Source organism: Candidatus Njordibacter sp. Uisw_002, assembly GCF_047730155.1.
Taxonomy (GTDB): Bacteria; Pseudomonadota; Gammaproteobacteria; order Pseudomonadales; family Balneatricaceae; genus Njordibacter.
The window spans coordinates 2329460-2387130 of sequence record NZ_CP159832.1; the positions used below are offsets into that span (position 1 = coordinate 2329460).

Consider the following 57671-nt stretch of genomic DNA (forward strand, 5'->3'; position numbering starts at 1 on the left):
CAACATGACGGTATATTTTATTGGCGCAGGCCCAGGTGACCCAGACTTAATGACGATTAAGGGGCAGCGCTTATTAGACGCTGCAGCCTTAGTGCTTTTTGCTGGATCATTAGTGCCCACTGAAAACATGGAAACCGCAAGAGCACGCGGTGCAGTAGTGATAGACTCTGCCGCCCTAGCCTTAGATGATCAAGTAGAGCTTATGGCGCAAACTCATGCCAAAGGCGAAGACGTGGCACGTGTGCACTCAGGCGACCCGTCATTATATGGCGCCATTGGCGAGCAGATTAGGCGTTTAGAAGCGCTGGGCATTGATTACGAAATCATCCCAGGTGTTACCGCCTACGCTGCCTCTGCCGCATGGCTAGGTAAAGAGCTAACCTTGTCTGGCATCTCACAAACGCTAATCCTTACTCGCTACGAAGGCAAAACTCCCTTCCCAGAGCGTGAACGCTTGCCCGCTTTAGCCGCTACAGGTGCTACCTTGGCTATTCACTTGGGTATTACACGTATTCACAAAATTGTGGAAGACTTATTGCCACACTATGGCGAAGACTGCCCAGTAGCAGTGTGTTATCGCACCAGCTGGCCAGACCAAGACAAGGTGACAGGCACCTTGGGTGATATAGTGGCCAAAGTGCGTGCCAAGAAATTCACCCGCACCGCACTCATACTAGTAGGCCATGTGTTAGATGCAGAAAACTTTGACGACTCATACCTTTATGATGAAAACAAAGCACACATCTATCGCAAGAAAGATCATAATAAAAAGGTGGGGTAGGTAGTATCACACTGCTACTAGAGTGATGTTTACTCTAAGAGAAAGGCCTGCACATTTAACAATGTGTGGGCTTTTTTTGGAAAATCAGTCTTGTTTATCTTCAATAAACTCTTCAAAGCCCAAATCAACATTATTACTGTAGTCTTGCTCAATAATCGCCTTGGCTTGTGCTGCATGCTCTATAGGCACAAACAATCTCACACCTCCCAATGCGTTTGAATAGAACCAATCCATATTAATGGTGTATTCATCCGCTATTAAAGCCGGAATGTTAGCTGCTTCTAAGCTTGCTTTGGCAATATGCGCCTCATGGGGAAATGAAAAAGCGGCGATTTGTATTTGATTATTCATCATCGTCTTTGCCTCCTAGTTCATAAGTTTTAGGGCTATGTAAGGCACTAAGTTAAAAATGAGAATGCCTATTTTGTAATTGCCCATGTATGCAAAATATAAACTGGGCAGCTGTGAAGCGCTTACACCTGCAAGCTTAGTGTGGATGTTGATTAAAAAACCTTTAAACAGAAAAAGCACTAGCGCTGAAAAGGTCAAAATGCCGATATTTATAGCCGTGCACCAACCTAAGAACAGGGTGATTTCATTTAGATCCATAACGGGCTCCTCTGCTTACACTTCTTTTATATCATAGTATGGATCAGGGTTTGTGGGCAATCAGTTGGTAATTGCTATGGTTTTTGTAGCATCCGGGGCTGCAATCTAGCCAACGGTTTAAATGATTTGAGCAAAGCGCACGCCAAACCCATCTGGGTCGGCAATAGTGAAGTCGCGCAAGCCGTAGGTTTGGGTGGTTAACATGTCTATCACACGCATGTTAGCTGCCTGTACTTGCTCCCACAGGACATCTATGTGGTTTACAACCACACGCACATTAGCAACGGGCAGGTCTAAAGTAGAGGCAACTTGGTTTCTTTGATCTAGGAATATATAACTACTCTCCCAACGCATCACCGCAAAAGTGTCATCACTACGCTCGATGCTAAAACCAAGGGCTTTATAAAAAGCTAAGGAGCGATTTAAGTGACTGACATGTATTTCAACAGCCAGCTGTGCTGTAAGCTCTTTTGTAGGCCCTACTGTCATTGTGCTTCTCCTTCTGTATCTTTAGAGCCAGCTGCTAATAGCTAACTTCCTTATAAATATTTAAAGCATAGACCCTTTTTTGATAATTACTTGCCCAGCCACAAAAAATACGTTTAAAAAGCGTCGCATGAAAGATAGTTTATGCCTAGAGTAAGCTGATTTTAGTGGCGTTTTGTGCCAAAATAGTGGGCAATTTAATACACTCTTTTAGCATGCCATTTGGCACAAGGTTATCCCATGCAACTGAAAAAAATTCCCGCTACTGTTGTTACAGGTTTTCTGGGCAGTGGTAAAACCACTTTATTGTCTAACGTGTTGCGCCAGATCTCTGGTGGTAAAGACCCTAAGCGTATTGCGGTGATCGTAAACGAGTTTGGCGAGCTAGATATTGATGCGGATTTGTTGCGCAATTGCCCACTAGATTGTGATGACGAAGGCGAAGTGCCCACTAGCTCCTCACAAGGCATTTATGAACTAGCCAACGGCTGCATTTGCTGCACTGTAGAAGAAGAGTTTTTACCAGTAATGCTAGAGCTGGTGAAGCGTCGTGATGACATAGACCATATTCTTATAGAAACCAGTGGTTTGGCTCTGCCAAAACCTTTGGTGCAGGCGTTTAACTGGCCAGAAATTAAGCAACATTTCACGGTAGACGCTGTGATTACCGTGATCGATGGCCCAGCTGTAGCCGCCGGACGCTTTGCCCATGATGCAGATCAAGTGCAAGCCCAGCGTTTGGCTGATGAAAGCCTTAACCATGATCCAGACTTAGCCGAGCTATTGGATGACCAATTAAGTGCAGCAGACCTTGTGATCGTCTCTAAAAGTGACCTTTTGTCAAACGACCAGCGCAGTCGTGTGGCAGAAGTGGTTGCAGCTAAAGTGCCTAGCGCAGTTAAAACTGCTTACATTGGCCAAAAAGAAGATGGCACAAGTGATGCTTCTTTAGAGCTAGTGTTGGGCCTAGAAGCTGCTGCAGAGCAGCGCATTGAAGCGGTACACACGCATCATGATCATCACCATGATCACGGTGATCACCACGAACATGCCCATGACCACTTTGATTCTTGCGTCATTCATTTAGGCGAAGTGGATGCAGATCGTTTACAAAGCGCTTTATCCAAGCTACTTGCTGAACAACAAATATACCGCGCTAAAGGCTTTGCCGCCTTGCCTGGCAAACCTATGCGCCAAGTGATTCAGGCTGTAGGCCAGCGTTTAGAAAGCCACTTTGATCGTTTGTGGGGCGCTGATGAAGCCCGCCGCACCTCCTTAGTGATGATCGGCAAACACTTACATGCAGATGAGCTTACGCTTGCCTTAAAAGTGGCTGAGGTTTAATCACTCACCATGCACTTGCTTGCAGCACAACCTGGCGGCTTCGTTGAAGAAGAAGGCATTGTTGACCTAGGCCAAGACCCAGCAACCATGGTGATCTTGGCTGCCGCTGATACTAGCTTAGCCATGCTAGCCACGGCGGCGCAGCAGCTAGGTAGTGAACTGCCTTCAGTCCGTTTGGCAAACTGGAGCCACCTGCTAAAGCCTGCTGCTTTTGATCTTTATGAGCACAAGGTGCTAGAGCACGCAGACATTGTAATGGTGTCATTGCTAGGTGGCGCAAGCTATTGGGATTATGGCTTTTTACGCTTACAAGCATGGCAAAAAGCTAAACCTTCGCGCACTCTTATATTGGTGCCAGGCGATGATGCACCAGACCCACAGCTTACTCTTGCTAGCTCTTGCACCCCTGAATGTTGTGGGCTCATTTGGCAATATCTACGCCAAGGCGGGGTAAGCAACGGCATTAATTTATTGCGTTATTTGCACCAAGAGTGCCTACCAAGCCCAGCCACGCACGCATCCACTTCCTTCACAAAGACAAGCTGGCAACCACCAACGCAGTTGCCCCAAGCATTAATTTATCAGCCAGGTGTAGCCCAAGCCAGCTTAATGGATTGGCAAAAAGACACCCTTACTAAAGGCCTGCAAAACGCTCCAGTGGTGGCTTTGCTGTTTTATCGTAGCCACTTGCAAAGTGGTAATACACGTATGTTTGATGGCTTAATGGCAAGCTTAATTGAACAGGGTATGAACCCTATCGCACTGGCTGTTACCTCGCTTAAAGATTCACAAGCGTTAGCTTTAGTAAACCACACCATAAAACAATCTAACACTAAGCTGGTATTAAGCAGCTTAGGCTTTGCTAGCAACAAAGTAGATGCCCCAAGCCTTAGCTCTGCGCCCACGCACTTTAAGTTGCCTATTGAAGGTGATATTCCTGTTTTGCAGCTGGTGTTGTCTTCCACCACTTGTGAAGCATGGCGCGAGCATAAACAAGGGTTAAGGTCGCGTGATATTGCTATGCAGGTGGTGTTGCCAGAAATGGATGGCCATTTGCTCACTCGCGCCATTAGCTTTAAGTCTATGGGTTACTATAGCAAGCTATGCCAGATAGACCTTGTAGGCTATGAGCTAGAGCCACAAAGGGCTCAGTTTGTGGCTCGCCTTGCAAAGGGTTATTGCAGCCTAGGCCATAAGGCCAATAGCGACAAACGTATAGCACTAATCCTTGCCAACTACCCCACCAAAGATGGCCGCATTGGCAATGGTGTGGGGCTAGACACGCCACAATCTGCTATTAATGTATTACAAGCCATGCAAGACGCGGGCTATGCCATTGATATGGTGCCAGAAAATGGTAATGCCTTAATTGAGAAGCTATTAGAGTCTGTCACTAATAACCCAAACACATTGCACCATCTTCCATGTTGGCAAAGTATGGATGCCAGCAAATATATGGAGCATTTTGTAAACTTGCCCCAAGCCTGCCAAGACGCAGTGCAAAAGCGCTGGGGCGGCCCTGAAAAAGACCCTAAATATCGTCAAGGGCGCATTATGCTTGCAGGCTTACGCTTGGGTGAAACCTTTGTGGGCATTCAGCCCGCGCGAGGCTACAACCTAGATTTAACAGCCAACTACCACGACCCAGACCTAGTGCCTCCCCATAGTTATTTGGCGTTTTATTTTTGGCTACGGCATATTTATCAAGTAGATGCAGTGGTTCATTTAGGCAAACACGGCAACCTAGAGTGGCTACCGGGCAAAGGCGTGGCATTAAGCGACCAGTGCTGGCCTGAAGTTGCTTTGGGGCCTATGCCTCATTTTTACCCATTTATTGTGAATGACCCAGGTGAAGGTGCTCAAGCCAAGCGTCGTGCCCAAGGGGTGATTATTGATCACTTAATGCCTCCCATGGCGCGCGCCGAAACCTATGGCGAGCTGGCAGATTTAGAAGCTTTGGTCGATGAGTTGTATCAAGCTACAGGTTTAGACACGGGCCGTGAGCTATGGCTAAGAGAACAAATTGTAGCCACCTTGGCTAGCAGCCACCTAAAACAAGAGCTAGGGCTCACTGCCTACACTAGTGAAAGTGAAATGCTCGCCGAGCTTGACACTTATTTATGCGACATTAAAGAAGCTCAAATCCGCAATGGATTACATATTTTAGGGCAATTACCTAAAACGACAGAACTTAGCGAAACCATGGTGGCCCTGCTGCGTTTACCCCGCGGCGAAGCTAATGAAGAACGTGGCATTTTGCATAATTTGGCCTGTGATTTAGGTCTCCACGACTACGACCCTTTGGCCACGCAAGTCATCCCTTGGCTTGGCCCTAAGCCTGCGTTATTAGCCCAACAAGATCTGGGTGTATGGCGCTCTAGCATGGACACCCGCGAGCGCCTCGAATTGTTAGCATTAAGCTTAATCAATGGTTATCTTCTTGCAGAAAAAAATAAAGATATCAACGATTTAAAGGCACAGTTACCTCGCACAAGCCAGCAGCTACACTACGCAAAAACAGTGATTTTAGCGGCCTTAGAAGACAGCGCTGTGCGTGAAACTAAAGCCCTTATTCAAGGTTTAGCAGGCGCATCTGTAGAGCCTGGGCCTAGTGGCGCGCCTACTCGTGGCCGCTTGGATACCTTACCTACAGGGCGCAACTTTTTTTCTTTAGACAACCGCAGTGTGCCCTCTGCTGCTGCTTGGGCATTAGGCCAGCGTTCAGCTCAAGCCCTTATTGAAAGGCATTTACAAGAGCACGGTGACTACCCTACTCAGCTTGGCTTGTCAGTTTGGGGCACAGCCACCATGCGCACTGGCGGTGATGACATTGCCCAAGCCTTTGCATTGATGGGCATCAAACCTATTTGGGCTGTGGGCTCTCAAAGAGTAAGCGATTTTGAAATTATTCCAGCCATGCAGTTAGGCCGTCCACGAGTGGATGTCACCTTGCGTGTGTCTGGGTTTTTCCGTGACGCCTTTCCTAACGTGATGAAACTCTATGATGCGGCTGTACAAGCCTTAGCCGTCTTTGACGAGCCTGGCTCCAGCACAGCCAGTGGCAACAGCAATACTATTCGCAAAAACATAGAGCTACGCCAAGCGCAGCTACAAGCTGATGGCGTAAGTGAAGCACAAGCGCGCCGCCAAGCCAGTTATCGGGTGTATGGCAGCAAACCTGGTGCTTATGGCGCTGGCCTGCAGGGCCTTATTGACGAGAGATGTTGGGAGCAGCGCAGTGATCTTGCAGATGCATACCTAAACTGGGGCGGCTATGCCTACGGTAACCAAACCGGTGATGGCGTGGCAGCACATGAAGGCTTTAAACACCGTTTAAGCCAGCTAGAAGCTGTGGTACAAAACCAAGATAACCGCGAACACGATCTGCTAGATTCTGATGATTACTATCAGTTTCAAGGCGGCATGACTAACGCCGTAACCAGCTTTAGCGGCAAGGCCCCTGCGGTGTATCACAGTGATCATAGCAATCCTAGTGTGCCCAAGATCCGCACCCTAAGCGAAGAGCTCAACAGAGTATTGCGCTCGCGTGTGCTTAATCCTAAATGGATTGGCGCCATGCAGCGCCATGGATACAAAGGCGCCTTTGAAATGGCCGCAAGTGTAGACTACTTATTTGCCTATGATGCCACCACAGATTTAATCGCTGACTACCAATACCAACAAGTTAGTGATGCACTAATTTTTGAAACCCATAACCAGCAATTTATGCGTGACAACAACCCTGCTGCACTAGAAGAAATGGCTGAGCGCATGTTAGAAGCTTGCCAACGTGGCATGTGGCAAGAGCCTGGTGAACACCAACAAGCCTTACAAGATTTGCTGTTAGATTTAGATCAGCAAAAGGAAACAGCGTCATGATTAAATCCACCGTTGCAGATCTCCCTACCCTCATAGCGCAAGGTCATCGCACGCTGATGGTACAAGGCACCACCTCGGATGCTGGCAAGAGTATTTTAGTCACCGCTTTGTGCCGCATATTAGCTCGTAAAGGCGTAAAAGTAGCCCCTTTTAAAAGCCAAAATATGGCACTTAACAGCGCTGTTACACCTGATGGTGGTGAAATTGGCCGCGCTCAAGCAGTGCAGGCAGAAGCCTGCTTTATAGCACCTGATGTGCGCATGAACCCTATTTTACTCAAGCCCAACAGCGACCTTGGCTCACAGGTAATTATCCGTGGCAAAGCCATTGGCAACATGAAGGCTGTGGAATACCATCTGCACAAGCCTAAGCTGCTGCAAGATGTGGTGCTAGCCCATGGTGAGTTATTGGAAGAATTTGACCTAGTGGTAGTGGAAGGTGCTGGCAGCCCTGCCGAGATTAATTTACGAGAGCATGACCTTGCCAATATGGGTTTTGCTGAAGCTGTAGATTGCCCTGTTATCATTGTGGCAGACATTGACCGCGGTGGTGTGTTTGCCCATTTGTATGGCACCTATGAGTTACTTAGCCAAAGTGAACAGAACCGCACACGTGGCTTTATTATTAACCGCTTTAGAGGTGATAAAGCCTTACTGCAAGGTGGCCTGGATTGGCTAGAAGAAAAGACAGGCAAACCTGTATTAGCCGTGTTGCCTTACATTCATAACTTACACATAGAAGCCGAAGACTCTTTGGCAGTGGATCAGTTTGAAAAAAATGACCAAGGCCAACATTTTAAAGTGGTCGTGCCTATTTACCCAAGGGCCAGCAACCACACCGATTTTGATGCCTTAAGAATGCACCCTCAGGTAGATTGTCAGCTGTTAAGAGATGTGCAAACCTTTCAGGGTGCAGACCTTATCATTTTACCTGGCAGCAAAAACACTCGTGGCGACTTGGCCTGGCTTAAAAGCTCTGGTTGGGATGCTGTGATTAAACGTCATTTACGTTTGGGCGGCAAAGTCATTGGCATTTGTGGTGGTTATCAAATGCTCGGCCACGCTGTGCACGACCCTGATGGCACAGAGTCTGCTGCCGGTACAAGCTTAGGCTTGGGACACTTAAATATTGAAACCTTGCTACAAGGTGAAAAACAGTTACGCAATGTAAAAGGGGTTTGGTTATCTCCAGAAGGTGATATTCCAGTGACAGGTTATGAAATCCATGTGGGGCAAACTACCGGCAGTGACCTTGCTCAGCCACTGATGACACTTGATACCGGCATAGATGGTGCAAAAAATAGTGAAGACACCGTAATGGGCAGCTATGTGCATGGGTTATTTGATGAGCCAAAGCTGCTTGCGCTTTTGTTAGATTGGGCCGGTTTGGAAGAGACTATAGCTTTTGATTACCCTGCTTTAAGGGCTAAAGAGATTGAGCGCTTAGCCGATGAAGTAGAAGTGGAGCTGCCCATGGAAAGGATTTTTAACATCATGCGCGGTAGCCTTTAGCATGACTTTACTCATCATTATTACCCTAGCGCTTACTTTAGACTACTTTCTAGGTGAGCCCAAACGGCTGCACCCTTTGGTGGGCTTTGGTGCGCTGGCTGATGGGCTAGAGAAGTGGCTTAATACTAAAAATGGATTATTTTCCGTCGCTAACAAAGACCTTTTGCTAAAAGGCAAAGGTGTTTTAGCCCTTAGCCTTGCTATTGGGCCCATAGGTTTTATGGCCTACTCACTAGAGCAAACACTAGCCCCAAGTGCAGTGTTTTCGATACTGGCAGGTGCTGTGGTACTTTATTTGGCTATTGGCTGGCGCAGTTTGATAGAACACGCTAAAGCCATATCCATACCCCTTATTTTGGGTGATCTTAGCAGTGCTCGTGTTGCAGTCAGCCGCATTGTTAGCCGTGACACTCAAGCATTAAATGAGCAAGAAATCGCCACAGCAGCCACAGAGTCTGTGCTTGAAAATGGCGCCGATGCGCTGTTTGCAGCGCTATTTTGGTTTATTGTGGCAGGCATTCCGGGGGTGGTTATTTATCGTTTAAGTAACACTTTAGATGCTATGTGGGGCTATAAAAATCCTCGTTTCTTGCACTTTGGGTGGGCGGCTGCACGCTTTGATGATGTGCTTAATTTTATTCCTGCCCGCCTCACTGCGTTATCTTACACAATATGCGCTAGCCTTAATGGCCACACTACAAACGCATGGCAAAGCTGGCGCCAGCAAGCTGGCACTTGGAAAAGCCCTAACGCAGGCCCAGTAATGGCAGCAGGTGCTGGAGCTATTGGTGTGATACTAGGCGGCAGTGCACACTATCATGGCCAAGAACAACAGCGCCCAGTGCTTGGCGCCGGCCAGCCTCCCATGGCCAAAAGCATTGATGATGCCTGCACCTTAGTGAATTACAGCTTGGCTTTATGGTTAATTGTGATGGCTGCAATTAGTATTTTGAGCAAAGTGTCATGAGCCTACTTTTTCACGGTGGTGATATACAAAGCGCATCCGCTATCTACGGCCGCGACCCTTGCCAATGGATAGATTTGTCTACCGGCATAAATCAACACAGCTACCCTATACCCAAAATAGAGCAAAGTGCTTGGCACCAGCTGCCTTATTTAAGCCCTAAACTTACCACTGCTGCTGCCAGCTATTATGGTGCTCATGGGTGTTTGGCCAGTAGTGGCAGCCAAGCTATTATTCAATTATTGCCCAGCATATTGCATCACTTGGGCAATGCTAGGGCCGCATGGTTGCCCGATGTAGGTTATCAAGAACATCGTCATGCATGGTCTAAATGTGGTGACATAAACACCTATAGTGGGCTAGATGGCGCTTTAGCTGCAAAACAAATAGACGCCGCTCTAGAAGATAACCTGATAGGGCATCTGCTCATTATTAACCCCAACAACCCGACGGGTGAACGATTTACACCAAAAAAACTGCGTGCTTGGGCACAAAAATTGCATGCTTCAAATGGTTTTTTGGTGGTAGATGAAGCCTTTATTGACAACACGCCAAGCGCTAGCTTACTCACAGAGCCCTTGGCAAAAAACGTGGTGGTTTTGCGTTCTGTAGGCAAATTTTTTGGTTTGGCAGGCATACGATTAGGTTTTACTTTTGCAGATGAAAGCGTATTAGAGCAACTCGCTAAAGAACTTGGCCCTTGGATTGTTAATGGGCCTGCACAAACTGTTGCTATTGCCGCTTTAAGTGATACCCTGTGGCAATCAAACATGCGCACCACTTTAGCCAGCCAAAGCCTACAACAACACAACATTTGGCAACCGGCTATGACCGCCCTTGGGGCTTATCACGCAGGTTCTCATGAACTCTTTCGAAGCTTTATTATGGCTCCTAAATTAGCTAAAAAGCTGCACCAAAGTGCGGCCAAAAATGGTATTTTAATACGCTTAGTAACCATTGACTCAACCACCAGTTTGTTGCGCTTTGGTAATGTAGATTTAAGCCAAAATATACACAACGTTAGCGCACTAGAATATTGCCACACATGGATACAACAGGAATCCTAATGACCTTTTTCCCTCTGTTTCACAACACCAATCATTTAAAAGTACTACTCATTGGTGGTGGAAATGTAGCCAAGCGCCGAGTAAAAACCCTGGTTAAAGCAGGTGTTAGCTTTGATTTAATGTCCATCTGTGTAAATGATGGCATCACCGAATTAGTAGAAAACGCAGGTGGCACAGTCACCCTAGGCGCCTATGACTGCGATGAAGTGATGCGTGGCTATACCTTCATTTGTGCTTTAACTGATAACCGCACTGTAAACCATCAAATTGCTGTTGATGCAGAAGCCATGGGCTTGTTAGTAAATGTGGCAGACGTGCCTGACGATGGCAACATTATCTTTGGCGCTATTATCGACCGCGCCCCACTCACTATTGCCATTAATAACGGCGGCGCTTCGCCTGTTTTATCAAGTATTTTACGCCAGCAACTAGAGCAGCTTGTGCCTAAAGCTTATGGCCAATTGTCTCGTTTAGTAGGCACTTATCGCCCACAAGTAAAGAAGGCTTTACCCGATACCAAGCAGCGCTCCATATTTTGGCATCAGGTGCTGCAAGGCCCTGTGGCCGAGGCCGTATTCTCTGGCAAACATGATGACGCTGAAAGTATGCTCAAAGACCACTTAAAAGAAATAGACAGCGGCGGCAATAAGATAATGAACACGGGCGAAGTGTTCCTTATTGGCGCAGGCCCAGGAGACCCAGACCTACTAACCCTGAGGGCTTTTAGACTATTACAAAAAGCTGATGTGGTGCTTTATGACGCCTTAGTTTCTGATGGCGTGATGGCATTAGTGCCAGAATCTGTAGAGCGGGTATATGTAGGCAAGCGCCGTGCAAATCATAGTGTGCCCCAAACAGGCATCAACCAATTGTTAGTGGATTATGCCAAACAAGGCAAACGTGTGGCTCGGCTTAAAGGTGGAGACCCATTTATTTTTGGTCGCGGCGGTGAAGAAATTGAAACCTTAGCGCAGCAACATGTGCCGTTTCAAGTCGTACCTGGTGTTACTGCGGCTAGCGGCTGCTCGGCTTATTCTGGCATCCCTCTCACCCATAGAGACTATGCCCAGTCGGTGCGTTTTGTTACAGGGCAACTGCAAGATGGCAGTGTAAATTTGCCTTGGCCAGAGTTAATTGTAGAAGGCCAAACCTTAGTATTTTATATGGGCTTAAAAGGCTTGCCATTAATCTGTGAGCAGCTGTTAGCTCATGGTATGGACATCAACATGCCCGTAGCATTGATTGAAAAAGGCACTACTCAAGACCAACGGGTATTAGTGTCCGACCTCACACAACTACCGGCAATGATCGAGGCAGAAAAAGTGATGTCTCCTTCGCTGTTTATTGTGGGGCGCGTAGTGAGCTTGCATGATAAGCTGGCTTGGTTCACCTCATCAAGAGAAAGCTAAGTCAAAATGCCCATCACCCATCAATTATTAGCTGTTTTTGTTGCTCTCATTTGGGGCACTAATTTTGTCTTTATTGAATTAGGCTTAAACGACTTACCGCCATTTTTATTTGCTAGTTTACGCTTTGCCTTTGCAGCTTTGCCTTTGGTGTTTTTTTTACCTCGCCCAAAGGTGCCTTGGCGCTATTTAATCGCCTATGGGGTGTTTATTGGGTTTGGTCAATTTGGGCTATTATTTTGGGTGATGGGTAGCCATATTTCTCCCGGGCTAGCCTCTTTAGTGATTCAAGTGCAGGCTGTGTTTACCATTTTACTGGCGCTCATGTTATTTAAAGAAACCATACGTTGGCCTCAGATTGCAGCCTTGGCGGTGTCTTTTGCAGGTATTTTATTAATCGCAGTGCAAGGCAACACAGATGCCACCCCTATTGGCTTAGCCGTTATTTTAATAGCTGCTTTAAGCTGGGCTGCCGGTAATCTAGTCGTTAAACGCAGTGGCAAAGTGCATATTATTGCCTTTTTGGCATGGTCTTCTCTTTTTGCAGTGCCGCCACTGGCCTTGATGTCTTATTATCTTGAAGGCCCCACACTTATAACCCAAAGCTTAGCGTCTGCCACATGGCACCCATGGGCTATTGTACTGTGGCAAACCATAGGTAATACCCTCATTGGATATGGCCTGTGGAATTTATTATTACAACGCCATGCCGCAGCTCTTGTAGCACCGTGGGCGCTACTGGTGCCCGTATTTGGTATGGCTGCCTCAGGTGTGTTTTTGTATGAGGCCATGCCATGGTGGAAGTGGGTGGCTGCCATTTTAATCATTGCAGGCTTAGTGATAAACTTACGCTCTACAAAAACACCATTACAACCCATTAACGCCAATTAACACCACTGAAGCCTACTATGACCTTGCTCCCTCGTCGTGTGCAGTATCTACTTGTATTAACCCTAGCGTTATGGGCTTTACAAGGTGTGTTTCGAGTGTTGTTTTGGGGCTTACTCTCCGAGCTACCTATAGCTGCAGAAGGCTACTTACTAAAAGCTTTTTGGGTGGGTTTGCGCTTTGATTTAAGGGTAGCTTTATTAGCTGCTTTAGCCACATTACCGTGGCTACTATTGCCCCGCTTTAGTGCTGTTAACTATGCACTATTACGTCGCTTGTTAGGTTATTGGTTCGGCATTATTTTACTAGTCATACTGATGATGTATGTCTTTGATGCCGGGCATTATTTATACCTTAGCAAACGCATTGATGCATCTGTCACCCGTTTTAGTAGTGATATTGGTATTTCTAGCGCCATGGTATGGCAATCTTACCCAGTGATTCAAATTAGCTTAGCGATCGTTGCTACTTGGAGCTTGGGTTACTGGGCGCATAAGCGGTTTGCACTGCCTTTGCTCACCCAAGAAAAGACACGTAGGCGTTGGTATAGCAACTGTGTTCATATCGTTGTGATAGGGGCCTTATTTTTATTAATACTTTTAGGCCGCTGGTCATTGGTGCCTTTGCGATGGAATCATGCGTTTTTTAACGGTGATGCCCAAGTTGCTGCGCTTGGGTTAAATCCATTTGTGTGGGTATATTATACAGCCAGTTTTACCACCGCCACCTCTGCCACTGAACAAGATTTACAACCACACTTGCAAACCCTTTCCCACTTGCTAGGGGCAGAGTTTCCAAGTGATGGTGCGGCTATATTAGATCGCTGGGAGACCCCCAGCGCACCTGTAGTGAGTGCTCAACAAAGCACTCCTAACCTAGTGATTGTGTTTATGGAAAGCTTGGGGGCAAGCCACATAGGTGCTTATGGTAATAAGCTAAACCCCACGCCAAATATAGATGCTCTCATTAGCCAATCACGCTGGTATCCCCACTTTAATGTGCCCGCAAGGTCTACCGCCAAGAGCGTGTTCACCTCTATTACTGGCATTCCCGATGTGTCTGCCATAAAAACGGCCACTCGCAATCCTTTCATTACTCATCAGCGCTCTGTTATTAATTCTTTTGTAGCGCACGAAAAACACTACATGCTTGGAGGCAGTGCGGGGTGGGCCAATATGAGCGCCCTCATTCATAACAGTATTCAGGGTGTCACTTTATATGAAGAAAAATATTGGAGCTCACCCATTATTGACGTGTGGGGCATTTCTGATCATTCATTATTCAGCGAAGCTAGTGATGTTTTAAGCCAAGCTCAAACGCCATTTTTAGGCTATATTCAAACTGCGGCCAATCACAGCCCTCATACTATTGCCGATGATAAAACAGGTTTTGTAGAGCAGCAACAAAGCCCAAAGGACTTAAAAGACAATGGTTTTATCAGTGTAAAACAATACAATGCAGTGCGCTTATTGGATCATAATATTGGTAAAATGTTTGAAAATTTTAAGCGTAAGGGTTTGTACGATAATACTATTTTTGTGCTTTTTTCAGACCACCAAGCAAGCTCTGCAAAGGTAGATTTTTTGCCTGAGTATATCTTTCAGTTTGGTATAGCCGAGCTGCCTGTGCCACTGATCATCCACGCCCCTTCTATGGTGACACCAGAAGTGGACAACACGTTTGGTGGTTTGCCAGACTTATTACCTACCATTGCTGGACTATTTCCAAAGCCTTACCTTAATACCACCTTAGGTAGAGACTTAGCATGGGCCAAAGGCAAAGATCTACCAGGTTATGGGTTTGTGCAAGATAGCAGAACCAGCGTAGCTGTTAACGGCAAAGAGATTGCCAGCGTGAATCACATTACCGGTAAGGTGGTAAGCGCAGACATAGATGAGAAAGGTGTAGCCCACATCAGCCCCACACCCAACGCTATGGTAGACGCAGCCAATGCGTATTATTTGGCTGCACAATATTTACTTAAGGCAAACGCTGTTAAACCTAAATAAAACCCTGCTTATTTATGAGACTGGGTGCTAATAAAAATAATTAAACACCGTAAAACCACCAAGGCCTGAAGTGCCTACACCGATGACTAATTGAAGGTAACCTAAAAAGCGCTCTAAGTGCTTGCCTGGTAGGTTGAAGGGCACGCTAATGGCAACAGATAGCAAGGCCATACCTAGAATAGACCCTATGCCAAACAATACCATATAACCCATACCTGCCAATAAATCTTGCGCAGCGTTTAAGGTTAAAACCACTAACGCAGCAGAGCCTGCCATACCATGCATAATACCCACCATTAACGTGCGTATTGGGAATGGTTTTTTGTGGTTATGTGAATGAGCATTTGCCTCTAGTGTTAGGTCATGCGCATGGTGTTGATGGGCGTGGAGGTGGGTTTTACCATGGTGTTGATGGGCATGAAAATGTATGCCTTTTCGGCTCATACGCCAAAGTACATCTAGACCTAAATACAGCAACATAAACCCAACCGCACACTCCAATAAAGTAGCGATATACTCAGGAATTAACACTCCACTTAATAAGGCAGCTGTGCCTAAAGCAAACAGTGTCAGGGTATGGCCAAGGCCCCAAACAGCACCATGGCGAAGCGCAGCAGATCTACCTTGCTTCTGGGTGACAATGGAAGCCACTGCAGCCACATGATCAGCCTCTAGAGCGTGACGCATACCAATCATGAAGCCTATTAATAGAACACTTATTTCCACTTAGTACCCTTTTTATTTTGCCTTGCCTATTTCTTTTGGTGCAGCTAAATTACGCTGGCTGAGTGTACCATTTAATAGGCTATTTAACCTGTAGGGCCTGCAGTTGATAGAGGCTCTCATTAATATTTTGTTGGTTACAAGCGATGACTACTTCACCTCCTAAGGCGCGCAATTTCACTTGAGTTTGCTGCCCATAAAGGCAGCTCCTAAAGCTTTGGTAAGACTGCTGTTGTGTTTGTTGTGTTTCTAAACATGCAAAAGCGTAAATTTGTGGCAGGCTAAACTGCAACCCTTGGCTAGTGATTACCATGGTAGTTTCTGCCATATCAAGCCTTCGCTTTAGTGTTTTTGGGTTTGATAAATAAACGCTAAACACACACTCCAACACATAATCATAGATAAATTGGGAAGGCAGCAACACCTTACGCCTGCACTAGCCGTTTAGCTGTATATCCTGTTAAGCCACCCAATATGACCCAAAACACAGCATTAGCTATGGCCGTAGCGTACAAAAACTGTGCTTGCAGATCAGTAAGTGTGGCTACAGCTTGTGCATCAGGGTGCAAAAAGCCGTGCACTTGCGGCTGTGGCGCACCCACAAGCCAAGGTGCAGCAATAAATACAATAGCGAAAACTTTAGCGATACCTGGTAAAAAAACCACACTAGCAATAGCTAAGCCGGTGCTCAAAACTGCTAAAACCCACCAAGATTGGCGGCCTTCAAGGGCGGCCGCTTCCATACCGGGTATTTCTGGAGTGAGGCCCAGTGCTGGCACTATAAAAAACATGAGATAACCTGCCAAACCCCACAAAACTCCCCTTTGCCAAGACACATTTAATTGCGCCTTATCTTTAGCCATGAGCATGGCCGATAGTAAAATGATGGCGAAACCAAAAGCTGATAAAACGTTAGAAAGCACGGTAAAGGCAATTCGCTCAAAACCATCGCCTGGAGCCCATGCTTGGGCACTATGTGTGTGGGAGTGGCCATGATCGCTGTGAATGACGGCGGCTATTTCTGGCTGCTCAATTTCAAAGGCTTCAGCAGCATAAATAATAGGGGATACGTGCAAAGTTTGAACTGCACTTAAAACTAAACCTGCGGCCAAGCCAATGCCTAGCGCAGCTAACACCATAGGGCGGAACATAAAATTATCCTAAAAAAAGGTAGTGATTCTTAATGGCAAGGAAATGCAAAAGAATGGCGCGTATCATGAGCAGCGTTATGTGCAACATCCATAGGCGCAAAACCAACACCCATCAATACTACCATGCCTAAAATTGCAGCAGCAGCCATCTGTACACTTGAATTTGCTAAACCGCGGCTAGATACCGCTGTATTGGCCTTTGAAATTACTGAAGATGTAGTCATATATTCCTCCACGTGCTCACCCGCACGATAAAATTAATGTTAGCGGGTTTAACCCCTTAAGTGTAGGCCGGTCTCCGGGCTGACAAGCATGGCTTGTTCACCGTTGCGGGGGCAGCACAGCTCTTTAAAAGGCTGTTTCCCGTGAAAGCTAAATTCGTGTAGCCACCTACGGGGCCTACTTTAAGTTAAAACAGCAGCCAGTTAAAGCTTTAATGCGAGCGTTTTTATTCAACACGCGACTTATCTTGCGTAATGGTGCTTAACACCACACTCAAAAAGGTGTCATAGCGAGTGCATTTTTACGTGATTTTCGTTCTCAACACTCGAAAAAAAACCCATTGCGGTGGTATGATATGAGGCTTAATTGAACATCTTTATAAAGTGAGAACATCATGACTGCGTTTGGCACACAATTTGTTCCGGAAATGGCCTTAGCCACCTTCGATGGCAACCAATGGAGCACGCCAAGTTTGGTGCCAAGCAACAGCATTTCAATACACCCCGGTGCTCATGTATTACATTACTCGAGCACCTGCTTTGAAGGGCTAAAAGCATTTCGTCACCCTGATGGTAGTAGCCATATTTTTCGTATGGATCAAAACATTAAACGGATGGCACAAAGTAGCCGTTTGATCTCTTTGCCTAGCGTAGATGAAGCCATGTTAAAGGCTATGATCTTAGAGCTTGTAGGCCGCTATGCAGATGACATACCAGCAGCTCCAGGCACTTTATACTTACGCCCCACGCATATGGGTACAGAAGCTGCCATTGGCAAGGCTGCAGCACCTTCAAACGAATCTATGCTTTACATTCTTGCATCCCCAGTAGGGGATTATTTTGCAAGTGGCGATACCACCTTACGGGTGCTAATAGATGAAGACGGTATGCGCTGCGCACCCCACATGGGCATGATAAAAGGTGGTAGTAACTATTGCAGCGCAATGCCTGTAGTAAATAAAGCCCGCGCCGAGCACCAAGCTGATCAAGTTTTATTCGCCCCTCAAGGAGATGTGCAAGAAACAGCCGCAGCCAACTTTATTTTAATCGATGGTAATGAAGTGATTACTAAAGCGTTGGATTCTACTTTTTTACACGGCGTCACTAGGGCATCTGTACTAACTTTGGCACAAGAAATGGGCATGAAGATAAGTGAGCGTGATCTTAGTGTAGAGGAGCTACTAGAACGCAGCGCTCACCCGGATGCAGAAGCTGCACTTTCTGGCACAGCGGCGGTGCTAACTCCAGTAGGCACCCTAATACATCACGGTAAAGACCATACTGTGGGTACAGGCAAACCAGGAAAAACTACAGTTAAGCTTCGCAAGGCCTTAAACGACATTCAGTTTGGTTTGGCAAAAGACCGCTTTGGTTGGCTCACTAAAGTTTAAAACTTAAGCTGCCAACATAGCTTGAAACTTTATGAGCTGAGCTTTTTTTCAATACTGGCAGACAAAGCCACCTTGCCTTTGGTGCTGTAATCTTGAATACGGCTTTCTATGTGTGGCAGCTGGTAAAGATAATTGACCATCATGCCTTGGGATTGTTTTAAACCATTGTCAGAGGTGTCCGCTAGCCAATTTAAGCGTTCGATCTGGGCGCCATTGCTTAGATGAAAGTGGGCCACAGGGTCACGGGCATAGCTTGGGTTGCGCTTTTGCTTCTCTTTGCCAAGGTAGTGAATCGCCATTTTTTGCATATGGTCTGGCGATCTCAGGGCGACTCCCTCATCTAACAAAGCTGATTCTTGCTCAACGTCTATGTTGTCTAACCACCGGCAAAACCCTGGAATGGGCGATAGGGTTGCAAACGCAGTCAATTGAGTAAATTCTTGCTGCAACTGCTTAACCACCCGCTTAATAAGAAAGTTGCCAAAACTGATGCCAGAAAGCCCTGCTTGTGCGTTGGAAATTGAATAAAATATAGCTGTGTCTGCTAAACCAATGTCTTCCAAAGGTGCAGTTTCATCTAGTAACTCTTGCACATTGTTGGCCATACCTTTTACTAGAGCCACTTCTACAAAGATCAACGGCTCATCAGGCATATTGGGGTGAAAAAAAGCAAAGCAGCGCCGGTCTGAATCAAGGCGGTTTTTAAGGTCATTCCAGTCTTTAATGGCATGCACCGCTTCATAGGCAATCAGCTTTTCAAGAAGCTCTGCGCTGGAGCGCCAGTTGATCTCTTCCATTTGCAGCAAACCCACATCAAACCATGCACTTAAAAGACGTTTTAAATCAGCTTCTAATGGCGCAAGGTTTGGGTGCTTTTTTGTTAAGCGCAGCAGCTGTGCACGCATATCCACAAGAAACTTAATACCTTGGGGCAGCTCATTAAACTGTGCCAACAGTTTCATTCTTGGAGGCTCTAAAGCAATACGTAGCTGTGCTTCTAAAGCCACCCGTTCACCTGAGTCAGCGGCTAACCAAGATTCTATAACTTGAGTTAGTTGTGCTTCATCTACATTATAATTGTCGGCCATCAAGGACAAAAATCGCACTCTTCCGGCATCATTTAGCCCTAAAAAGTGCCTACCAAGCTCTGCCGCTCGACCCCTTGCAGCCACCTCACCACCATCACTTTTAAGACAGGCATCCATCCACGTTAGCAATACTTTTTCATCAGCAGCATTTAAATGTGGATCAAGGGATAGTTTTTCCAATAAGTGCTGCTGTTTTGGCAGATCCCGCCAAAAAGGCACCCATCTACGTATCGTCTTTTGGAGTAATTGGTGAGCTAGTTGCTGCATATGCATTCCTTTACGTAGCTTTGCCTCAATCCATCTTGTTAGCCTTTGGCTTAGAAGGTGTGGCTGAATTTATGTCGTCACTTTATCACCATCTAGCTTATCAATACTTACTTGACTTGTGGGTCGAGAATCACTTTGACCTTGTTTAGTTTAATGCTTATAAGCACTAAATATGGGTTTAAATAGGCAGGATTTCCAGCGTCCCAAGCACTTGGTGCAAATCATTGAGCATTAAATCAGGAGCCTTAGACAAAGGCTCTGATGGCTGAGAAAAACGGTTAATCCAGGCTACATTAAAGCCAAAATTTACCGCTCCTGCAACGTCCCAAGCATTACTGGAATGAAACAACACTTCATTTTTAGTGACCCCAAAACCATCAAGGGCTAATTGATAAACTCTTGGGTCTGGTTTATATATGCCAAGCTCATCCACAGAAATCACTTGGTCTATTAGGTCGGTTAGCCCTGCATACTCTACCGCTGCATGCAGCATATTAGGTGAGCCGTTAGATAAAATGGCCGTGGCTATGCCCGCCCCACGCAGTTGTTTGAGTGTGTCTTTTACTTCGGTGTAACTTATCAGTTGATTGTAAGCCAGTAATAATTTTTGCTCTAGTGCGGCATCGTTAACTGAATAGGTTTGCAAGGCATAATGCAACGCTTCTTGGGTGACTTGCTCAAAATCAACATAGCGCCCCATCAAACTGCGTAGCCAAGTGTATTCAAGCTGTTTTTGACGCCACAACATAGAAATCGTCTGCGCCTGATCTCCTAACGCATGGGCATGCTGGCCTACGGCTGAATGCACATCAAACAAAGTGCCATAAGCATCGAACACACATAAAGAAACTTCTTTAAACTTAGATTCCATAACACTATGCCTTTATTAACAACCAGATTAATTACACTATTTATAAGCAGATGCGCTCACTAATAGCATACTCTAATTTTTATTTATTGGCTGATACACCGCGCAGCAACTATGGTGAGCCTACTACTAAGCGCATAACGCCACTATGATAACGATTTTTTATATGTAAAAATAATGAGAACGCAAGCCACCTAAACATACAGCCAAATTTTTGGTCGTAAACATATTGATAAAAATAGGCTCTTGAATTGAAAATATTATTAGCAGGCTGCGGCGATATTGCCCAGCGCATACCTCCAAATCTGCCTGAAGAGCACCATTTTTTTGGTTTAAAGCGCAGTCTCACAAAGCTTGCCCATGGGATTACCCCTTTAACGGGTGATATTAGAGATGACGCATATTTAGATACTGTGTTTGAAGAAGGTTTTGATGTGGTGGTTGCCACCCTCACACCAGATAATATGAGTGAAGAAGGCTATCAAAAGGCCTATGTTGATTCTTCTGCGGCGCTAGCTTTGGCTATCTCGCGCGCTGTGTATAAACCTAAGTTGGTTATTTGGGTGTCTAGCACCAGTGTATATGGCCAAAATATGGGGGCATGGGTGGATGAAAACTGTGAAGCCACTTCCACATCGTTTTCTGGCCAAGCACTGCGCAGAGCCGAAGAGACTATATTAGCTGCACCATTAGCTGCATCGTGCACAAGTGTAGTGGTAAGATTTTCAGGGATTTACGGGCCTGGTCGCACCAGAATGTTAGATCAAGTGCTGGCAGGCGTAGGATGCACAAAACAGCCTGAGCAGTGGAGCAACCGAATACATAGTGAAGATTGCGCCGCAGTGATCGCTCACCTCATTCTCTTAAATGAGCAAGACAAAAGCCTATTACCTATCTATGTGGCCACAGATTGCCAGCCAGTCACCCTATATGAAGTGCGCCATTGGTTGGCGGCGCAGCTAAATGTAAGTTTAACAGCGAAACCTACAAGCTCACGCGCTGCCAGGCGCTGCAGCAACCAAAAGCTACTAGACAGTGGGTATAAATTCAAATTTCCCACTTACCGTGAAGGCTATTTGGCGCTAATAGAAGAGCTAAAACCTCCCCAATCTTAAGCCTTTTAGCTTACTCTTTGGCTATATAAGCTTGGGTAAATAGTGCTAAATTTCTCATAAGAGCGCTGATACTGCTCCACCAAGTTTGGCTTGGGGTGTATCACTTTAGACACCTTGGGTTGTAAGCATATGCTGCTAATATGCTCGCCTGTTACGGCACAAATAGCCAACCTTGCAGCGCCCAAAGCTGCGCCATAATCACCCTGCTCAGGCACCAATAAATCTATATTCATTGCCGCAGCGATAATGTCTAACCACTGGGAAGAGCTGCTGCCACCACCCACTACAAAGGCGCTATTAAGTTCAGTGGCAAGCTGCGTGTCCTGTTGCGCATTCACCTTTGTGATCGCACTTAAACAATCTGTTAAGGCAAATGCTACGCCCTCCATGACCGCCTGCACTAAGTCTTCAGAAGAGGTGGCTCGATGCAAACCTACAAAGGCGCCCCGCGCATTAGCGTCATTGTGCGGAGTGCGCTCACCAGATAAATAGGGCAAAAATTGAACATCTGATGCCCGCTCTATTATACTAGGCAGGGTATTAACCATAGTGGTAACGCTAGTATTAGTGACATTAGCCAACCAGCTCAGGCTGTCTGCTGCACAAAGAGTGACCCCCATGGTGTGCCACATATCTGGAAAGGCATGACAAAATGAATGCACTGCACTTTGTGTATTAGGCTGCGCGGTGGTGGTTGGCGCAAACACTACACCTGAGGTGCCCAAGCTAATAAATCCATTACCTGGAGCAATAACGCCCATACCACAAGCCGATGCGGCATTGTCCCCGCCGCCACCTGCCACAATGGCTGATGACATATGCCAACGCTTAGCTAACTCAGGTCTTAATTGCCCAGTGATTGCATTACCTTCAAATAGGGCCGGCATGTGTTGCCTAGATAAATGTGTGGCTGTAAGCAATGTGTCAGACCAATCTCGTTGGGCCACATTTAGCCACAAAGTGCCAGATGCGTCAGATAGGTCGGTGCCATAAGTGCCTGTAAGCCAAAGACGCACATAATCTTTGGGCAAAAGCACTTTATGTATTTTACTAAACACCTCTGGCTCGTTTTGTTCAACCCATCTCAGCTTGGGTGCAGTGAACCCAGGCATCACTAAATTACCTGTGATGCCTTTAAAATCTGCTATTTGAGACAACTGTGTGCACTGCTGTTCGCTGCGGCCATCATTCCAAAGAATACAAGGCCTAAGAGGCTTATCATCTACCCCTATAAGCACTGCGCCATGCATTTGGCCAGAAAGCCCAATGCCACAAACGCTCGCCAGTTGTTTGGGATAGCGCTGATAAAGTTCATCCATGGCTTGGATAATGGCGCTAACCCAATCATCTGGATCTTGCTCACTCCAAGAAATTTCTGGCCTAGTGACCATTAACGGGGCGCTGGCGCTACCTACTAGTTTATGACTTTGATCTAGCAGTAATATTTTTACACCAGATGTGCCAATGTCTATGCCTAAGTACATAGTAGATCCTTTTAAAATAAAGCGTTTTTAAAACGCTTTATTGTATATGAAAGCTAAAAAATCTTGATGGTTAGCAAGGCTTTTACTCCCCAAAATGCTTAGTTTTTGGTACTAAAAATAGACTTTACATGGCATATAAGAGGTTTACAATGTTAAAGAGCCTCGTGAAAGAGCCTATAACCAAACTAATACGGCTAGGCAGTTGCACTGGGCAAAGTGATTTACTCAACCTATGTAAGTAAAGGAATTTTATAATGGCAATTTACGATAAATTAAACCAATCAATGAGTGATAACAACGCAGCGGCTTACATAGCGCTTTTGCATGAAGATTTCGTTGCTGTTTTTCATAAGACAGGTAACCGTTTTTCAAAGACTGAATGGGCCCAAATGGTTACTGGCATGCTTGCCAATGACAAGTTTATTCAGGACTCAAGCCGCTGCGTGTATGAAAATGACGATATTATGGTACAGCACTCGTTTATGTCTTACCCAGACGATACTAAAGAAGCCGTAATGCTTGTTGCCATGCTTAAAGATGGCAAGATAGTCCGTATGGAAACGGGTGCGACCGCTTTAAACTAAGGTCCACTTATGTATAGCTCTAGTGCCTATTTACTCTACTTTTGCACCAGACAGTGACGCTTATTTAAAAGCCACTAGCTAATAGTCACACACACATAATAACCCTATAATGACGCTCTTTTGCATACTGCAGCTGTGAGGCTTATCTAGCTTTAGCCTGGATCACTGCAACAATCAATCTCTGCTCTTCTTTTAGCTAGTCTTAAAATGGCGGGCAGTAGTGGATAAATAGCCGTTATGACTCAAACCTACTACCCTTTATTTTTGTCTTTAATGGCCAACAAGTTTGTCATTACTGTGTGCTTTTTTGTGGGTGTGCTGTTTATTAAATTTTTGGTCATCAGCCTGATCAAACATAAATATGCAGACAATAAACGTTCCAAAATAAATGTCATCAATAACTTAGTCAGCGTAGTGTTGCTGATTGTAGTCTTCAATATTTGGTCTGCAGAAATGCAAAAGTTTGCGTTTTCTATCGCTGCATTTATAGTGGCCATAGTGCTTGCCACTAGAGAATTTATTCAATGCTTTATTGGCTTTATGTACATTATTTCAAGCCGGCCTTATCGCACAGGTGACTGGATACAAGTAGGTGATGCTTGTGGTGAGGTGCACTCTACGGACTGGATGAAACTCACACTTTTAGAGGTGAACATTGATGCCTATGAATACACTGGCATTACTTTGTATTTGCCCAATAGCAAGCTAATTACAGCCCCTATTAAAAATCTAAACTTTTTAAAGCGCTATGCCATGCACCATTTCACTATTACCCGTGATGGCAGTGTGAACCCGTTTATATTTATTGATCGTTTATATGAAAAAGCACACGAGTATTGCGAAGACTTTAAAGACGTGGCCTTTCGTTATAATCAGCTCATTGAAAACAGGCTAGAGATTAATATTGCAGGGCCCCAGCCCCATATTCAAGTGGCTACTTCTGAGCTTGGTGATACGCAAGTATTGGTGACCATTTTTTGCCCAACAGAGCGAGCCATGGCGATAGAGCAAGCATTAACCGCTGACTTTATGTTTATGTGGTTTGAACAAAAAGCTCTGGGGATAGATTTTGTGAATGTGCCTAGTGAGCGCTAAGTAATAGCGCTTTAAATAGGCTAAACCCAATGTTAATATTCCACTAAAGAATATATTACGGATTGATTTATGGCACCAACAGCAAGCGAAGATGTTAAGCAAGCTATTGACGCGCAAAACGCTGCCAAGCTCACAAAGAAAGAGCAGCAACTGCAAAAAGCCATGCAGCAGCAACAAGCAATAATAGCCTTATTTACTATAGGTGAGTTTGAAAAGGCGTTGGCTGGTGCCAAAAAAATGTTGCTTAAATTTCCCTTATCATCGTTATTACACAATATAGCAGGGGCTTCACATGCTGGCCTGTTGCAGTTTGATGCGGCCATTTTAAGCTATAAAAAAGCCTTAAAGATAGAGCCCAATTCCCCACAAACTTATTACAACATGGCCGCTGCACAAAATGACAAGGGCAGCGTAAAGGCAGCACAAGACAGCTATAAAAAAGCCCTAACGCTTAATCCAGACTTTGCAGATGCCACTAAAAACTTAGGCAGCCTTTTGCATGACTGCCAAGAATATACGCAAGCACAAGCCTGTTTTGACAAGCTCACAGACAAATATTCTGTAGCCAAGGCCCTAGAGTGTGCTTATAAGCTAGAGCAGTATGATGACGTTAATGCACGCATAGACACCATTGCTGTGCAAAACCCATCTAACATTAGGGTGGCAGCGTTTAGCGCCTTTGCATCACACCAGCTTAAGCAGCCAGATCGTTTTCCATTTTGTAAAAAGCCAAACGAGCTAGTGGCCTTTGGTAACCTAAAAGACCACATGCCTGATGCTGATGCATATATTGCTGCATTATTAGATGAAATGAACAACAAAACCACCACTTGGGAGCCCAAAAACCATGCCACAAAATCGGGCTTTCATACTGCAGGCAACTTGTTTACCAAGCCTAGTGACGCGCTTAAAATATTAGAAGCTATTGTAGAAAAAGAATTGGCATCATTTTATGAGAAATTTAAACATCTAGAGCATGGCCTTACGCAAAATTGGCCAAAAGAACATCACATCAAATCTTGGTATGTGCGCATGCTAAAAAATGGTCATCAAAGTGCACACATTCATTCTGCTGGGTGTGTCAGTGGTGTGATTTATCTTAAAACTGTAGAAAACCCAGTCGATAATGAGGGTGCCATTGAATTTGGCCTACATGGCTATGGCTACCCTATAATAGACGCCAACTACCCACACCAAACGTATCAGCCAAACCCTGGGGATATCATTCTCTTTCCGTCGTCTTTGTTTCACCAAACAGTGCCGGTGTTAAAAGATGTAGAACGCTGTGTCATTGCGTTTGATTTGCGTAAGTAAGTGCGTTGTCTATAGCTCTACAATAGGTCTAAGAATATATTCGCCACATAAGCGATACAACTAAACATTTATGGTTTACGATGTTTAATATTATTTCAAAATCTTGTAATAGGCGGCTATTTTTGGTTATATATTTGCATAGTTAAGCTGTTCTTTTTTCTAACCATACGCAAAAGCGCATTTAAGGGGCTTTATGATTTATTCAACCACAGATTCTATTCCTGGCAAGGAAATTGAAGAAATAGTAGGTGTTGTTACCGGTAACGTTGTTCAAGCAAAGCACGTAGGGCGTGACCTAATGGCTGGTTTAAAAAGCATTGTGGGCGGCGAAATACGCGGCTATACGGAAATGCTAACTGAAGCTAGGGATACCGCTGTGCAGCGTTTAGTGGCCAATGCCCATGCAAAGGGCGCAGATGCAGTGGTGGGTATTCGTTTTACTACAAGTAGCATTATGACTGGCTCATCTGAAATTATGGTTTTTGGTACAGCGGTTAAATTTAAACCCACAAAGGATTTACAATGACCAATATTCAACCACACAACGAAGTTTCAACGCCTTTATCTGCCAAAGATGATGCCGCAAAAACAAGCGCCCTTATCGCTTACTGCTTGATGGCTGTGGGCTTTTTTACCGGCATTTTTTGGCTTGTGGGTGCTGTTTGGGCTATGGTTAAAAAAGGTGATGCTGCAGGCACTATTTATGAAGACCATTATACAAACATCATCAAAGTATTTTGGTGGGGCCTTGGCCTTAGCATTATTGGCTTTTTCTTAGCATTTATAGTGGTAGGCTATTTCATATTGTTTGCTGTGTGGGTGTGGTCGGTGTTTAAGATTGTTAAAGGGCTGGCTAAAATCACTTCAAACAAAGCATACAGTTCATAGCTGCATAACAATATTTTCAAACATAGGGTGAAACCATGGAAGTAGGCGTATTTAACAGAACACACACAGATGCCAAGATCATTCATCGCTCCACCTACAACGTGGTGATCGGTTTAACCCTTATGTGGGGCTTTGCCATAAATTGGCTTATGGTGGTGAATATACCCGTGGCCTCTATAAGCAGCATTAACCCTATCGTCTTTTTTGTTGGTTATTTGGGCTCCTGTTTTTTGGGCATTTATCTTTTTAAAAAATCTGCCAGCCCTATGGTGAGCTTTATTGGGTATAACTTTGTGGTGGTGCCTTTTGGGCTGATTATTAATTTGGTAGTAAGCCAATATAACCCCGACATAGTAGTGCAGGCTATCCGAGTGACTGGCATGGTCACTTTTGTGATGATGGTTTTGGGCTCTATGTACCCTGCATTTTTTAATAAAATATCGGGCGGCCTTACTATTGCTTTGTTTTGTGTGGTGATTGTTGAGCTGATTGAGATATTTATCTTTAATACTCATCATGGCATTTTGGATTGGATAGTGGCGATTATCTTTTGTGGCTATATTGGCTATGATTGGGCTAGAGCCAACGCCATACCCAAAACTTATGATAACGCCATAGACAGTGCGGCTGCGTTGTATATGGACATTATTAATTTGTTTTTGCGCATTGTGCGAATATTGGGTAGGAGGTAGCGCCCACCCGCCACATACACACCGCAGACACAAACCAAAAGTTGCATCCTTTATACCTGCTGGAGCCATAACGGCTCCTGCAGTTTTGTTAATTCATCCTTATACGCTCATTCAGTCTAAATTTAAAAGCGCTACCTCAGTCGATTAAGTGACAAAACTTTCTTCGCTTTAGTGTTTTTATTCACGGTTTTGAGCACAAATATTTCTTATCATAAATCCCCGGTCCTATTGGTAAAAAACTTCGAGGGTTTCTTTGCTTTTTGCTATTTTTTTGTGATTTTTAACATTGTTTATTCAATTTTCCTACTCTACTGTGCATCCACTTACATTAGATTAGGAAGTTTTCACAAATGAGTTTTACGCAATATCAACAAGCAACTGCTCGTTTACAACGTAGTGAATTAGCAGTGCCAGGCTCTAGCCCCCATATGTTTATTAAAGCATCTGAATCTGCTGCTGATTACATCTTTTTGGATTGTGAAGATGCTGTAGTGCCAGATGACAAACCTCAAGCCCGCAAAAATATCATTGCCGCCCTTAATGATATCGATTGGTCTGGCAAAACCATGTCGGTAAGAATTAATGGGCTGGATACCCATTACGCTTATCGTGATCTTGTGGATATCGTGGAGCAAGCTGGGCACAACTTACACACTATATTAATCCCTAAAGTGGGTACATCTGAAGATGTATACGCTGTAGATATGTTGCTTACTCAAATTGAAAAAGCCTGTGGCATTAAACACAAAATAGGTATTGAGTGCTTAATAGAAACTGCCTTAGGTGGTGCTAATGTAATGTCTATCGCTCAGGCTAGCCCTAGGCTTGAAGCCTTGCATTTTGGCGTAGCTGATTATGCAGCCAGCATGCGGGCACGCACCACTAATATTGGTGGCCTAAACCCGCTATACAACTGCGCAGGCGCCATAGGCGACCAGTGGCACACCGCTTTGGTGCAAATTGCTACAGCATGTCGCGCTTTTGGTTTGCGTGCTATTGATGGCCCCTTTGGCGATTTTAGTGACCCTGAAGGCTATCGTGCTGCCGCTCATCGCGCTGCCGCTTTAGGCTATGAAGGCAAGTGGGCCATACACCCTTCACAAATCGCCCTAGCCAATGAAGCCATGTCTCCTCCTGAAAGTGAAGTAGCTCGTGCTAAAGCCATTTTGGCAGCTTTAAAACAAGCCGCCAAAGAAGGCAAAGGTGCAGCACAGCTAGATGGAAAGATGATTGATATCGCATCAGAAAGAATGGCTCGGTGCATTATTGAACAAGCCGATATTATTGCTGCAAAAGCAATCAGCTAAACAACGTTGTTTAATAGTGGGAGAACAATATGAATATTCATGAGTATCAAGCAAAAGCACTTTTAGCCGAATATGGCGTACCCATTCCTATAGGTAATTTAGCTTATAGCCCAGAGCAAGCCACCTATAGAGCGATAGAAATAGGTGGGGATAGCTGGCTAGTAAAGGCACAAGTTCATTCGGGTGCACGAGGCAAAGCAGGGGGCATTAAATTTTGCTCTAAGTATGACGAAGTAGGTAAAGCTGCTGATGAGCTACTTGGTGCCAAGCTAGTCACCCATCAAACAGGGCCAGAGGGTAAGATCTGCTACCGATTGTATGTAGAAGCCGCCTGTAATATAGAGCGAGAGCTTTATCTTGCGTTTGTGCTTGATCGGGCAAGAGAGTGTATTACGGTCATCGCCTCTGTAGAAGGCGGCATGGACATTGAAACTTTGGCAGAACAAAGGCCTGAATCTATTTTTCGCTTTGAAGTGGAGCCTGCAGTAGGCCTGCAAACGTTTCAAACTAGGGAAATAGCGTTCGCCTTGGGTTTGGATAAAAATCAAATACGCCAAATGTCACAGCTGTTATTAGGTTGCTATCAAGCCATGACAGAATTGGACTCTAGCATGCTAGAAATCAACCCCTTGGCAGTAACCAAAGAAGGCCAACTTCAGGCTTTGGATGCCAAGATGGAGTTTGACGACAATGCGCTATTTCGCCACCCAAGGGTGTCGGAGCTGCGGGATAAGTCTCAAGAAGAAGTGCGCGAAATGAGAGCTTATGATCGTGGTTTAAGCTATGTAGGTTTGGATGGCAATATCGGCTGCATTATCAATGGCGCAGGTTTGGCCATGGCCACCATGGACATGATTAACTATGCCGGTGGTGCACCTGCTAACTTTTTAGATATTGGAGGCGGCGCGTCTCCTGAGCGGGTGGTAAAAGCTTTTCAGCTGGTGCTTTCAGATGAGAGTGTAGAAGCTATTTTAGTGAATATTTTTGCAGGCATTAATCGCTGCGACTGGATCGCTGAAGGTGTGGTTTTGGCCATGCAAAAAATAGATATTAAGGTGCCCTTGATCGTTAGGTTATCAGGCACAAATGTTGAGAAAGGCAGGCAAGTGATATTGGACAGTGGGTTACCTATTATACTGGCAGACTCTCTTTTTGAAGCGGCTGAAAAATCGGTCAATCAGTGCAACAAGCAAACAAAAATTGCTAAGGGAGAGTCATAATGTCTATTCATATTAACGAACATACAAAAATTTTGATTCAGGGCTTCACTGGAAAAATTGGCACCTTCCATGCTCAGGAAATGATTCAATATGGCGCTAATGTTGTAGGCGGTGTCACGCCTGGTAAAGGTGGCTCCATGCATCTTGGCCTACCTGTTTATAATTCCATGAAAGACGCTGTAAAACACACAGGTGCCACTGCAAGTATTATATTTGTACCCCCACCTTTTGCTGCTGACAGCATTATGGAAGCGGCTGATGCGGGTATATCTTTTTGTGTGAACATCACTGATGGCATACCTACTTTGGATATGATTACAGTTAAGCGTTATATGCGCAGATATAAAAAAGATCAGCGTATGGTGCTCACAGGCCCCAACTGTGCAGGCACCATTAGCCCAGGTAAAAGCATGATGGGCATTATGCCAGGGCATATTTACCTACCTGGCAATGTAGGCATCATCGGTCGTTCTGGCACTTTAGGCTATGAGGCCGCCTCACAAATGAAATCACTAGGTATTGGTGTATCCACAAGTGTGGGCATTGGCGGTGACGTGGTTAATGGCAGTTCATTCAAAGATCATTTAGAGTTTTTTGAGCAAGATCCAAACACGCACGCTGTGATTATTATTGGTGAAATAGGTGGGTCTCAAGAGGTGAAGGCCGCATTATGGGCAAAAGATAATATGACCAAACCGCTTGTGGGTTATATTGCAGGCTTAACAGCGCCCAAAGGCAAACGTATGGGGCATGCTGGCGCCATTATTAATACTGTTGGCGAAAGTGCGGTAGAAAAAGTAGCGGCCTTAAAAGCATGTGGTGTCACTGTAGTGCCTCACCCTTCAGCCTTTGGCACAACCATGCAAGAAGTGCTTAATAATATGCCACCACTAACCCCTTAAAGAGGGTTTTATGGTGCTACCTGTTGTCTATGTGTAGGTTTTGGAGCGCTGAACCTGCAATAGCGCAATAGGTAGCATTGGCAATGCACAGTGAGTTTAACGATAGTTCTACTGTAAGGTTCTGCGGTTGCGCAAACATATGGGTTAACTTATTGAAAATTAAATAATAATATTTAAGAAGTGGCGCGCCAGGAGGGAGTCGAACCCCCGACCAACAGGATCGGAACCTGCTACTCTATCCAGCTGAGCTACTGGCGCATATTGCACGACCCTTGAAATAGATAGGGCTACTGCGAAGAAGCCGTATGATACGTGTGTTGCGGTTGCGGTTCAAGGTCTTTGGTGGGGCATTTTTACTTGATCTAAGTCACTTTTTTAGCTATTTGTAGATCAGATGTTAAGGATTAGCTCATGACCCTTTCCCGTTTGGTGATAATGCCGTTATAATAAGGCTCAAATTTTTATAAGGTGTCTGGCATTTTTGCTGGTTCACTTTCTTTTTACTTTTAGTATGAGGCATTCCACGTGATTACATTTAAGCCTGCAGCTTTGTTTGGCGTTTTAGCTGGTATTCTTTTGAGCCTTGGTTCATTCACTGTTATTGCTGATCATGATAGTGAAGCAAGTATTGGAACGCGCATTAGCGCGGTAGGTAGAAGCTGTGTAGAAGGGCAAAGCTGTAAAGCCCCTGTAGCTGTGGTAGTGGCTGCACCTGCTGGCCCGCTTACTGGTAAAGAAATTTATGCCAGTGGCTGTGCTGCTTGCCATGACAGTGGTGCTGCTGGTGCTCCAAAGCTTGGTGATGTTGCCGCTTGGACTCCACGCCTTGATAAAGGCCTAGAAAAATTATTTTCTAATGCTTTTTATGGTTACAAAGGCATGCCTGCTAAGGGTATGTGCAAAAAATGTGACAAGGACGAAATCAGCAGCGCTGTTACATACCTAGTTGATAACTCTAAGTAATTAGCTAGATGTATAAAAGCCCGGCCTTTGCCGGGTTTTTTGTGCATTAATAAAAATAAGGCTTACTATGTCTGAATATATTAAAGGTATTTTACTCACGGCCACTGGCGTATTGGTTCTAAGCTTTGATGGCTTGCTAATCCTGTTAATTTCGGCCGATTCTTTTACCCTATTATTTTGGCGTGGTTTATTGTTGAGCGTAAGTGTTGTGGTTTTACTTATGCTACAAAAGTCCACACAACCTTTCATGCCTATGGATGCAGCATCGCTTAGGTCTTCTTTTTTCATGACCGTGAGCACTATCGCATTTGTCATGTCGATCAATTTAAGCAGTGTAGCCAATGTATTGGTTATTATTAGCTCACAACCTCTTTTTGCCGCCATACTTGGGTGGCTATTTTTGAGAGAAATGCCCAAACCCGTCACTTGGGCCGCTATTGTATTGTCCATGTTGGGCATCGCCTGGGTCTTGCTTGGGTCTTGGTCTGAGCCTAATTTTTTAGGCGACATGCTAGCTTTACTATGCTGCGTGTCTTTGGCTGCAAAGTTTGTGAATGACCGCGCTGTTAGCCACAGAGATATGACGCCCACATTAATATTAGCCGGCTTAGCTGTGGCCTTAGTCAGCTTGTTTATGGGCAACCCTATGGCACTGTCTGGCGATAGCTGGTGGTATATGGTGTTGTTGTGTTTGTTTGTGAGCCCAATCGCTTTTTGCTTGATCACTATAGGCCCTATGCGTATTCCTGCAGCAGAGGTAGGCATGCTGATGCTATTAGAGACCGCTGTTGGGCCAGTTTGGGTATGGTTGGTGTTAAATGACATCCCAAGTGCTACCGCAGTGCAAGGTGGTTCTTTAGTAGTAGGCACTTTGTTGTTGCATAGCCTTTATCAATGGCGTAGCGGGCAAAAAAGGACGTCTTAAAAGTCTGCAAACATGCCTTTAAGGCCAGCTAGTGTGGCTTGGCCTTGGGCTTCGTTTTTCTTAGGATCATCATCACCACGACCTTGCCACTCTAAGTCTTCTTCTGGCAGCTCTTCTAAAAACCGGCTCGGTGAGCATTCTATAAGCTCACCATATTGTTTGCGCTTACGAGCTAGAGTGATGGCTAAAGTGCGCTTGGCTCTGGTGATGCCTACATATGCTAGACGACGCTCTTCTTCCACGTTGCCCTCTTCTACGGCGTTTCTGTGTGGTAATAGCTCTTCTTCCATGCCCATTAAAAACACATGGGGAAACTCTAGCCCTTTAGCAGAGTGCAAGGTCATCATTTGCACTCTGTCAGTTTCGTCTTCTTCTTCTTGGCGCTCTAGCAAGTCCATTAATACCAACCGTGCTACTGCATCACCCATGTCGGCATTGTCATTTTTTTCTACTGCTTTTTCTAGAGACGTCTGCAAGGAAGAAATAAGCGTTTCAACGTTGGCCATGCGTTTTTCTGCCATAGGTGGGCCACTGCTGGTTTGTAATAGCCAATCTTGGTATTCCATGTCTCGCACCATTTGGCGCACACTGGCTATGGGGTCTTCTTGTTGCGATTTTTGCGAAAGATGCTCTATCCAACTACCAAACTCTTTAACTCTAGCTAGTGCAGCGCCAGTGATAAACTGCTCTAGGCCAATCTCTTGGCAAGAGCGAATAAGGCTTTCACCACGTTGGTTGGCATAGTTCACCAATTTTTCTAAAGTTGCCGCACCAATTTCTCGCCTTGGCGTGTTCACAATTCGCAAGAAGGCGTTGTCATCTGCCGGATTTAGCAAAATCTTCAAGTAGGCCATTATGTCTTTCACCTCTGTACGAGAGAAAAACGATTGCCCCCCACTTATTTTGTAAGGCACTTTATAAGACTGTAGCTTTAGCTCCATCAACCTTGATTGGTGGTTACTACGATAGAGTATGGCAAAATCTCTAAATTCGGCCTCATTTTGTAATTGAAATTGTAAAATCTCTGTAGCAATACGCTCGGCTTCGGCGTCTTCATTGCGACAACTGATCACTCTTATAGGGTCGCCAAAGGCCTTATCGCTCCACAAAGCCTTACTAAACTCATGAGGATTATTAGCAATCAGTTGGTTGGCTACTTTTAATATACGGCCAGTAGAGCGATAGTTTTGCTCTAGTTTTACCACTTTTAAAGAGGGGAAATCTGCCTGTAGCTCTGCCAAGTTTTCTGGCCTAGCGCCACGCCATGCATAAATAGATTGGTCATCATCGCCTACCACAGTAAAGTTGCTGCGATGGCCCACTAACTGCTTCACTAATAAATATTGTGAGCTATTGGTGTCTTGATATTCATCTACCAGCAAGTAGCGCACTTTGTTTTGCCACTTTTCTAAAATGTCTGCCCGTGCTTTAAATAGCTCCACTGGCTGTAAAATCAAGTCATCAAAATCTACACCATTGTAAAGCTTGAGGGTTTTTTGATAAGACTCATATACCCGCGCAGCCAACGCTTGCTCTGGGCCATTAGCTCCTGCCATGGCACGAGAGGGGCTAATGAGGTCATTTTTCCAATTAGAGATAAGGTGCTGAATAGGTTCACATGAGTCTTCTGCAGCTTCAAACTCTTTGTGGGTAAGGTCTTTTAATAGGGCCAATACATCTTGTGAATCAAAAATAGAAAATCCAGGTTTATATCCCAGTGCCTCTACTTCTTTACGGATGATATTAAGCCCTAAGTTGTGAAAGGTAGACACTGTAAGGCCACGAGCTTCCTTACCTGTCATCAAGTTACCCACCCGCTCTTTCATTTCTCTAGCAGATTTATTGGTAAAGGTGAGGGCAATAATTTGATGCCCTTTAAGGCCACACTCTCCGATTAAGTAAGCAATTTTTTGGGTGATTACACTGGTTTTGCCAGACCCAGCGCCTGCCAATACCAATACTGGCCCGGTGATGGCTTCTAGGGCTTCTTGCTGGCGTGGATTAAGGCGGCTCACAGTATGCTAACTCGGTATCAATGTATCTAAAATTAGCTGCGCATTATAGGCGTTTTCTCGCTCACATGCCTGTTATATTTATTGGCTCTCCATGGTCAATACATCAAGGCGTCTATAACTTAACGCCTCTAGCAGGTGATGTTTGTCGATTGCTTCTTGCGCGTCTAAGTCTGCAATGGTGCGCGCTACTCTTAGCACTTTGTGCACTCCACGAGGTGAGAGTTTTAAGCCAGTAATGGCGCTAGCTAGCACCTTTTGTTGTGTTGGCTTAAGAGCAGCGTGGGTGGCTAGTTGTGCCGCAGGCAGCAAGCCATTAAGTGTGCCACTGCGGTCTAGCTGGCGTTGTTGTGCCACTAAGATCCATTTGGCCGCTTCTTTGGTAGTCATGCCTTCTTGAGGAGCCATAAGCGCAGCAGCGCAAGGGCGTTGCACGGCTACTTGCAGATCTAAGCGATCTAACAGTGGCCCAGACAAACGCTGTAAATAGTTAGCCACTCTAGTGGATGTGCAGCGGCAGGTGTTGTGCTCGTCTCCATAGTAGCCACATGGGCAAGGGTTTGTGGCGGCTATAAGCAGAAATTGCGCAGGCAATATGCTTTGATAGGCTGCCCGTGAAAGATGTATTTCTCCGCTTTCAAGCGGTTGTCTTAGGCTATCAAGCACGTGTCGTGGAAATTCAGCTAATTCGTCTAGAAATAATACCCCATGGTGTGCCTGGCTAATTTCACCCGCCCTTGGCACTCGTCCACCTCCCACTAGCGACACCGCTGAAGCGCTATGATGCGGTGCTCGCCAAGGGGCTTGTCGCCAGGTATTTGGGTTAAATAAACCTAAGCTTGAGTTAATAGCCCCAAGTGATAATGCTTGAGCTTGCGAAAGGGGGGCTAAAAGCCCATGTAAGCGCTGAGCTAACATAGTTTTACCCGTTCCAGGTGGACCACACATCAGTAAGTTATGGTGGCCTGCAGCGGCGATAATTAAAGCCCGCTTAGCTTGTTCTTGCCCGCGCACATCTGATAGTTCGGCACTTGGGGAGTGATACTCAGTGTATTGTGATGGCGTTGGGCTGATTTGTTTTTCTGGGTGATGTAGCCACTGGCTCAGTTCATTTAAGTGCCTAGGGCAAAGCACGCGGCTGTCTTTAGGCAACGTTGATTCTGCTGCATTATCTGGTGCCACTACCATTATTCTATGGCTACCTTGACAACCTACCGATGCGCTCAAAATAGCGGGGCAGCACCTAAGCTCTGAGCTTAATGCAAGCTCAGCCACAAACTCATAACCTTTTACTTCATCTACCGGCAGCTGGCCACTAGCAGCTAAGAGCCCAACCGCGATGGCTAGATCAAAACGACCACCTTCTTTGGGTAAATCTGCTGGGGCAAGATTAATAGTGATGCGCTTGGTGGGAAACTCAAACCCTGCATTAATAATGGCACTGCGTACACGGTCCTTACTTTCTCTAACTGCAGTTTCTGGCAGGCCTACTATGGTTAGTGCTGGCAATCCGCCACTAAGATGGGTTTCAACACTCACTAAAGGAGCTTCTACACCCACATAAGCGCGGCTATAGGTAAGAGCATACGACATGGCCTGTCCTTGGCTAAATTGAATACTTGTTAAGTCTAGCAGTTGATGTGAATACTGCACTATCAGTTGTAAACACGCCCTAATTCGGTGCGCTATGCTCAAGCACTGCGCTAGTTTGGGCCTGCTTTACTTTAATTATGGATTAATTCTATTAAATACCCAATATTAGCGCTTTTTTGGTGTTTTTTTGGTGTTTTTTTGGTCAATAAAGTTGGCACAATCCCTGCAACATTCTATGCTAGGCGATGTGCCATTTATAACTTATTAGTGCAAAGGAGCTCCAAATGAAATTGGTTAGCGCAATTATTAAACCGTTTAAATTAGATGATGTTCGTGAGGCTCTTTCAGATATGGGCGTACAAGGTGTTACGGTCACTGAAGTGAAGGGGTTTGGTCGTCAAAAAGGTCATACTGAACTTTATCGTGGCGCAGAATATGTGGTTGATTTTTTACCCAAGGTTAAAATTGAAGCTGCCGTTGACGATAATCTGGTAGATCAGGTAATTGAAGTGATCAGTAACACTGCTAACACTGGAAAGATCGGTGACGGCAAGATTTTTGTAGTCAACTTAGAACAAGCTATCCGTATCCGTACCGGTGAAACAGGTTCAGAAGCTCTTTAATATGATCAAATCAGCATTAAATATCATTTAATACGAACTTAACGTTACGTTATTCTCGTTTTTTCACTATTTCTAGGATTAAACACCTCTTAGGGTTTAATGGCGGCGAATTATCTTGTATATTGTGTCAGCTTTCTTATTTATCAAAAGATGATTAATTTGAACGCTGAATAAAGAAAGCAGATAATAATAAGGTGGTATCAGCCACAATATACTAAGAGTAGATGAGATAACATGAAACATGCTGGTTTTCGAACGGAGTTTATACTTGGGTTAATCGCTTGTATGGCGATTTTGGCCAACGCATTGTATATGGAATTTGCAATGGGCTTAGACCCTTGCATGCTTTGTATGGGCCAGCGTTTTGTTTATCTAGCCATGGCCTTTGTGTTCATGCTGGCTGCTTTGCATAATCCTTATTTTGGTGGCCACAAGCGTTATGGGTTTGTGCTATTCATACTTAGCTTAGCGGGTATAGGTTTGGCTGTACGCCAGCTATATTTACAAAGCTTACCTGCAGACCTTGTGCCTGCTTGTGGCCCTAGCTTTAGCTATATGGTTGATGCATTCCCATTTATGGATGTATTCGTGGCCATGATTAAAGGTTCGGGATCTTGTGCTGAAGTGCTGTGGAGCTTCTTAGGCTTGTCTATTGCAGGTTGGAGCTTGATATTGTTTATTTTGTTGGCAATTTATTGCCTTCGTTTGACCATGGTCTCTACCAAAATAATATTGGTTTAAACCCACCAGGCTAGGCCCTGTAACACTAGGGCCGCCATTACTCCTGCAATAACATCATCTAACATAATGCCAAACCCACCGGATATTTTTTTGTCAATCCAGTTAATGGGCCATGGCTTAACGATATCAAAAAAACGAAACAATACAAATCCCACCAAAATCCATACCCAGCCTGCTGGTGCCGCAATCATAGTGATCCAAAAGCCTACAAACTCATCCCAAACGATACCACCATGGTCGTGCACACCTAAATCTTTTGCCGTTTTACCACACAAATAAACACCCACCACGCTAGTCACTAAAATCATTAGCATATAATGGTCAAAGCTAAGCTTTGATAAAGGCCAATAAAGCAATACCGCAGCAATAGTGCCAAAAGTGCCAGGCGCCTTTGGTGCTGCACCACTGCCGAAACCAAAAGCGAGCATATGTACCGGATTTAACCAGTTAGGTTTTACAATAGTGGTTTTCATATCGTACCCTTAAAAGTGTTGATAGCCTTGAGGGGCTGTATATAGGCTGCCATTGGAGTTCCAAATTCTGCAGCCTAGCGTGTCAGTAATACGGCCTATTACTGTAAGAGGCAGATTTTGAGCCGCTGCGTAGGCTTGTGCTTCATTGACAAGCTCAGCAGGCAAAGTGAAACATAGCTCAAAATCTTCTCCACCGTTAAGTGCATAATCTTGAGCTTGGTTAAGCGGCACATGAGCACGCAGTGCGCCAGACAAAGGCAGATCTGCTAAATTGAGATCAGCTCCACAGCCACTGGCTTTAAGGATGTGCCCCAAGTCTTGTACTAGACCATCAGAAACATCCAAACATGCAGTTGCTTTGCCTCTTAACCAGTGACCAAGGTCTATGCGTGGTGTGGGATTGTAAAAGCGCTGACTCAATAGATCTGAGGCATCACGCTGTTGCTGCATAATAGTCAGCCCACCTGCGGAGTCTCCTAAACTGCCAGAAACCATAATAACATTGCCTATTTTTGCACCACTTCGTGTAATGGCTTGCCCAACCGGCACCCAACCCATAGCATGAATACTAATAGCCAGAGGCCCACAAGTTGTGTCTCCACCGGCTAAGCTAATCTTACAGGCTCCTGCTTTAGCAGCTAGCCCTTGGCTAAAACTATCCATCCAAGGTGCATCTGCGCTGGGCATAGTGAGGCATAGGTTAAACCATGCAGGAGTGGCTCCCATTGCAGCCAAATCACTCACACTAGCAGCCAAACAACGCTGGGCTATTTGGCTGGCAGACATATCAGCAAAGAAATGTACACCAGACACAAAGGTGTCACTGCTGACGCAAAGTTGATGGTTGGGAGGGAGTTGGAGCAAGGCGCAATCGTCACCAGGGCCAAGAGCCATGGCGGGCCCAGGCCGAAGCTCTGGGCGGTCAAAGTAGCGTTTGATTAAATCAAATTCGCCTATAATGGTCACAAGGTCTGCCTAGCTAGCGCTAGCTTTTTGTTTAGCTGTAATTTCTACTAAACGGTGATCTAGTGCGATTTTATCTAAAATACTGTTCACGTATTTGTGGCCATCGGTAGCGCCAAATACTTTACCCAGCTCAATACATTCGTTGATTACAACACGATAGGGCACTGATACAGAATCACTTAATTCATAGGCCCCCATGCGTAATACATTAAGCTCAATTGGGTCTAAATCTGACAACTTACGATCCAAATACTGTTCAATCATCACATCAAGGCTTTCTGTTTGTGCGGCAACACCACGCAAAAGTTGGCCAAACATACGCTTATCTGCATTTTTAAAATCTTGATCTACTAAAAATTCAGCTTGCACATCTACAGCGCTAGCGCCACTCATGTGCATTTGATACAAGGCCTGCAGCGCTAATTCTCTAGCTGCACGGCGACGGTCTGGGCGACCTTTATTTGCGTTCATTTATGCCTCTAACTGACGTAACAAACTAACCATTTCTAGTGCAGACATAGCGGCTTCTGCGCCTTTATTACCTGCTTTGGTACCTGCACGTTCAATCGCTTGTTCTATAGAATTTACGGTTAGTACGCCATTTGCTACAGGAATACCATGGTCTAAGCCAACCTTGCTGATTCCAGAAGAGGCTTCACCAGAGACGTATTCAAAGTGTGGCGTACCTCCACGGATGACAGCACCAAGGGTAATAATGGCATCGTCTTTGCCTTGCTGGGCAATTTTTTGTGCTACTAACGGAATTTCAAAGGCACCAGGTACTCGTATAACACGAATATTATTCGCGTCCACTCCGTGGCGCTTTAGTGTATCCAACGCGCCATCAACAAGGCTTTCTACTACAAATGAGTTAAAACGACCTACAACTAAGGTGTAGTGGCCATTGGCATCGTCAAAACGTCCTTCAATATGAGTTACAGACATATATTTTTCCTCCAATTATCCTGCATCAACTGCTTAATCTTCGCAGTCGATATATTCTTCAATTTCTAAATCAAAGCCAGAAATGGCATTGAATTTCATTTCTTGACTCAATAGACGCATTTTACCCACGCCTAAGTCACGTAAAATTTGTGAGCCAGTACCTACATTTAAGTAAGCTCCAGAGCCATCTGTATTAAATTGGCGAGGTACCGCCGTGTCAAAAAAGGCATCTATGCTGCCTTGTAAGTTGCGATCTTCCGTTTGCCCCAGTAACACCAATACTCCTTGGCCTTCTTTAGCAATACGCTCAAGACAAGAGTCGATAGTCCACTTAGGTGCAGAAGGTACTGCCCCCACTAGGTCGCGTAATACGTCAGCTTGGTGCACACGCACAATGGTGGAGTCTTGTGGCTTAATGTCGCCCATCGTGAGTGCTAGGTGCGTGCCCCCGTAAATATTGTCTTCGTAGGTATGTAGACTGAAATCTCCGTGCCGTGTGGGCAGCAAGTGATGACTCACTTTATTAACAGTCTTTTCGTTGAGATTACGAAAGTGAATCAAATCTGCAATGGTGCCAATTTTGAGATCATGTTCAGCAGCAAACTTCATCAAGTCATCACGACGAGCCATAGTGCCATCATCATTCATAATTTCAACAATGGCGGCGGCTGGCGAGTAGCCTGCAAGCCGAGCCAAATCACATCCTGCTTCTGTATGGCCTGCGCGTGTTAGCACACCACCTTCTTTTGCCATCAATGGAAATATGTGGCCTGGCTGCACAATGTCATCTGGCTTCACATCTGCTGCCACCGCTGTACGAATAGTGTAAGCCCGATCTGCTGCAGAAATACCGGTAGTGACTCCTTCGGCAGCTTCAATGGACACTGTAAAATTGGTTTCGTAGGCTGTGCCATTACTTTTTACCATAAGCGGCAAATCTAGCTTAGCGCAATGTTCGCGAGATAGCGTAAGACAGATAAGGCCACGTGCATGCTTGGCCATAAAGTTAATATCTTCTGGCCGCACTTGCTCGGCCACCATTACAAGATCACCTTCGTTTTCACGATCTTCATCATCCATAAGAATGATCATTTTGCCTTGTCGCAGGTCTTCGATCAGCTCTACTGAGGTGTTCATGTGCATGTGATAACCTATACTTAAATTCAAGGCCTACACAACGAAGTGGTGGGTAGGTAATTTAGCCGGCTATTGTGCCAGATTTCGTTGGCAGTGGCTAGCTATCAGCGCTTTTTGGGGTGGCATCAATGCGCCAATCATGGCCTACTTGTGAGATGTGTTTAATATCTAGGCCATAGGCTTGTGACATTTTATCTAATGGCAGGTTAAATAAAGCTTTGGCTTTGCTGCCTAACAGCTTAGGCGCCATATACACGACTAGGTGATCTGTTAGACCTTCCGTTAAAAAAGCACCACTTAACCCAGCTCCAGCTTCTACTAAAACTTGATTACACTGCCTTTGGCTGAGCACTTTTAGCACGGCGGCTAAATCCACTTTTTCATCATCGTTTAGAGCACACACCACAAGCTCTGCCCCTGCATCAACCAAAGGCTTATGCAATTTAAGATCTGTCACACAGGTGACCACTAGCACTGGCCCTGACTGTTGCAATAGCTTGGCAGTAACAGGCATCCGTAACTGGCTATCTAATATCACCCGCAAAGGCTGTTTCATACGTTTGACCGTGGTATCAGGCACACCTGATATCTTCAGCTCTTGTGCCCGTGCGTTCATGCTAGGATCATCTCTTAACACCGAACCAATACCAGTAATTATTGCACAGCTTTGAGCCCTTAAAAGGTGAACTTGGGCGCGTGCTTTTGGGCCAGTAATCCATTGGCTTTCGCCAGACGCCATTGCCGTGCGCCCGTCTAAACTCATAGCCATCTTATTAATAACATAAGGTTTGTTAGTGGTAATGCGCTGAAAAAACGCCTTATTAGATTCCTCGCACTGCGCTTGCATTACTGGCCCAATCACCTCTACACCTGCAGCGCGCAAGTGGGCTAAACCATGTCCAGCAACTTTGGGATTAGGGTCTTGGCAACCATATACAACGCAAGCTACACCCGCTTTGATTAGCGCCAGACTGCATGGCGGCGTACGACCTTGATGACTGCAAGGCTCTAAGGTGACATAGGCTGTGGCGCCTGCAGCATTGCCAGCAGCGGCTTTTATCGCCATCACTTCAGCATGGGGGCCACCTGCTTCTTGCGTGAAACCCGTACCAATGACTTGGTTTTGCTTCACTAATACGCATCCAACCGCTGGATTAGGCCTAGCAATAAGCTGTGCGTTACTTGCTTGCTCTAAGGCTAGTTCCATAAAGTGTTCGTGGTTAAATTGATGCGCCATTAGCTTAGCTACCTTGATGCTCTTGTTCTAAACGTTCGATCTCGGCCCTAAATTCATTAAGGTCTTTAAAGCTACGATACACAGAGGCAAAGCGCACATAAGCCACTTCGTCTAATTTACGCAACTGCGCCATTACAGCTTCACCTACTAACTGAGTGCCTACTTCTCGCTCGCCGCCTGCTCTAAGTGCTTGTTTAATACGGTTAATGCTGGCTTCTATCGCTTCTATACTCACTGGACGCTTTTCTAAAGATCTTAAAATACCTGCGCGTAGTTTTTCTTCATCAAAGGGCTGACGTGTGCCATCTTGTTTTACTATTCTTGGCATTAATAATTCTGCCACTTCAAACGTAGTGACACGCTCATTGCACGTTAAGCATTCTCGCCTACGGCGAATTTGTGTCCCTTCACCCACTAAGCGAGAGTCGATTACTTTGGTTTCTGGGTTGCTGCAAAAGGGGCAATGCATAGGTGTTATGCCTGTAGTTTGAAGGAGTAATCCATAGGGCATTATAGCCTTAATATTTGGCTCTGGGCTAATAAGCTTGCAGTGGCCTAGGCACGAAGGCCTTAGTATTAGAATGTATTATACTAATGAGTGGATTTAGAACCAATAACTGCTATTCTTGCGCACGTCTTCATTTTAACGGAATAACATGAGCAACTTACCTTTGGCTGAATTAGCCGCGTTAGGCGCGGCAATATGCTGGACTTTCACTGCTATTCTAGCCGCCCCAGGCGTTCACCACTTTGGCGCTGTGGCGTTTAATCGCTATAGAGTTGTGTTTGCTGCTACTGTGCTTATTGTTATCACCAGTGTTATGGGTTTGTGGTCTAGCATGACAGACAACGCCGTAATCGCTCTTATCGGCTCTAGCTTAGTGGGTATTGTGGTAGGAGACACCGCGTTAATGCAAGCTTTGAAGCGCATTGGCCCAAGACGCAATTCAGTATTGTTTGCCACCAGCGCGCCTATGGCTGCTGGTATGGGTTTTCTTTGGTTGGGTGAAACCCTAAGTACCAACTTACTCATTGGTTGTGGGTTAATTTTGGCAGGCGTGGTAAATGCAGTCTGGTGGGGACGCAAAGCTTCGGGTGAACACCGCCTAGAAAAAATTAGCGGCCATTTAGGTTTAGGCATTTTGCTAGGGCTTACTGCTGCATTTGGCCAAGCTGCAGGAGCGGTTATGGCTAAGCCTGTATTATTAGCTGGAGCAGATCCCATTGCAGCTTCAGCAATTAGAGTAGGCTTTGCTGCTGTGGTGCTGTTACTTGTGCGCTTGCTACCATTTGCATGGGCTAAAGCTAATGCCAAGCCAACTGTTACCTTTGTTTTGCGCACTATGTCCAGTGCAACCTTAGGCTTAGTGTTAGGCATGACGCTAGTCGTTTATGCCTTGGGCGCAGGAGAAGTGGGCATTGTAATGACCTTATCAGCCATCACCCCAGTACTCATATTACCCGTGGTTTGGTTTATTACTGGGCAGCGCCCTAGCCTTGGTTCGTGGCTAGGTGCTGGGCTCGTGGTAATAGGTAGTAGCGTGCTATTTTTGAGCCACTAAGGCCCATTTACTGGGCCAGATAAGCCGCCAAAAAGTCATCGAAAGATTCAGTTTGCTCAGCTTCAATTTGCTCTTGCTTAGCAATAGATTCATGCACTTGATCACTTAGCTCTTGCCTGCGCTGTAAAGATATAGTTTGCTTCAAGTGATACTCTTGGTGCTGCTTAGCTAATTTAAAACATAACTCTTGATGCGACAAACCACCTTGCTCCATAGCCGCTAGCACTTGGGCTGAAGGTGTCAGCGTGGAGTCATTTATACGCGCTGTCATAGCCTCTATGGCTGCCAAAACCTGTTGTTTTTGCGGCATGATATCTGCCACTAAACGCAGGCTTTCCATCATTTCAAGGCCTAAGCTGTGTAAGCTTTTTGGGCCTGCACAGGTTTCAAGCATCAGTCCAGGCTTGCGGCCTTGGTGCACCACAACCGTTTGGTTTACACCAATAACGCTGCACTCTTGGTCACTAATTACTGGACTTTCAGAAAATAAACACCAACTAAGAAAGGCGTTTATAAAATGACTTTGTTGTGCATCTATACCTAAAGGCAAGAACGGGTTTAGGTCGATGTTGCGTACTTCGACATACTCCACACCTGCTTCTTTGAGAGCATGTACCGGCTTTTGGCCGGCACGAGTCACCCGCTTTGGCCTTATGTCACTGTAGTACTCGTTTTCAATTTGTAATAGGTTAGCGTTGAGTTGGCGATATTCTCCATCCACCTTTACACCTATTTTTTCATACATAGACAAAGGGGTAGAGATCGCATGCTCTAAGGATTTTGCATATTTTTCTAAGTCGTTAAAACACAAACTCAAAACCGACTGCACTTTATTGTTATATCCCACATCACTCATACGCAAAGAGGTGGCATAAGGCCCTACTAAAGAGTCGCCTGGGCCTTTAAGCAAAGGCACATCACGCCCTTTTACGAAGCTTGTATCAATAGCGGGGGACGCTCCAAATAGGTATAGCAATACCCATGAATGGCGTCTAAAGTTTCGAATCAAACCAAAGTATTGGCTGGACTGAAAATCACATAAAGGCTGCTCATCACCTAACAGTTTTTGATACTCTGGCCAAAAGTTGTCTTTGGGTGAGAAATTAAAATGCAAACCAGCAATAGATTGCATAATCTTGCCGTATCGATAGGCCAAACCCACTCTATATGTGTGCTTAAGCTTGCCTGTGTTTGAGGAGCCAAAATCCGCAATGCGAATATCATCTTCTCCATCCAAGAAACAAGGCATACTAGCAGGCCATAAATACTCTCCACTATGTTGTAACTGGCTGGCGCTAAAACTATGCAGCTCTTGCATGAATTCTAAGGCCGCAACAGGGCTTTGGAAGACAGGTGTGATGTATTCCAACAAAGCTTCTGAGTAATCCGTAGTAATACTGCTGTGGGTTAGGCTTGATCCTAACGTTTTGGGATGACCAGCATGGCTGACTCGGCCATTTAAAGACACGCGCAAGCCTTCTTTTTCAATACCGCACTGCAGGCTCAGCAAAGTGCTAGCCACGGGAGAGTTTTTCACCTTTTTTAGGCGTTGTGATAAATATGTTGGCATTTATAGTTCCAAATTGTCTTAAATAGCGAAGACTAGACGAGCGGAGTTTAGCCTAGTTTGCGTTCAATTTCTGTGTAGGTGTTACTTTTTTAATTGCGCATGAGCATCTTTTAGTTTTTGCGCCATACTGCCAAGTGCTTGTTGAGGCTTAACATTGGTTTTAGCCTTTTGAGAAGGCTTGTGGTGGGCTTGAATAGGCGCAGCTTTATCAGAAGTTGATGGATCATCTTGTATGGGTAATTCATCACTTAAACGCATAGTTAAACCTATACGTTTGCGAGCCACATCTATATTCATCACTTTCACTTTTACAATATCTCCAGCTTTAACAATATCGTGGGGGTCCTTTACGTATTGTTCACAAAGTGCAGAAATATGTACTAATCCATCTTGATGCACACCAATATCAACAAAAGCGCCAAAGTTTGTGACATTGCTAATCGTTCCTTCCATGATGGCGCCTAAAGAGAGTTGTTTAATGCTCTCTACGCCATCAGTGAGTTTGGCCATTTTAAATTCTGGCCTTGGATCACGCCCAGGCTTTTGTAACTCACCCAATAAGTCTTGTAAGGTGTGTTCTCCAACGCCTTGCTCATGTAGCTTTGCAACCTGAATGTTTTTGAGCTGATCACTACCCAACAACCCAGCAACGCTCAAGTTCAATTGTTGAGCTAACTTACCCACTAAAGCGTAAGCTTCTGGGTGTACGCAGGTGCTATCTAGTGGGTTATCACCTCCACGTATGCGCAAAAATCCAGCTGATTGCTCAAATGCTTTATCACCTAAGCGTGCCACTTTAAGTAGTTGTTTACGATTCTTAAAGGCACCATTTAGGTCTCGATACAACACTATATTGTCTGCCATAGTTTTATTTAAACCTGCCACCTGCAGCAATAAGGGCGCTGAAGCCGTATTTAAATCTACGCCCACATTATTCACACAATCTTCTACTACGTTATCTAGCTTTCGAATCAATTGCACTTGGCTTACATCATGCTGGTATTGGCCTACACCAATGGCTTTGGGGTCTATTTTTACTAGCTCTGCCAATGGATCTTGCAGGCGTCTGGCAATGGAGACCGCCCCTCGATAGCTTACATCTAGCTCTGGAAACTCTGCTGCAGCTAAAGCTGATGCCGAATATACAGATGCCCCTGCTTCACTGACAATAATACGCTGTGGCGCATCAACACCTAGTCGAGCTTGAACTTCTTTAACTAGCTTATCCGTCTCCCTGGAACCTGTGCCATTGCCTATGGCAACCAATTGAATTGAGTAGGTTTTACAACAGTGTACCAAGAGCTCTATAGCAGCCTGCCATTTGTTATGGGGCACATGAGGGAAAATAGTTTGTGTACTTAATAGCTTGCCTGTTGAATCTACAACTACAGCTTTCACCCCTGTACGTAAGCCAGGATCTAGCCCTAGGGTCACTTTTTCACCTGCTGGAGCCGCTAATAATAGATCTTTTAGGTTGTTAGCAAACACATCTATGGCACTGTACTCTGAGGCTTCTCTAACTCGATTAATAAGGGCTGTTTCTAATTGGCTAGACAGCTTGACTCGCCATGTCCAACGCACCACTTCATTAAGCCATTTATCCGCGGCACGACCCTGATCTTTGATGTTCCAATAGTTAGCTACTTTAGACTCAAAGGGCAGGTGTTCATTGGCAGACCATAAAATGGTAGCCTGCAAAAATCCTTCATTACGACCTCTTAAAATGGCTAATGCACGGTGGGATGGAATAGTTTTTAAAGCTTCTTGAAAGTCAAAATAGTCTTGAAACTTTGACCCCTGTTGCTGCTTGCCATCAACCACCTGCGTTTGCCACTTGGCGTTTTGCCAGCCCAAGATACGCAGATCAGCCAGTAAATCAGCCGCTATACTAAAACGCTCCATCAATATTTGTTTGGCGCCATCTAGGGCGTCTTTGGCACTATTGATGAGTAACTCTTCATTAATATAATGCTGGGCCGCCTGCTCTGGGTTAAGGGCAGGGTCTTTCAGTAAAGCATCAGCCAATGGCTGCAAGCCAGCTTCTATGGCAATTTGAGCTTTGGTTCGGCGCTTTATTTTATAAGGTAGGTATAAATCTTCTAGGCGGGTTTTACTATCTGCCGCATTAATGAGGCTAGCAAGCTTGGGCGTGAGCTTATCTTGTTTTTCAATGCTTTCTAAAATGCTTTGACGTCTGGCATTTAGCTCACGCAAATACCCTAGCCGTTCCTCTAATGTACGCAGTTGAGTGTCATCCAATACTCCGGTGACTTCTTTACGATAACGCGCGATAAAAGGCACCGTAGAGCCTTCATCTAATAATTTGATAGCGGCATCTACCTGCCAAGTTTGTACCGCAAGTTCGGTGGCAATTTGCTGATGTATCACAAACATAGCATCCTTCTCAATTTTAAAGCATAGGCCTATTAATAGGGTCGCTAGGTGGTGTTTTAAAGAGGTTGATTTAAAAGCATGCGTAAAGACGTATATTAAAGCAAAAAAAGGCCCCAAAAAGGAGCCTTTTATAATCAAACATAACCAGTGTGGGGTTTAGCTTTGCTGAGGGCCTGCGTCAACAATCTCTTGTGAAACGCTAAAACGTTTGAAGTTTTCGTTAAACTTGGCAATTAAAGCAGCTGCTTCGGCATCGTATACAGCTGGGTCTTGCCACGTGTCACGTGGATTGAGTAAATGACTATCTACGCCATCTAGGGTAGTAGGTACATCTACGTTTAGCCCGCTTAGGTGCTGGGTTTGTGCTTGGGAAATATTCCCACTTTGAATGGCTGCAATAATAGCGCGAGTGGTAGGGATGCTAAAGCGCTTACCCGTGCCGTATGAACCACCTGTCCAGCCGGTATTAACAAGGTACACTTTGCTACCAAAAGCTTCAATACGCTTCATCAATAACTGCGCGTACACTCCTGCTGGGCGAGGGAAAAAAGGCGCGCCAAAACAGGTAGAAAATGTAGAGCGAATCGCTGCACTTGAGCCCATTTCAGTAGACCCTACCAGTGCGGTATAGCCACTTAAAAAGTGATAGGCTGCCGCTTCTTTAGATAGGATAGACACAGGAGGCAACACACCTGTTAAATCACAGGTTAGGAAAATAATGGCTTCAGGCTCGCCTGCCAAGTTTTCTTGTGTACGTTTTTCAATGTGCTCTAAAGGATATGCACACCGCCCATTTTCTGAAATATCAGTGTTGTCGTAGTCCGCTTCTTTACTGTCTTCGTCCAAACACACGTTTTCAATAATAGCGCCAAAACGAATGGCATCCCAAATAAGAGGCTCATTCTTTTTACTAAGGTTAATGGTCTTAGCATAACAACCCCCTTCAATGTTAAACACTACGCCTTCACCCCAGCCGTGCTCATCATCACCGATTAAGTAACGTGTTGGATCTGCAGAAAGTGTGGTTTTACCTGTGCCAGACAAACCAAAAAACAAAGTTGTTTTGCCGTCATCGCCCACGTTGGCAGAGCAGTGCATTGGTAATACGTCATTTGCTGGTAATAGGAAGTTTTGTACAGAAAACATGGCCTTTTTCATTTCGCCAGCGTAACGCATGCCTGCAAGCAGCACCTTGCGATCGGCAAAGTTAATCATCACACAGCCATCGCTGTTAGTGCCATCGCGCTGCGGGTCACATTCAAAGTTGGCTACGTTAAGAATTTGCCACTCATCTTTGCCGGCAGTGTTGTATTGCTTAGGCACGATAAAGAGATTTTGTCCAAACAAGTTTTGCCATGCCGTTTGAGTGGTCATTTTAATAGGGATGTAATGATTTTGATCTGAGCCTACGTGCACGTTAGCCACATATTGATCTTGACCAACTAATGAGGCCTCCACACGATCCCAAAGGGCGTCAAAAACTTCTGGCGTTACCGGACGGTTTATAGCACCCCATTCAATATCATCTGACGTAGTTGGTTCTTGCACAACAAAGCGATCTAAGGGTGAACGACCTGTGCGGTGACCGGTAATCACGTTAAGTGCCCCAGTGTTAGCCAAAGTACCTTCACCGTTAGCAATCGCTTTTTGGATCAGACTTGCAGGGGAAAGTTGCGTGTAGGTGGTGCCAGTATTTGTAGCTACAGTTACAGTCATGTATCAATACCTTTGAATTACTTAGGTTTTTAAACAAGGTCTAAAAACCTAAACGGGAGTACGCCATTTGGGCGATGAAAATTTGGCTGTATTATGGCAGAAAAGTATTATAAAAAGTTGAAAAAGTATGGCTATAATGAAATATGGGCCATTAGTGTTAATTATAATGGTTGCTATATTAATTAAAAATCTACAAAACACCTTTATAATTTTAATGCACTGCTTGGGGTTCTTTTTCAGCAATCACGCCTTGCTCAAACAAAACATGGCAATCTACTTTATCAAAAGAGTAATGGGCGTTACAGAATTGGCAATCAATCACGATGGCTTCTTGCTCTTGCAATATTTCATCCGCCGCAGTTTTTCCTAAGCTTGTGATGGCACCGCCACAACGCTGCCGACTGCAGTCACACTCTTGCAAAACAGCCCGAGGAGCAAACACTTTTACTTGCTGCTCATGAAACAATCTATGTAATACTTGATCTGCTGGTAACTGTGCAAGTTCATGCTCTGTCAGAGTGGCAGACAAAGCATGCACTAGCTCCCAATCTAAGTCAGCTTGGTGTTCTTCAGTCTCAGTTTGAGGTAATCGTTGTAACATAAAGCCAGCAGCACCTTGGTCTGTGCTCACCAGTTGGATATGAGTAGGCAGCTGTTCTGATTGGTAAAAATAACTTTCAATACATTGAGCCAAGGTAGGCTGATCCACCATCACTACACCCTGGTAGCGCTGCCCTTGGTCTGGCTCGATAGTGATAATTAAACGGCCATCTGCCACCATTTCACTAAGGGTTGCATTAGCAGCGATAGGTTCATTGACCTGCGCCATGCCTTTTACTCTAAATGGTTGCTCTGGGTCATCGCTTAGCTGTCGGCATTCGGCCATGACCCACTTAAGTGGGCCATCACCACGAATTTGCACGCTCAAGCGACCCCGTAATTTAAGCTTTGCACTGAGCAAGCACGCCACAATCAGCATCTGCGCTAACAAACTAGCCACAGGAGCAGGGTAATCTTGTTGATCTAATAAGGTTTTTACACCCTGATCTAGCCGCAAGTGAACGCCACGGATGTCCATATCGTCGAACATGAAGCCTTGCATTTTGTCATTGGTCATTTGATTAAGAAGTCTTAAAGGTGGATACATGTTAATTGTAAACTACAACTGCTGTTGTTCAAAACGCTGCTGGTCTCGGCGCTGCTTTTTTGTAGGCTTACCTTGTGAAATAGTGGTTTGACCCATGGCTTTTTTACCGGCAGCTAAGTCTGTTCGCGCTTTTTCGCTCTGTGCTGTTTCGTGATACAAAAGTGCCGCTTCAGGTGCACCTCTTCGAGAGCCAGAAAGAGCCTGCACTAAAACAGTTTTTTCATCAGTGCCTTGGCGTATGGTTATTTTTGCGTGCAGCTCCACCACACGACTGCACTTAGTTTTAGTGCCTTGATAATGCACCTTACCGCTTTCAACGGCTTGTTTTGCAAGGGCACGGGTGCGATAAAACCTTGCCGCCCATAGCCACTTATCTAAACGGATTTTATCATCAGTATTGTTGTCGACTTTGTTGCCCATGTGCATTCTCGTTTGTTTACAAAAGCATGACATAAAGTGCCTGAAGTATGGGTTGAATTATGCTAAAGTCAGGCGCATATTTTTTGTTGTACCATATCATTATATAGGACTCCCCATGAGCGAAGTAAAGCACTGTAAGTTACTAATTTTAGGTTCTGGACCTGCAGGCTACACTGCTGCAGTATATGCAGCACGCGCTAACCTTAATCCAGTGTTAATTACAGGTATGCAAATGGGTGGTCAGCTAACCACAACTACAGAAGTGGATAACTGGCCTGGCGACGTGGAGGGCTTACAAGGCCCTGCCTTAATGGAGCGTATGAAAGCTCATGCTGAGCGTTTTGAAACTGAAATTATTTTTGACCAAATAGATGCTGTAGACCTAAATCAGCGACCTTTTCAACTCACAGGTCAAGGCACTCACTATACTTGTGACGCTTTGATTATATGCACAGGGGCAAGTGCTCGCTACCTAGGCCTTGACAGCGAAACTGCATTCCAAGGCCGTGGCGTATCTGCCTGCGCCACATGTGACGGCTTCTTTTATCGTAACAAAAAAGTAGCTGTAATCGGCGGTGGCAATACTGCTGTTGAAGAAGCGCTTTATCTAAGTAATATTGCTAGTGAAGTGACGGTAGTTCATCGTCGTGACAAATTTCGTAGCGAAAAAATTCTCGCTGATCGCTTGATGGATAAAGTGGAAAATGGCAATGTTAAAGTAGAGTGGCATCACAACCTTGATGAAGTATTAGGTGACGATATGGGCGTAACCGGCATGCGAGTTAAGAGTAGCAAAGATGGTAGCACCAAAGATTTAGACGTTGATGGTGTATTTATTGCTATCGGCCACACACCAAACACAGGGCTATTTGAAGGCCAATTAGACATGGAAGGTGGCTATATTAAAGTACAAAGCGGTAGCCACGGTAATGCTACCCAGACCAGTATTGAAGGCGTATTTGCTGCGGGTGATGTAATGGATCATATTTACCGTCAAGCAATTACTTCTGCAGGCACAGGCTGTATGGCAGCCCTAGATGCAGAGCGTTACTTAGACGATCAATAGTTTTTGTTGCAAAAAACTAGAACAGGCCGTTACATTAATTGTACAATGGCGGCCATCACCCTTGGATCTAGAGACTTCTAGGACCATTATCTTAAATTAAATTACATGAGAGGCGTACTATGGACTTATTAGGATTTTTATTCCGATGGTCACACGTTTTATTCGGCATTACTTGGATTGGTATGCTGTACTACTTTAACTTCATTCAAGGTGGCTACTTTAAGCAAGCTAGCCCTGAAGGCCTAGCAGATGCTAAAGCTAAGCTAGCTCCAAGTGCTTTGTGGTGGTTCCGTTGGGGTGCTATGGGCACTTTCATAACTGGCCTTATCCTTATAGGCGCCCTTGGTGCAGCACTAAATAACTACATTGTTATCGGTGCTATCTTTGGCACACTAATGTTTTTAAACGTTTGGATCATCATTTGGCCAAACCAGAAAATTGCTCTAGGCATGGTTGAGGGCGACGCTCCAGCTGCCGGTGCTAAAGCATTGTTGGCTTCACGTCACAACGTTTTATATTCTGCGCCAATGGCGTTTTGTATGCTTGCTTCTGGCCATCCTACTGGCGGAATGGGCTACAGTGCATTTACTATGAGCAATTCTATGATTGCTATGTTGGTAATCATTGCTGCTCTGCAGGCCAACGCTATGTTTGGTAAGCAGGGTCCTTTGGCTACAGTGAAGGGCGTAATTCATGGCTCTTTAGGCCTAACTGCTGTGATGGTATTGGTATTGAACTACCTATAAACCGTAAGGTTTTATAGCAGACATAAAAAACCCCAGCTTGCTGGGGTTTTTAGTAATTAAGCTATGTTGAATAGCTTGTAAACAAAAGGTTTGGCCTTATTGGCCTATCTTGATCAATTCAACTTCAAAGATTAGCGCATCGTTGGGCCCAATCATCTGGCCAGCACCTTGAGTGCCGTAAGCCAAATCTGGATGGATAAAGAACTTATACTTAGCGCCAACACTCATTAACTGAACACCTTCAGTCCAGCCCGCTATAACCCCGTTTAGTGGGAACTGTGTAGGCTCACCGCGATCTACAGAGCTATCAAAAACCTGTCCGTCCAAAGTAGTGCCATGATAATGCACTGTCACAGTATCAGTTGCTGCAGGCTTTGCGCCCTCACCTTCAGCCAACACTTCATACTGTAAGCCACTTTTAGTGACTTGAACGCCTTCTTTTTGCGCATTTTGTGCTAAATAATCTTCACTATTGACTAAAGCGCTATCAAACTTTGAAGCAGCCACTTGGCGTTGGTAATTTTGCACAGCAGCCACTGCTTGCTCAGGGCTTACTAGCATTTTTTGGCCAAGGTAAGCCGCATTAAACCCTTCTACAAAAGCTTCTAAATTAAGGTTGTCAAAATCGCTCGCAAGCTGACCAGCAACCAAAGTGCCTAAGCTATAGCTTACATTTTGCTCCACGTTATTTAGGTCGATCTCTGCAGCAGCCGGTGTTGCTGCAAGGCCAATAGCGCTGGTAACGGCCAAGCGACTCATTAAAGTTTTCATAGTATTCCTCTGTCATAGTGCTAAACGTTATTATTCAGCGTGCTGCATAGGATATATAAGGTTCAAACACGAAGCAAAAGTATTTCCAATTGTTTACATTTGATTGCATTTTGTTGGCTATATTTATGAGTGTTTAGGCTTATGGCTAGCTAAGCATGTGGTATCATCCGCGTCCATGATTAAATTTGACGATATCACTCTACAACGCGGTGGCCAACCTCTTATTGAGGGGGCTCACTTGACCCTAAATTCAGGCCAAAGGTATGGCTTAATTGGACGCAATGGCGCCGGTAAAACGACTTTATTTAAGCTGTTGCTTGGGCAATTACAGCTTGATGCTGGACACCTCACCTGGCCACCTGCTATGCGTATGGCACACATGGCCCAGGAGATAGGCGACGTAAATCGCTCTACCTTAGATCATGTGTTAGACGGCGACGTAGCTTTAAGGGCAGCACAAGAGGCCATTACGGCAGCCGAAGCCACTCATGATGAAGCCGCTTTAAGTCACGTTTATGCAGATTATGACCACGTGGGTGGTTACAGTGCGGTAAACCGTGCGCAGCAACTACTACAAGGCTTAGGTTTTCCAGAACAAGATTGGAGCCAACCTGTGGGTAGTTTTTCTGGGGGCTGGCGTGTGCGTTTAAACTTAGCTCAAGCGCTCATGTGTCCATCAGATTTGTTGCTTTTAGATGAGCCGACTAACCACTTAGACCTTGATGCCACCATGTGGCTTGAGTCATGGTTACAAAAATATCCTGGCACCTTATTTTTAGTATCTCATGACCGTGACTTTTTAGATCAGGTAGTGCAAGTGGTTGTGCATTTGGATCGCAAAAAACTCACCTCTTATCGTGGTAACTATGCGGCTTTTGAGCGTCAAAAAGCTGAGCGCATGGCTCAACAACAAGTAATGTATGCCAAGCAGCAAACCGAAATAGCCCACATCGAAAGCTTTATTCAGCGCTTTAAAGCAAAGGCCAGTAAGGCCAAGCAAGCCCAAGGTCGTATGAAGGCACTAGAGCGCATGGAAAAAATTGCACCCGCCTATGCCGACTCTCCTTTTACCTTTCGATTCCCAGAGTTTGAAAAAACCAGCTCTACGTTAATCGATCTAGATCAAGTGAGTATTGGTTATGACAAGCCTATTGTAAGCGCCAACATCACCTTATTACATGATTCACGTTATGCTTTACTAGGCCCCAATGGCGCTGGCAAATCAAGCTTGATCAAAACATTAGTAGGTGACCTTGCTCCTTTATCTGGCCAAGTAGTTCCTGGCGAACACCTAAAAATTGGTTACTTTGCTCAGCACCAGCTAGAAGCTCTGGACATGGAAGCCAACGGGCTGCTGCATCTGCAAAGGCTTAAGCCCGGCGCCAGTGAGCAAGAATTACGTAACTTTTTAGGTGGCTTTGGCTGGCAAGGCGAGCGCATTTTTGAGCCTGTAAAGCACTTTTCAGGTGGTGAAAAAGTACGCTTGGCCTTAGCTATGATCGCTATTCAAAAACCTAACCTACTATTGTTAGACGAGCCTACTAACCACTTAGACTTAGAAGCTCGCCATGCCCTCACCATGGCCCTACAAGCCTATCAAGGTGCTATCGTAGTCATCTCTCACGATCGTCATCTGTTACGTCAAGTGGTGGACAACTATTGGTTAGTAGCTGATGGTAAAGTGAAAGAATTTGAAGGTGACTTGCAAGACTACCAAGTGCAAGTGCAAGCGCTAGCCCAAGCCCAAGCACAAGCAAAGATGAAAGACAGACAAGAAGCTCTGCGTTTGGATCCAAGCATTGCCAAAGGTGCTGAGTCTGAATCCTTAACGCCTGCAGAGCGTAAGGAACAAAAGCGCCTGCAAGCAGAAAATCGTAAACTACTTAGTCCTTTAAAAAAGGCCATCGCCAAACATGAAAAAGACATTGATATATGGCAAGCTAAGCTAGACGAACTAGAAGCTCAACTGGCACAACCTAGCTTGTATGAAGCGGTAAATAAAGCGAAACTAAAAGACTTATTGGCTCAACAAAGCCATGCCAGTGAGCAACATGAACACAATGAAGAGCTTTGGCTTGAAAAGAACGACGAGCTTGAGTCTATGTTATTGCAGCAATAGCACTAAAAATTAACACTAAGGGCCCATTATGAGCTTTCAACCCAGCCAACGACAGTTTCCTAATAGCCGTATGCGACGCATGCGATATAACGAGTTTTCTCGACGTTTAATGCGTGAAAACAGACTCACTACAGATGATTTAATTTATCCAATGTTTGTGATTGAAGGCCAAAATCAACGCCAAACAATCCCCTCCATGCCTGGTGTAGAGCGTTTGAGTATAGATTTGTTAGTAAAAGAAGCAAAACAGCTTTTAGCGCTTGGCATCCCTGCTATTGCATTGTTTCCAGTGACGCCTTTATCGGCAAAATCTTTGATGGCAGAAGAAGCCTATAACCCTGATGGGTTAGCCCAGCGTGCGGTCAAAGCAGTCAAAGACGCTTGTCCTGAGCTTGGCGTTATTACTGATGTAGCCCTAGACCCATTTACCACCCACGGCCAAGACGGCATTATTAATGAAGACGGCTATGTGCTTAACGACATTACTGTAGATATTCTCATTAAGCAGGCTTTATCTCATGCTCAAGCCGGTGCAGACGTGGTGGCGCCATCTGATATGATGGATGGCCGCATAGGCTCTATACGCGATGCTTTAGAAGCAGATAATCACCAAACCACGCGTATCATGGCGTATGCCGCAAAGTATGCTTCAGCTTATTATGGCCCGTTTCGTGATGCCGTGGGTTCTGCAGGTAATTTAGGCAAGGGCAACAAATTTGGTTATCAAATGGACCCTGCCAATAGCGATGAAGCCTTACACGAAGTTGCTATGGACATTGCTGAAGGCGCTGATATGGTCATGGTAAAACCTGGCATGCCATACTTAGATATAGTGTCTCGCGTGAAAAGAGAGCTACAGGTGCCTACATTTGCCTATCAAGTCAGTGGCGAATATGCCATGCACATGGCTGCCTTCCAAAATGGCTGGCTAGATAAAGACAGCGTAATGATGGAGTCTTTGTTAGGTATAAAACGTGCTGGGGCAGATGGTATTCTCACCTACTTTGCTAAAGATGCCGCTATACTTTTACAATCCGATTAATAACGATTAATTCGAGACAAAAACATGGCCAAAGCCAAAACAGCCTATGTATGTAATGAGTGCGGCTCTGACTACAGTAAATGGCAGGGCCAGTGCACAGATTGTGGGGCGTGGAACAGCCTTTCAGAATTTCGTATAGCTCCAGCTGGTGGCCATGTTAGTGCAAGTACTCGGGTCAATGCAGCTAATGCCACTAACGCGGCAAAGGGCTACGCAGGGGTTACGTCCCAACTACAAGATTTAAGCGAT

The 57671-nt window shown here is 45.1% G+C and carries 55 protein-coding genes, 1 tRNA gene and 1 riboswitch (1 of these 57 cut by a window edge); of the genes, 30 read left to right on the top strand and 26 right to left on the bottom strand.

What is annotated here, in order from left to right:
- Positions 1–4 precede the first annotated feature (4 nt).
- The gene (cobM, locus tag ABXT42_RS11195) at positions 5–781 is read left to right on the top strand and encodes a precorrin-4 C(11)-methyltransferase (protein WP_443628225.1); all 777 of its coding nucleotides are present in this window, start codon (positions 5–7) and stop codon (positions 779–781) included.
- Between the two features lie 84 nt (positions 782–865).
- Here the strand turns inward: cobM and ABXT42_RS11200 are convergent, their stop codons facing one another.
- From ABXT42_RS11200 to ABXT42_RS11210, 3 genes are all read right to left on the bottom strand, one after another.
- On the bottom strand, positions 866–1135 hold the full coding sequence (locus ABXT42_RS11200) for a putative signal transducing protein (RefSeq protein ID WP_443628226.1): 270 nt from the start codon (positions 1133–1135) through the stop codon (positions 866–868).
- A gap of 12 nt (positions 1136–1147) precedes the next feature.
- Positions 1148–1390 carry a DUF6868 family protein gene (locus ABXT42_RS11205; RefSeq protein WP_443628227.1) on the bottom strand — a complete coding sequence of 81 codons (243 nt, stop codon included), beginning with the start codon at positions 1388–1390 and terminating at the stop codon, positions 1148–1150.
- Between the two features lie 117 nt (positions 1391–1507).
- Positions 1508–1879 carry a VOC family protein gene (locus ABXT42_RS11210; RefSeq protein WP_443628228.1) on the bottom strand — a complete coding sequence of 124 codons (372 nt, stop codon included), beginning with the start codon at positions 1877–1879 and terminating at the stop codon, positions 1508–1510.
- A 237-nt stretch (positions 1880–2116) separates the two neighbouring features.
- Here ABXT42_RS11210 and cobW point away from each other — a divergent pair, with 237 nt between their 5' ends.
- The 8 genes from cobW to ABXT42_RS11250 are packed head-to-tail and all read left to right on the top strand — an operon-like array spanning position 2117 to position 14944.
- Entirely contained in the window at positions 2117–3220 is a 1104-nt protein-coding gene (gene cobW / locus ABXT42_RS11215) for a cobalamin biosynthesis protein CobW (protein ID WP_443628229.1), read from the top strand.
- 9 nt (positions 3221–3229) lie between these two features.
- On the top strand, positions 3230–7099 hold the full coding sequence (cobN, locus tag ABXT42_RS11220; RefSeq protein WP_443628230.1) for a cobaltochelatase subunit CobN: 3870 nt from the start codon (positions 3230–3232) through the stop codon (positions 7097–7099).
- The gene (locus ABXT42_RS11225; protein ID WP_443628231.1) at positions 7096–8610 is read left to right on the top strand and encodes a cobyric acid synthase; all 1515 of its coding nucleotides are present in this window, start codon (positions 7096–7098) and stop codon (positions 8608–8610) included. The genes cobN and ABXT42_RS11225 overlap by 4 nt, the downstream gene beginning before the upstream one ends.
- A gap of 1 nt (position 8611) precedes the next feature.
- Entirely contained in the window at positions 8612–9577 is a 966-nt protein-coding gene (cbiB, locus tag ABXT42_RS11230) for an adenosylcobinamide-phosphate synthase CbiB (protein ID WP_443628232.1), read from the top strand.
- Entirely contained in the window at positions 9574–10641 is a 1068-nt protein-coding gene (locus ABXT42_RS11235; protein ID WP_443628233.1) for a threonine-phosphate decarboxylase, read from the top strand. The genes cbiB and ABXT42_RS11235 overlap by 4 nt, the downstream gene beginning before the upstream one ends.
- On the top strand, positions 10641–12050 hold the full coding sequence (gene cysG, locus ABXT42_RS11240) for a siroheme synthase CysG (RefSeq protein ID WP_443628234.1): 1410 nt from the start codon (positions 10641–10643) through the stop codon (positions 12048–12050). The genes ABXT42_RS11235 and cysG overlap by 1 nt, the downstream gene beginning before the upstream one ends.
- A gap of 6 nt (positions 12051–12056) precedes the next feature.
- Positions 12057–12938 (top strand): EamA family transporter, encoded by an 882-nt coding sequence (locus ABXT42_RS11245; RefSeq protein ID WP_443628235.1) that lies wholly within the window; start codon positions 12057–12059, stop codon positions 12936–12938.
- A gap of 17 nt (positions 12939–12955) precedes the next feature.
- The gene (locus tag ABXT42_RS11250) at positions 12956–14944 is read left to right on the top strand and encodes an LTA synthase family protein (RefSeq protein WP_443628236.1); all 1989 of its coding nucleotides are present in this window, start codon (positions 12956–12958) and stop codon (positions 14942–14944) included.
- Between the two features lie 27 nt (positions 14945–14971).
- On the opposite strand, the gene ABXT42_RS11255 is transcribed toward ABXT42_RS11250, so the two are convergent.
- The 4 genes from ABXT42_RS11255 to ABXT42_RS11270 all read right to left on the bottom strand — a co-directional run bounded on the left by ABXT42_RS11255 (position 14972) and on the right by ABXT42_RS11270 (position 17042).
- The gene (locus ABXT42_RS11255; RefSeq protein ID WP_443628237.1) at positions 14972–15670 is read right to left on the bottom strand and encodes a HoxN/HupN/NixA family nickel/cobalt transporter; all 699 of its coding nucleotides are present in this window, start codon (positions 15668–15670) and stop codon (positions 14972–14974) included.
- A 79-nt stretch (positions 15671–15749) separates the two neighbouring features.
- Complete coding sequence (locus ABXT42_RS11260) at positions 15750–15995, bottom strand: hypothetical protein (RefSeq protein ID WP_443628238.1); 246 nt, start codon at positions 15993–15995, stop codon at positions 15750–15752.
- 97 nt (positions 15996–16092) lie between these two features.
- On the bottom strand, positions 16093–16818 hold the full coding sequence (locus tag ABXT42_RS11265) for a CbtA family protein (RefSeq protein ID WP_443628239.1): 726 nt from the start codon (positions 16816–16818) through the stop codon (positions 16093–16095).
- Positions 16819–16847: 29 nt separating this feature from the next.
- Positions 16848–17042 carry a CbtB domain-containing protein gene (locus tag ABXT42_RS11270; protein WP_443628240.1) on the bottom strand — a complete coding sequence of 65 codons (195 nt, stop codon included), beginning with the start codon at positions 17040–17042 and terminating at the stop codon, positions 16848–16850.
- A 48-nt stretch (positions 17043–17090) separates the two neighbouring features.
- A riboswitch (cobalamin riboswitch) is annotated at positions 17091–17227 on the bottom strand.
- 207 nt (positions 17228–17434) lie between these two features.
- On the opposite strand from ABXT42_RS11270, the gene ABXT42_RS11275 reads away from it, so the two are divergent.
- Positions 17435–18430 (top strand): branched-chain amino acid aminotransferase, encoded by a 996-nt coding sequence (locus ABXT42_RS11275; RefSeq protein ID WP_443628241.1) that lies wholly within the window; start codon positions 17435–17437, stop codon positions 18428–18430.
- Positions 18431–18459: 29 nt separating this feature from the next.
- Here ABXT42_RS11275 and ABXT42_RS11280 read toward each other — a convergent pair whose 3' ends face one another.
- On the bottom strand, positions 18460–19785 hold the full coding sequence (locus tag ABXT42_RS11280) for a malonyl-CoA decarboxylase (protein ID WP_443628242.1): 1326 nt from the start codon (positions 19783–19785) through the stop codon (positions 18460–18462).
- Positions 19786–19963: 178 nt separating this feature from the next.
- A complete protein-coding gene (locus ABXT42_RS11285) occupies positions 19964–20656 on the bottom strand; it encodes a haloacid dehalogenase type II (protein WP_443628243.1) in 693 nt (230 codons plus the stop codon).
- A 248-nt stretch (positions 20657–20904) separates the two neighbouring features.
- Between ABXT42_RS11285 and ABXT42_RS11290 the strand changes: the two genes are divergently transcribed.
- Positions 20905–21768, top strand: coding sequence for an NAD-dependent epimerase/dehydratase family protein (locus tag ABXT42_RS11290; protein WP_443628244.1), 864 nt, complete (start codon positions 20905–20907; stop codon positions 21766–21768).
- A gap of 5 nt (positions 21769–21773) precedes the next feature.
- On the opposite strand, the gene xylB is transcribed toward ABXT42_RS11290, so the two are convergent.
- On the bottom strand, positions 21774–23252 hold the full coding sequence (gene xylB, locus ABXT42_RS11295; RefSeq protein ID WP_443628245.1) for a xylulokinase: 1479 nt from the start codon (positions 23250–23252) through the stop codon (positions 21774–21776).
- Positions 23253–23506: 254 nt separating this feature from the next.
- Between xylB and ABXT42_RS11300 the strand changes: the two genes are divergently transcribed.
- The 9 genes from ABXT42_RS11300 (at position 23507) to sucD (ending at position 31254) form a co-directional block, all read left to right on the top strand.
- Positions 23507–23836 carry a nuclear transport factor 2 family protein gene (locus tag ABXT42_RS11300; RefSeq protein WP_443628246.1) on the top strand — a complete coding sequence of 110 codons (330 nt, stop codon included), beginning with the start codon at positions 23507–23509 and terminating at the stop codon, positions 23834–23836.
- Positions 23837–24073: 237 nt separating this feature from the next.
- On the top strand, positions 24074–24931 hold the full coding sequence (locus ABXT42_RS11305; RefSeq protein WP_443628247.1) for a mechanosensitive ion channel family protein: 858 nt from the start codon (positions 24074–24076) through the stop codon (positions 24929–24931).
- Between the two features lie 69 nt (positions 24932–25000).
- Complete coding sequence (locus ABXT42_RS11310) at positions 25001–26245, top strand: putative 2OG-Fe(II) oxygenase (protein WP_443628248.1); 1245 nt, start codon at positions 25001–25003, stop codon at positions 26243–26245.
- Between the two features lie 193 nt (positions 26246–26438).
- The gene (locus tag ABXT42_RS11315) at positions 26439–26771 is read left to right on the top strand and encodes a heavy metal-binding domain-containing protein (RefSeq protein WP_443628249.1); all 333 of its coding nucleotides are present in this window, start codon (positions 26439–26441) and stop codon (positions 26769–26771) included.
- Positions 26768–27133 carry a DUF4870 family protein gene (locus ABXT42_RS11320; RefSeq protein WP_443628250.1) on the top strand — a complete coding sequence of 122 codons (366 nt, stop codon included), beginning with the start codon at positions 26768–26770 and terminating at the stop codon, positions 27131–27133. Before ABXT42_RS11315 ends, ABXT42_RS11320 begins: the two co-directional genes overlap by 4 nt.
- Positions 27134–27168: 35 nt before the next feature.
- Positions 27169–27825 (top strand): Bax inhibitor-1 family protein, encoded by a 657-nt coding sequence (locus ABXT42_RS11325; RefSeq protein ID WP_443628251.1) that lies wholly within the window; start codon positions 27169–27171, stop codon positions 27823–27825.
- 350 nt (positions 27826–28175) lie between these two features.
- Positions 28176–29132: an HpcH/HpaI aldolase/citrate lyase family protein gene (locus tag ABXT42_RS11330; protein WP_443628252.1), complete on the top strand. Its 957-nt coding sequence runs from the start codon at positions 28176–28178 to the stop codon at positions 29130–29132.
- A gap of 29 nt (positions 29133–29161) precedes the next feature.
- Positions 29162–30352, top strand: a complete 1191-nt coding sequence (locus ABXT42_RS11335) for a malate--CoA ligase subunit beta (RefSeq protein WP_443628253.1) — start codon at positions 29162–29164, stop codon at positions 30350–30352.
- Positions 30352–31254 (top strand): succinate--CoA ligase subunit alpha, encoded by a 903-nt coding sequence (gene sucD, locus ABXT42_RS11340; RefSeq protein ID WP_443628254.1) that lies wholly within the window; start codon positions 30352–30354, stop codon positions 31252–31254. Before ABXT42_RS11335 ends, sucD begins: the two co-directional genes overlap by 1 nt.
- 181 nt (positions 31255–31435) lie before the next feature.
- Here the strand turns inward: sucD and ABXT42_RS11345 are convergent.
- Positions 31436–31512 (bottom strand) — tRNA-Arg (locus ABXT42_RS11345).
- Between the two features lie 267 nt (positions 31513–31779).
- On the opposite strand from ABXT42_RS11345, the gene ABXT42_RS11350 reads away from it, so the two are divergent.
- Both ABXT42_RS11350 and ABXT42_RS11355 read left to right on the top strand, forming a co-directional pair.
- Positions 31780–32217: a c-type cytochrome gene (locus tag ABXT42_RS11350; RefSeq protein ID WP_443628255.1), complete on the top strand. Its 438-nt coding sequence runs from the start codon at positions 31780–31782 to the stop codon at positions 32215–32217.
- Between the two features lie 67 nt (positions 32218–32284).
- Complete coding sequence (locus tag ABXT42_RS11355; protein ID WP_443628256.1) at positions 32285–33142, top strand: DMT family transporter; 858 nt, start codon at positions 32285–32287, stop codon at positions 33140–33142.
- Here ABXT42_RS11355 and rep read toward each other — a convergent pair.
- Positions 33139–35157 carry a DNA helicase Rep gene (rep, locus tag ABXT42_RS11360; protein WP_443628257.1) on the bottom strand — a complete coding sequence of 673 codons (2019 nt, stop codon included), beginning with the start codon at positions 35155–35157 and terminating at the stop codon, positions 33139–33141. The genes ABXT42_RS11355 and rep overlap by 4 nt on opposite strands.
- Positions 35158–35235: 78 nt before the next feature.
- Positions 35236–36747 carry a YifB family Mg chelatase-like AAA ATPase gene (locus ABXT42_RS11365; protein ID WP_443628258.1) on the bottom strand — a complete coding sequence of 504 codons (1512 nt, stop codon included), beginning with the start codon at positions 36745–36747 and terminating at the stop codon, positions 35236–35238.
- Between the two features lie 284 nt (positions 36748–37031).
- Here ABXT42_RS11365 and glnK point away from each other — a divergent pair, with 284 nt between their 5' ends.
- Together glnK and ABXT42_RS11375 are read left to right on the top strand one after the other, a co-directional pair.
- Positions 37032–37370: a P-II family nitrogen regulator gene (gene glnK / locus ABXT42_RS11370; RefSeq protein ID WP_443628259.1), complete on the top strand. Its 339-nt coding sequence runs from the start codon at positions 37032–37034 to the stop codon at positions 37368–37370.
- Positions 37371–37604: 234 nt separating this feature from the next.
- Entirely contained in the window at positions 37605–38111 is a 507-nt protein-coding gene (locus tag ABXT42_RS11375; protein WP_443628260.1) for a disulfide bond formation protein B, read from the top strand.
- Here the strand turns inward: ABXT42_RS11375 and ABXT42_RS11380 are convergent.
- The 7 genes from ABXT42_RS11380 to nrdR all read right to left on the bottom strand — a co-directional run bounded on the left by ABXT42_RS11380 (position 38108) and on the right by nrdR (position 43338).
- Positions 38108–38584: a phosphatidylglycerophosphatase A family protein gene (locus ABXT42_RS11380; protein WP_443628261.1), complete on the bottom strand. Its 477-nt coding sequence runs from the start codon at positions 38582–38584 to the stop codon at positions 38108–38110. The two genes, ABXT42_RS11375 and ABXT42_RS11380, sit on opposite strands and share 4 nt — an antisense overlap.
- A 9-nt stretch (positions 38585–38593) precedes the next feature.
- Positions 38594–39550, bottom strand: a complete 957-nt coding sequence (thiL, locus tag ABXT42_RS11385; RefSeq protein WP_443628262.1) for a thiamine-phosphate kinase — start codon at positions 39548–39550, stop codon at positions 38594–38596.
- 9 nt (positions 39551–39559) lie between these two features.
- Positions 39560–40021: a transcription antitermination factor NusB gene (gene nusB / locus ABXT42_RS11390; protein ID WP_443628263.1), complete on the bottom strand. Its 462-nt coding sequence runs from the start codon at positions 40019–40021 to the stop codon at positions 39560–39562.
- Positions 40022–40495, bottom strand: a complete 474-nt coding sequence (gene ribH / locus ABXT42_RS11395) for a 6,7-dimethyl-8-ribityllumazine synthase (RefSeq protein WP_443628264.1) — start codon at positions 40493–40495, stop codon at positions 40022–40024.
- 33 nt (positions 40496–40528) lie between these two features.
- Positions 40529–41638, bottom strand: coding sequence for a bifunctional 3,4-dihydroxy-2-butanone-4-phosphate synthase/GTP cyclohydrolase II (gene ribBA, locus ABXT42_RS11400; protein WP_443628265.1), 1110 nt, complete (start codon positions 41636–41638; stop codon positions 40529–40531).
- A 91-nt stretch (positions 41639–41729) separates the two neighbouring features.
- On the bottom strand, positions 41730–42869 hold the full coding sequence (ribD, locus tag ABXT42_RS11405) for a bifunctional diaminohydroxyphosphoribosylaminopyrimidine deaminase/5-amino-6-(5-phosphoribosylamino)uracil reductase RibD (protein WP_443628266.1): 1140 nt from the start codon (positions 42867–42869) through the stop codon (positions 41730–41732).
- A 4-nt stretch (positions 42870–42873) separates the two neighbouring features.
- Positions 42874–43338 carry a transcriptional regulator NrdR gene (nrdR, locus tag ABXT42_RS11410; RefSeq protein ID WP_443628267.1) on the bottom strand — a complete coding sequence of 155 codons (465 nt, stop codon included), beginning with the start codon at positions 43336–43338 and terminating at the stop codon, positions 42874–42876.
- Between the two features lie 187 nt (positions 43339–43525).
- Between nrdR and ABXT42_RS11415 the strand changes: the two genes are divergently transcribed.
- Entirely contained in the window at positions 43526–44431 is a 906-nt protein-coding gene (locus ABXT42_RS11415; protein ID WP_443628268.1) for a DMT family transporter, read from the top strand.
- 7 nt (positions 44432–44438) lie between these two features.
- Here ABXT42_RS11415 and gshA read toward each other — a convergent pair whose 3' ends face one another.
- The 5 genes from gshA to ABXT42_RS11440 all read right to left on the bottom strand — a co-directional run bounded on the left by gshA (position 44439) and on the right by ABXT42_RS11440 (position 51678).
- Complete coding sequence (gene gshA / locus ABXT42_RS11420; protein ID WP_443628269.1) at positions 44439–46001, bottom strand: glutamate--cysteine ligase; 1563 nt, start codon at positions 45999–46001, stop codon at positions 44439–44441.
- Positions 46002–46082: 81 nt separating this feature from the next.
- A complete protein-coding gene (locus tag ABXT42_RS11425; RefSeq protein ID WP_443628270.1) occupies positions 46083–48395 on the bottom strand; it encodes a Tex family protein in 2313 nt (770 codons plus the stop codon).
- A 156-nt stretch (positions 48396–48551) separates the two neighbouring features.
- Entirely contained in the window at positions 48552–50111 is a 1560-nt protein-coding gene (locus ABXT42_RS11430; protein WP_443628271.1) for a phosphoenolpyruvate carboxykinase, read from the bottom strand.
- Positions 50112–50322: 211 nt separating this feature from the next.
- Positions 50323–51228: an Hsp33 family molecular chaperone HslO gene (gene hslO / locus ABXT42_RS11435; protein WP_443628272.1), complete on the bottom strand. Its 906-nt coding sequence runs from the start codon at positions 51226–51228 to the stop codon at positions 50323–50325.
- A 42-nt stretch (positions 51229–51270) separates the two neighbouring features.
- Positions 51271–51678, bottom strand: a complete 408-nt coding sequence (locus tag ABXT42_RS11440) for an RNA-binding S4 domain-containing protein (RefSeq protein WP_443628273.1) — start codon at positions 51676–51678, stop codon at positions 51271–51273.
- Positions 51679–51793: 115 nt separating this feature from the next.
- On the opposite strand from ABXT42_RS11440, the gene trxB reads away from it, so the two are divergent.
- Together trxB and ABXT42_RS11450 are read left to right on the top strand one after the other, a co-directional pair.
- Positions 51794–52744: a thioredoxin-disulfide reductase gene (gene trxB, locus ABXT42_RS11445; protein ID WP_443628274.1), complete on the top strand. Its 951-nt coding sequence runs from the start codon at positions 51794–51796 to the stop codon at positions 52742–52744.
- A gap of 119 nt (positions 52745–52863) precedes the next feature.
- Positions 52864–53490, top strand: coding sequence for a urate hydroxylase PuuD (locus tag ABXT42_RS11450; protein ID WP_443628275.1), 627 nt, complete (start codon positions 52864–52866; stop codon positions 53488–53490).
- Between the two features lie 96 nt (positions 53491–53586).
- Here ABXT42_RS11450 and ABXT42_RS11455 read toward each other — a convergent pair whose 3' ends face one another.
- Positions 53587–54261: an FKBP-type peptidyl-prolyl cis-trans isomerase gene (locus ABXT42_RS11455; RefSeq protein WP_443628276.1), complete on the bottom strand. Its 675-nt coding sequence runs from the start codon at positions 54259–54261 to the stop codon at positions 53587–53589.
- A 175-nt stretch (positions 54262–54436) separates the two neighbouring features.
- On the opposite strand from ABXT42_RS11455, the gene ABXT42_RS11460 reads away from it, so the two are divergent.
- The 3 genes in view from ABXT42_RS11460 to radA are tightly spaced (at most 28 nt apart) and all read left to right on the top strand, a layout consistent with a single transcriptional unit that may run on beyond the window.
- Complete coding sequence (locus ABXT42_RS11460) at positions 54437–56380, top strand: ABC-F family ATP-binding cassette domain-containing protein (RefSeq protein ID WP_443628277.1); 1944 nt, start codon at positions 54437–54439, stop codon at positions 56378–56380.
- Positions 56381–56408: 28 nt separating this feature from the next.
- Complete coding sequence (hemB, locus tag ABXT42_RS11465; protein WP_443628278.1) at positions 56409–57422, top strand: porphobilinogen synthase; 1014 nt, start codon at positions 56409–56411, stop codon at positions 57420–57422.
- A gap of 24 nt (positions 57423–57446) precedes the next feature.
- Positions 57447–57671, top strand: partial view of a DNA repair protein RadA gene (gene radA / locus ABXT42_RS11470; protein ID WP_443628279.1) — the start only. 1191 nt of this gene lie beyond the right edge of the window; the window shows 225 of its 1416 coding nt (coding positions 1–225); the start codon lies at positions 57447–57449; its stop codon lies beyond the right edge, outside the window.

What these genes read in the sequence shown, in the direction of transcription:
- ABXT42_RS11250 (WP_443628236.1), top strand. Translation starts at nt 12,956, where the DNA reads ATGACCTTGCTCCCTCGTCGTGTGCAGTATCTACTTGTATTAACCCTA.
- glnK (WP_443628259.1), top strand. Translation starts at nt 37,032, where the DNA reads ATGAAATTGGTTAGCGCAATTATTAAACCGTTTAAATTAGATGATGTT.
- ribH (WP_443628264.1), bottom strand. Translation starts at nt 40,495, where the DNA reads ATGTCTGTAACTCATATTGAAGGACGTTTTGACGATGCCAATGGCCAC.
- hslO (WP_443628272.1), bottom strand. Translation starts at nt 51,228, where the DNA reads ATGACCAATGACAAAATGCAAGGCTTCATGTTCGACGATATGGACATC.
- ABXT42_RS11305 (WP_443628247.1), top strand. Translation starts at nt 24,074, where the DNA reads ATGACTCAAACCTACTACCCTTTATTTTTGTCTTTAATGGCCAACAAG.
- sucD (WP_443628254.1), top strand. Translation starts at nt 30,352, where the DNA reads ATGTCTATTCATATTAACGAACATACAAAAATTTTGATTCAGGGCTTC.
- cobM (WP_443628225.1), top strand. Translation starts at nt 5, where the DNA reads ATGACGGTATATTTTATTGGCGCAGGCCCAGGTGACCCAGACTTAATG.
- cobW (WP_443628229.1), top strand. Translation starts at nt 2,117, where the DNA reads ATGCAACTGAAAAAAATTCCCGCTACTGTTGTTACAGGTTTTCTGGGC.
- ABXT42_RS11280 (WP_443628242.1), bottom strand. Translation starts at nt 19,785, where the DNA reads ATGCAGCAACTAGCTCACCAATTACTCCAAAAGACGATACGTAGATGG.
- ABXT42_RS11425 (WP_443628270.1), bottom strand. Translation starts at nt 48,395, where the DNA reads ATGTTTGTGATACATCAGCAAATTGCCACCGAACTTGCGGTACAAACT.
- ABXT42_RS11440 (WP_443628273.1), bottom strand. Translation starts at nt 51,678, where the DNA reads ATGGGCAACAAAGTCGACAACAATACTGATGATAAAATCCGTTTAGAT.
- nusB (WP_443628263.1), bottom strand. Translation starts at nt 40,021, where the DNA reads ATGAACGCAAATAAAGGTCGCCCAGACCGTCGCCGTGCAGCTAGAGAA.
- ABXT42_RS11235 (WP_443628233.1), top strand. Translation starts at nt 9,574, where the DNA reads ATGAGCCTACTTTTTCACGGTGGTGATATACAAAGCGCATCCGCTATC.
- cbiB (WP_443628232.1), top strand. Translation starts at nt 8,612, where the DNA reads ATGACTTTACTCATCATTATTACCCTAGCGCTTACTTTAGACTACTTT.
- ABXT42_RS11260 (WP_443628238.1), bottom strand. Translation starts at nt 15,995, where the DNA reads ATGGCAGAAACTACCATGGTAATCACTAGCCAAGGGTTGCAGTTTAGC.
- ABXT42_RS11225 (WP_443628231.1), top strand. Translation starts at nt 7,096, where the DNA reads ATGATTAAATCCACCGTTGCAGATCTCCCTACCCTCATAGCGCAAGGT.
- ABXT42_RS11270 (WP_443628240.1), bottom strand. Translation starts at nt 17,042, where the DNA reads ATGACTACATCTTCAGTAATTTCAAAGGCCAATACAGCGGTATCTAGC.
- trxB (WP_443628274.1), top strand. Translation starts at nt 51,794, where the DNA reads ATGAGCGAAGTAAAGCACTGTAAGTTACTAATTTTAGGTTCTGGACCT.
- ribD (WP_443628266.1), bottom strand. Translation starts at nt 42,869, where the DNA reads ATGGCGCATCAATTTAACCACGAACACTTTATGGAACTAGCCTTAGAG.
- ABXT42_RS11320 (WP_443628250.1), top strand. Translation starts at nt 26,768, where the DNA reads ATGACCAATATTCAACCACACAACGAAGTTTCAACGCCTTTATCTGCC.
- ABXT42_RS11375 (WP_443628260.1), top strand. Translation starts at nt 37,605, where the DNA reads ATGAAACATGCTGGTTTTCGAACGGAGTTTATACTTGGGTTAATCGCT.
- ABXT42_RS11300 (WP_443628246.1), top strand. Translation starts at nt 23,507, where the DNA reads ATGGCAATTTACGATAAATTAAACCAATCAATGAGTGATAACAACGCA.
- ABXT42_RS11245 (WP_443628235.1), top strand. Translation starts at nt 12,057, where the DNA reads ATGCCCATCACCCATCAATTATTAGCTGTTTTTGTTGCTCTCATTTGG.
- ABXT42_RS11200 (WP_443628226.1), bottom strand. Translation starts at nt 1,135, where the DNA reads ATGATGAATAATCAAATACAAATCGCCGCTTTTTCATTTCCCCATGAG.
- ABXT42_RS11335 (WP_443628253.1), top strand. Translation starts at nt 29,162, where the DNA reads ATGAATATTCATGAGTATCAAGCAAAAGCACTTTTAGCCGAATATGGC.
- ABXT42_RS11330 (WP_443628252.1), top strand. Translation starts at nt 28,176, where the DNA reads ATGAGTTTTACGCAATATCAACAAGCAACTGCTCGTTTACAACGTAGT.
- xylB (WP_443628245.1), bottom strand. Translation starts at nt 23,252, where the DNA reads ATGTACTTAGGCATAGACATTGGCACATCTGGTGTAAAAATATTACTG.
- cysG (WP_443628234.1), top strand. Translation starts at nt 10,641, where the DNA reads ATGACCTTTTTCCCTCTGTTTCACAACACCAATCATTTAAAAGTACTA.
- ABXT42_RS11210 (WP_443628228.1), bottom strand. Translation starts at nt 1,879, where the DNA reads ATGACAGTAGGGCCTACAAAAGAGCTTACAGCACAGCTGGCTGTTGAA.
- ABXT42_RS11415 (WP_443628268.1), top strand. Translation starts at nt 43,526, where the DNA reads ATGAGCAACTTACCTTTGGCTGAATTAGCCGCGTTAGGCGCGGCAATA.
- hemB (WP_443628278.1), top strand. Translation starts at nt 56,409, where the DNA reads ATGAGCTTTCAACCCAGCCAACGACAGTTTCCTAATAGCCGTATGCGA.
- nrdR (WP_443628267.1), bottom strand. Translation starts at nt 43,338, where the DNA reads ATGCATTGCCCCTTTTGCAGCAACCCAGAAACCAAAGTAATCGACTCT.
- gshA (WP_443628269.1), bottom strand. Translation starts at nt 46,001, where the DNA reads ATGCCAACATATTTATCACAACGCCTAAAAAAGGTGAAAAACTCTCCC.
- ribBA (WP_443628265.1), bottom strand. Translation starts at nt 41,638, where the DNA reads ATGCACATGAACACCTCAGTAGAGCTGATCGAAGACCTGCGACAAGGC.
- ABXT42_RS11355 (WP_443628256.1), top strand. Translation starts at nt 32,285, where the DNA reads ATGTCTGAATATATTAAAGGTATTTTACTCACGGCCACTGGCGTATTG.
- ABXT42_RS11285 (WP_443628243.1), bottom strand. Translation starts at nt 20,656, where the DNA reads ATGGAATCTAAGTTTAAAGAAGTTTCTTTATGTGTGTTCGATGCTTAT.
- ABXT42_RS11310 (WP_443628248.1), top strand. Translation starts at nt 25,001, where the DNA reads ATGGCACCAACAGCAAGCGAAGATGTTAAGCAAGCTATTGACGCGCAA.
- ABXT42_RS11430 (WP_443628271.1), bottom strand. Translation starts at nt 50,111, where the DNA reads ATGACTGTAACTGTAGCTACAAATACTGGCACCACCTACACGCAACTT.
- ABXT42_RS11265 (WP_443628239.1), bottom strand. Translation starts at nt 16,818, where the DNA reads ATGTTCCGCCCTATGGTGTTAGCTGCGCTAGGCATTGGCTTGGCCGCA.
- ABXT42_RS11365 (WP_443628258.1), bottom strand. Translation starts at nt 36,747, where the DNA reads ATGTCGTATGCTCTTACCTATAGCCGCGCTTATGTGGGTGTAGAAGCT.
- ABXT42_RS11380 (WP_443628261.1), bottom strand. Translation starts at nt 38,584, where the DNA reads ATGAAAACCACTATTGTAAAACCTAACTGGTTAAATCCGGTACATATG.
- ABXT42_RS11315 (WP_443628249.1), top strand. Translation starts at nt 26,439, where the DNA reads ATGATTTATTCAACCACAGATTCTATTCCTGGCAAGGAAATTGAAGAA.
- ABXT42_RS11455 (WP_443628276.1), bottom strand. Translation starts at nt 54,261, where the DNA reads ATGAAAACTTTAATGAGTCGCTTGGCCGTTACCAGCGCTATTGGCCTT.
- ABXT42_RS11450 (WP_443628275.1), top strand. Translation starts at nt 52,864, where the DNA reads ATGGACTTATTAGGATTTTTATTCCGATGGTCACACGTTTTATTCGGC.
- ABXT42_RS11205 (WP_443628227.1), bottom strand. Translation starts at nt 1,390, where the DNA reads ATGGATCTAAATGAAATCACCCTGTTCTTAGGTTGGTGCACGGCTATA.
- ABXT42_RS11275 (WP_443628241.1), top strand. Translation starts at nt 17,435, where the DNA reads ATGACTGCGTTTGGCACACAATTTGTTCCGGAAATGGCCTTAGCCACC.
- cobN (WP_443628230.1), top strand. Translation starts at nt 3,230, where the DNA reads ATGCACTTGCTTGCAGCACAACCTGGCGGCTTCGTTGAAGAAGAAGGC.
- ABXT42_RS11460 (WP_443628277.1), top strand. Translation starts at nt 54,437, where the DNA reads ATGATTAAATTTGACGATATCACTCTACAACGCGGTGGCCAACCTCTT.
- ABXT42_RS11325 (WP_443628251.1), top strand. Translation starts at nt 27,169, where the DNA reads ATGGAAGTAGGCGTATTTAACAGAACACACACAGATGCCAAGATCATT.